This window comes from Immundisolibacter sp. (assembly GCF_050250495.1).
In the GTDB taxonomy this organism is placed as follows: Bacteria; Pseudomonadota; Gammaproteobacteria; order Immundisolibacterales; family Immundisolibacteraceae; genus Immundisolibacter.
Genome location: NZ_JBFWOM010000007.1, coordinates 1 through 57,416, shown reverse-complemented (window position 1 = coordinate 57,416; position 57,416 = coordinate 1). Strand labels below are relative to the sequence as shown.

Below are 57,416 nucleotides of genomic sequence, written 5' to 3'. Positions count from 1 at the left end.
TTGAGCGCGGTCTGGCAGCCGCGGGCGAGCTGCACGCCGCGCTCGAAGTCGCGCAGCGAGTGTTCGAGGCTCACGTCGCCGCGTTCGAGCTGCTCGACCAGCGCTTCGAGCTCGGCCAGCGCCGCCTCGAAATCGGGCAGGGCCGAGTCCGGCGCCGGTTCGGCGGCGGGGGCGTCGGCATTTCGCTTGCTGGCCATAGTGGCTAGCATAGCGCACCGTTCGAACCCTTCGACACGGCCCGCCCACGCCGCACTGCGGCCCGCCTTGCGCCTTCATGAACCAGACCTACGACGCCGCTTCCATCGAGGTGCTGACCGGCCTCGAACCGGTGCGCAAGCGCCCCGGCATGTACACCCAGACCGAACGCCCGAACCACCTGGCGCAGGAGGTCATCGACAACGCGGTCGACGAGGCGCTGGCCGGGCACGCGCGGCACATCGCGGTCACGCTGCACGAGGACGGCTCGCTCGCGGTGCGCGACGACGGCCGCGGCATGCCGGTGGACATCCACCCTGAAGAAGGCCTGCCGGGCGTGGAAGTGATCCTGACCCGCCTGCACGCCGGCGGAAAGTTCTCGAACAAGGCCTACCAGTTCTCGGGCGGCCTGCACGGCGTCGGCGTGTCGGTGGTGAACGCGCTGTCCACGCGCCTGACGGTGCGCGTGTGGCGCGGCGGCAGCGAATACGCGATGGAATTCGCCGACGGCGACAAGCGCAGCGAGCTGGCCGTGGTGGGCGACGCGCCACGCCGGCACACCGGCACCGAGGTGCGCTTCTGGCCCGACCCGCGCTTTTTCGACGTCGCGACCTTCCACGTCGGGCGCCTGAAACACCTGCTGCGCGCCAAGGCGGTGTTGTGCCCGGGTCTCGAAGTGAGCTTCACGGACGGCGCCGGCACCGAGACCTGGCTGTACCGGGACGGGCTTGGCGAGTACCTGACGGGCGCGCTGGGTGAGCTGCCGCGCGTGCCGGACTCGCCGTTCACGGCGAGCTTCGCCGCCGAGCACGAGGCCGCCGACTGGGCCGTCACCTGGCTGCCCGACGGCGGCGAGGCGCTCGCCGAAAGCTACGTGAACCTCATCCCGACCGCGCAGGGCGGCACGCACGTGAACGGCCTGCGCACCGGCCTCACGGAAGCCATCCGCGAGTTCTGCGAGTTCCGGAACCTGCTGCCGCGCGGGCTCAAGATCGCGCCCGAGGACGTGTGGGAGAGCGTCGCCTACGTGCTGTCGGTGAAGCTGCGCGAGCCGCAGTTCACCGGGCAGACCAAGGAGCGGCTGTCGTCGCGCGAGTGCGCGGCCTTCGTGTCCGGGCTCGCCAAGGACGCGTTCAGCCTGTACCTGAACACCCACACCGAGGTCGGCCAGCAGCTCGCGGAGCTCGTCATCAGCCGCGCCGCGCGGCGCCTGAAGGCCGCGCGGCAGGTGGTGCGAAAGCGCGTCACGCAGGGCCCGGCGCTGCCCGGCAAGCTCGCCGACTGCACGCTGCAGGACGCCGCGCGCACGGAGCTGTTTCTGGTGGAGGGCGACAGCGCCGGCGGCAGCGCCAAGCAGGCGCGCGATCGCGAATTCCAGGCCGTGATGCCGCTGCGCGGCAAGATTCTGAACACCTGGGAAGTCGACGGCGGCGAGGTGCTGGGCTCGCAGGAAGTGCACGACATCGCGGTTGCGGTGGGCGTCGATCCGGGTTCCGAGGACCTGTCCGGCCTGCGCTACGGCCGGGTGTGCATCCTCGCCGATGCCGACTCCGACGGCGCGCATATCGCGACGCTGCTGTGCGCGCTGTTCGTGCGCCACTTCCCGGCGCTGGTGGCGGCCGGCCACGTGCACGTGGCGATGCCGCCGCTGTACCGCATCGACGTCGGCCAGCACCAGTTCTACGCGCTCGACGACACCGAGCGGCAGGGCGTGCTGGACCGCATCGCCGCCGAGAAGCTGAAGGGCAAGATCAACGTGCTGCGCTTCAAGGGTCTGGGCGAGATGAACCCGCCGCAGCTGCGCGAGACCGTGATGGCGCCCGACACCCGCCGCCTGGTGCGCCTCACCGTGGACTCGGGCGACGACACCGGCGCCATGCTGGACATGCTGCTTGCCAAGAAGCGATCGCAGGACCGCCGCCGCTGGCTGGAGGAAAAGGGCGACCTCGCCGAGGTGTGAGCGCTGCCGTGCGCCCAACAAAAAAGCCCCGGCGGGTGACCCGCCGGGGCTTTTTTGTGATGCGAGCGTGCGGGCTCAGGCCGCTTCGGAGTACACGCGAATCGGCTCGATGTTGTCTTCCATCAGCTCGCGGTGAATGGCCGCGACCTCGGCGTCGCTGAGCGGGTACAGGAACTGCTCGTTGCGCTGCAGCACTTCGAGGCAGCGCATGTGCCGCAGCTCGCGGAACATGTCCTTCAGGTCCACGCCGAAGTCCGGCGAGTAGTCCTCGCAGATTTCCTTCAGCTCCTGCGGGCCGTGGCGCAGTTCGTCGATGGCGATGCCCTTTTGCACCTTGGCCGCTTCGCGGAAGAAGTCGTCCACCGGCGGCAGCTGGCTCATGGCCCAGTGCCAGCCGCCCGCGGCGCCCTCGCCGGTGGCGCTGAACACGCGCGCCACCCACGGGTGCTTGCCCTTGGCGTAGGCGCCCATGTTGGCGATGTAGTTGAAGTTGGCCGGCCAGCGCTCGCGCTGCGCCAGCATCGGCGCGTCGGGCTGCAGGCCATTCGGGCCGACATTGGCTAGCACGTAGCTGTAGATGTGGTCGACCGGGATCGGCGTGTCCTTGCCGATGGTGCGGTTCAGCAGGTTGTAGTAGCCCTGATAGTGGGCGACCTCTTCCTTGATGGTCTGGAACTTCTCGTCCATGTCGCGGCCTTCCATGCCGCCGCGGATGGCCGCCTTGGCGAGATCCGCGTGCAACAGGATGGCGCCGAATTCCTTGCCCATCTGGATGCACAGCCAGTTCATGTCGCGCTCGGGCGTGCGGTTGGCGGCGTAGGCGTCGACCACCTTTTTCACCGCCGCCGTGCCCTGTTCCAGGATGCGGATGATTTCCTGCTCGATCTGCTTGGCGCTGTAGCTCATGGCCTGTTCCCCACGGGTTGGGTGGTGCGGATGACGGACGGTGCACCGGGAGGCGCAGCTTGCCCGCCGCGGCGTTTCACGTCAACGGTCGTTCAGTAGCGCATCCGTCGACGTCGTTGACGACCGTCAAGACCCGCCGGGCGGCGCTGCCGAGAATGCGCATCCACAGCCGGCCTTGGCCGCCGGCTCCCGACACGTCACCCCGAGGGGAATTCCATGGACGCACGCAGCAGCACGGGCAACATCAATCTTGCCGGGTACCTCGACGACCGCGTCGACGCCGGCGTGGTGCGGGTGGACCGCTCGGTGTTCACGGACCCTGAAATCTTCGAGCTCGAGATGGAGCGCATCTGGGAGGGCAACTGGATTTACCTCGCCCACGAGAGCCAGATTCCGAAGCCGAACGATTTCATGACGCTGTTCATGGGGCGCCAGCCGGTGATCCTGGTGCGCAGCCCCGAGGGCGAGGTCAATGCCTTCATCAACGCCTGCGGCCACCGCGGCACCACGCTGGTGCGCGAGATGCGCGGCAACCGCCCCGACTACAGCTGCCCCTTCCACGGCTGGGTGTTCGACACCCGCGGCGACGCCAAGGTGGTGTTCAAGGAAGATGGTGCCGGCTACCCGGACTGCTTCGACAAGAAGAACTACGGCCTGACCAAAGTTGCGCGGGTCCAGAGTCACCGCGGCTTCATCTTCGGCAGCCTGAACGCGGACGTGCTGCCGCTGGAACAGCACCTCGGCCCGGCGGCCACCTGCATCGACCTGCTGGCCGACCAGAGCCCGGATGGCCTGGAAGTGCTGAAGGGCTCGTCCACCTACACCTTCAAGGGCAACTGGAAGATCCAGGCCGAGAACGGCGTGGACGGCTATCACCTGTACGCCACGCACGGCAATTACGTGATGACCACCGAGCACCGGCGCAAGCTGCGCGGCGACGCCGACCCGGTCAAGGCCATGCAGGTGGGCGGCATCGACAAGAAAAAGGGCGGCTTCTTCGATCTCGGTCACGGCCACGTGATGCTGTGGGGCGACTTCCCGAACCCGGCCGACCGCCCGAACTACAGCCAGCTCGCCGCCTACACCGAGAAGTTCGGCGCCGAGCGTGCGCACTGGATGGTGGCGCGGCTGCGTAATCTCCTGCTGTACCCGAACGTGTTCCTGATGGACCAGACCTCGTCGCAGATTCGCGTGTTCCGGCCGATTTCCGTCGACGAGACCGAGGTCACCATCTACGGCATCGCGCCCAAGGGCGAGGACCCGAAAAACCGCGCCCACCGCATCCGCCAGTGGGAGGACTTCTTCAACGCGTCCGGCATGGCGACGCCGGACGACATCATGGAGTTCACGCAAAGCCAGATCGCCTTCAAGGCCAAGGCGGCGCGCTGGAACGACGTGTCGCGGGGCCTCAAGCACGTGCACTTCAGCGAGCCGAACGCGGACGCCGCCGAGCTCGGCATCGAGGTGCAGTCCTTCGGCACCAAGCTGGAGGACGAGGGAATCATGGCCGCCCAGCATCGCTGGTGGCTGAACGTGCTCACCCACGGCCCCAAGGCCTGACGCCCCCGCAATCCGGACCCACGACCATGCAACACGAACTGCACCAGGCCTGCACCGACCTGCTCTACACCGAGGCACGCCGCCTCGACCAGCGCGACTGGGACGGCTGGCTGGACCTGTACCTGCCGGAGGCGACGTTCTGGATCCCGATGTGGGACACCGAGTACGAGCTGACCTGCGACCCGCAAAGCCAGCTGTCGCTGATGTGGTACGGCGACCGCAGCGGCCTGGAAGACCGCGTGTTCCGCATCCGCACCGGCATGTCGTCGGCGTCGGTGCCGCTGCCGCGCACCGTGCACCAGATCAGCAACATCCTGGTCGAGCCGGAGCGCAACGGCGACCTCATGGTCTATTCCAACTGCCAGACCATGAGCTACCGGCACAAGACCATCGACAACTTCTACTGCCACTACGAGCACCGCCTGCGCCCGGTGGGCGGCGGGCTGAAGATCGTGGCCAAGAAGATCATCGTGGCCAACGATCTGATCCGGGACGTGCTGGATTTCTACCGGGTGTGACAGCCATTGCCCGCCCTCGCGGGCCGTGACGACAAAGCCTCGTGGCCCGCGCCGCGGGGCTTTTTCGTTCCATCGACCTTGACAGCCTGGGTGCCTGATGCGCTGGGGTAGAATCGCCGCCCCTCGCGACCCACTCCCTCAGTTGAATATGTCCGCCAAGATCGGCTTCGTCAGCCTGGGCTGCCCCAAGGCGCTGGTGGATTCCGAGCGCATCATGACCGAGCTGCGCGGCGGTGGGTATGAGCTGTCCGGCAGCTACGACGGCGCCGATCTGGTGGTCGTGAACACCTGCGGCTTCATCGACGCCGCCAAGCAGGAATCGCTCGACGCCATCGGCGAGGCGCTGGCCGAGAACGGCCGGGTCATCGTAACGGGGTGCCTCGGCGCCCAGGCGAATGAGATTCTGGACCGCCACCCGCAGGTGCTGGCCGTGACGGGTCCGCACGCGTATGCGGACGTCGTCGCCGCCGTGCAGCAGCACCTGCCGGCACCAGCCCCGCGCGGGCACGACCCGTACGTCGACCTGCTGCCGCCGCAGGGCCTGCGGCTCACGCCGCCGCACTACGCCTACCTCAAGATTTCCGAGGGCTGTAACCACCGCTGCAGCTTCTGCATCATCCCGTCGCTGCGCGGGGATCTGGTCAGCCGGCCGATCGGCGACGTGCTCACCGAGGCCGAGGCGCTGGTCGACGCCGGCGTGCGCGAGCTGCTGGTGATTTCGCAGGACACGAGCGCCTACGGCGTGGACGTGAAGTGCCGCACGGGCTTTCACGGCGGCCGGCCGCTTCGGACCGACATCGTCACGCTGGCGCGCGAGCTTGGGCAGTTCGACGCCTGGGTACGCCTGCACTACGTCTATCCCTATCCGCACGTCGATCAGCTCATCCCGCTGATGGCAGAAGGTCTCGTGCTGCCCTACCTCGACGTGCCGTTGCAGCACGCGAGCCCCAGCATCCTGAAGGCCATGCGCCGCCCGGCGGCGGTCGAGAACACGCTCGAACGCATCCACGCCTGGCGCGCGGTGGTGCCGGAGCTCGCCATCCGCAGCACCTTCATCGTCGGCTTTCCGGGCGAGACCGAGGCCGATTTTGCGCGCCTGCTGGACTTCCTCGACGAGGCGCAGCTCGACCGCGTCGGCTGTTTTGCCTACTCGCCGGTGGCTGGCGCGGCGGCCAACGCGCTGCCGGGTGCGGTGCCGGAGGAGCTCAAGCAGGAGCGCCTCGCGCGCTTCATGGAAAGGCAGGCCGCCATCAGCGCGCAGCGCCTCCGGGACAAGATCGGCCAGACCATCGAAGTGCTGGTGGACGAGATCGGCGACGAGGGCGCCATCGCCCGCAGCACCGCCGACGCGCCGGAGATCGACGGCGTGGTGTACTTGTCCGATGCCGACGGCGTGGCGGTTGGCGACATCCTGCTGGTCGACGTCGAGGATGCCGACGAGCACGACCTGTACGCCGCGCCGTCGCTCGGCGGCGCTTGACCGTGTGAAGCCGCGCCGAACCCGGCGCCTATAATCCGCCTCCCCATCCTGCTGTCCGCGGGGTTTGTCATGCGTCTTTTCGGTAAATCGCTAGACCTGCCCACGCCGGCGCAGGCATTGCCCGGCCGCAGCACGCCCATGCCGCTCTCCGATCGGCACTTCGTGAACGGGCAACCGCTGAAGGGTCCGTTCGCGGGCAATCTGCAGCAGGCCGTGTTCGGGCTTGGCTGCTTCTGGGGCGCCGAGCGGCGCTTCTGGCAGATGGACGGCGTGGTCACCACCGCGGTCGGCTACGCCGGTGGCCACACGCCGAACCCGACCTACGAAGAGGTCTGCAGCGGCGGCACCGGCCACACGGAAGTGGTGCTGGTGGTGTTCGATCCGGCGCGGGTGAGTTACGACGCGCTGCTGCGGCAGTTCTGGGAAAGCCATGACCCGACGCAGGGCATGCGCCAGGGCAACGACATCGGCACCCAGTACCGCTCGGCCATCTACACCTTTGGCGCCGACCAGCAGGCGGCGGCGGAAGCCTCACGCGATGCCTACAACTCCGCGCTGGTCGACGCCGGCTACGGGCCGATCACGACCGAGATCTCCCCGGCCGGGCCGTTCTACTACGCCGAGGATTACCACCAGCAGTACCTCGCCAAGAATCCCCGCGGCTACTGCGGGCTCGGCGGCACCGGCGTGCGCTGTGCATGACCGATCCGCGTTGATCGCCAGCGCATGACTCATCCCCAACCCGCGACGGGCCTGCGGCGCCTCAGCCTGCTGAGCCTGGGCGCCCTCGGTGTCGTCTACGGCGACATCGGCACCAGCCCGATCTATGCCCTGCGCGAGTGCCTGGCGCACGGCGTCGACCCGACGCCTGACAACGTGCTTGGCGTGCTTTCGCTGATCTTCTGGACGCTGATGGTGCTGATCACCGTCGAGTACCAGATGTTCGTGCTGCGCGCCGACAACCGCGGCGAGGGCGGCATCCTGGCGCTGCTCGCCCTGCTGCGCCCGCAGCGCCACCGCGGCGGCGGCTGGCTGCAAAAAGCAGCCATCCTGGGCGCGGCGCTGGTGCTGTGTGACGGCGTGCTGACGCCGGCCATCTCGGTGCTGAGCGCCGTGGAGGGCCTCGAAGTGGCCGCGCCGGCGCTGGCGCCGGCCGTGCTGCCGATCACGGTCGGCATCCTGCTGGCGCTGTTTCGCATCCAGCGCGGCGGCACGGCGCGCATCGGCGTGTGGTTCGGGCCGATCACGGCGCTGTGGTTCGTGGTGATGGCGGTGCTCGGCACGGCGCAGATCGTCAAGCACCCGGGCGTGCTGGCCGCCATCAACCCGGTGTACGGCGCGACCTTCCTGATCCACGAGGGCTGGGCCGCCATCCGCATCCTGGGATCGGTGTTTCTCGTCGTGACCGGCGCCGAGGCGCTGTACGCGGATCTGGGCCATTTCGGCCGCCGGCCGATCGTGTACGCCTGGTTCGGGCTGGTGTTCCCGGCGCTGCTGCTGTGCTACTTCGGGCAGGGCGCGCTGATCCTGAATTCACCCACGCCGGTGACGCAACCGTTCTTCGAACTCGCGCCGGACTGGGCGCTGTACCCGCTGATTGCGCTCGCCACCGCGGCGACGGTGATCGCGTCCCAGGCGGTGATCTCGGGCGCCTTCTCGCTGACGCGTCAGGCCATCCAGATGGGGGTGATTCCGCGCGTCAAGGTGGTGCAGACCTCGGCCGAGACCGGCGGGCAGATCTACATCCCGGCGCTGAACACCCTGCTGATGCTGGTGACGCTGATCGTGGTGCTGGCGGCCGGCTCGTCGGGCGCGCTCGCCAACGCCTACGGCGTCGCCATCAGCACCACCATGATCATCACCACCGGCATGCTGTTCCTGGCCATGCGCTGGCGCTGGCATGTGCCGCTCGTCGGCGCGGTGCTGGTTTGCGGCCTGTTTCTGGCGGTGGACGTGTCGTTCTTCAGCGCCAACATGCTGCGCGTGCCGGCCGGTGGGTGGATGGTGCTGGCCGCCGCGGCCGTGTTGTACGGAATGATGCGGACCTGGAACTGGGGTCGCAGCAACCTGATCGGCATGCTGCGCACCGAAACCCTGCCGCTGCCGACGCTGTTCTCGCGCCTGGCGCGTGAGCGCATCGCCCGCGTGCCGGGCACGGCGGTGTTCATGACAGCGCCCAAGCTCGGCGCGCCCCCGGCCCTGCAACACCACCTGCGCCACGCCCACGCGCTGCACGAGCGGGTCATCCTGCTGACGGTCGAGAACCGCGACCTGCCGCGCGTGGCGCCGGACGAGCGCCTGGCCATCGAGCCGCTGGAGCAGGGTTTCTATCGGCTGTTCGTGCGCTACGGCTTTGCCGAGAGCCCGGATCTGCCGCACGCCATGGAGGCCGCCGCCGCTCAGGGCCTGCCGGTGGACCCCACCGACATGACCTACTTCATCGGCCGCGAGACGCTGATCGTGCCACCCGACATGCGCTGGTTCGACCGCCAGCGCGAGCGGCTGTACGTGTTCATGTTCCGAAACGCCCTGCGGGCCACGGATTTCTACCGCATTCCGCCGCGCCAGGCGGTCGAGATCGGCCTGTGGGTGGAGGCGGCCGTGCCGGTGCGGGCCCGCGACGCGGCCGGGGCCTGAGCAGACACCCTGACCGGCTATGCTTCAATACCGGGCCATTCAATCAACGCCGTGCCCGCCATGACCCAAGCCGAGCCCGTCTCGACGGTGCCGCACCTGACCACGGCCCTCACCGGCCCGTTGCTGCACCTGGAAGCACGCCTGCTGCACGCGCAGGTCGCCATCGAGGGCTGGTTCAGAGAGCAGTTCCGCGCCACGCCGGCGCCGGTGTACTGCTCGGTGGATCTGCGCAACGCCGGCTTCAAGCTGGCGCCGGTCGACACCAACCTGTTCCCGGCCGGCTTCAACAACCTCGGCGAGCGCTTCCTGCCGCTGTGCGTGCAGGCCATGCAGGTGGCGCTGGAACGCGTCTGCCCGCGCACCAGCCGCGTGCTGCTGGTGCCGGAAAGCCACACCCGCAATCTCTTTTATCTGGAAAACGTCGCCGCCCTGCGGCGCATTCTGGAAGCCGCCGGCTACGCCGTGCGCATCGGCTCTCTGCTGCCGGACCTCACCGAGCCGCAGGTGGTGGACCTGCCATCCGGCGCCAGCCTGCGTCTCGAACCCCTGCGCCGGCAGGGCAACCGGGTGGGCGTTGCCGATTTCGACCCCTGCTTCGTGCTGCTGAACAACGATCTGTCGGCCGGCCGGCCCGCCATCCTGGAGGGTATCGAGCAGGCCATCGTGCCGCCGATGGCGCTCGGCTGGGACCAGCGGCGCAAGTCCGAGCATTTCCGCCACTATCACGCGGTGGCGCGCGAGTTCGGCGCCCGCATCGATCTTGACCCGTGGCTGATCGACCCGTTCTTTCGCCAGTGCGGGCAGGTGGATTTTCTGGCCCGCGAGGGCGAGGACTGCCTCGCCGCCAACGTCGAGGTGCTGCTCGAATCGATACGCCTGAAGTACCGCGAGTACGGCATCGACCGCGAGCCGTTCGTCATCGTCAAGGCCGACGCCGGCAGCTACGGCATGGGCGTGATGACCGCCCGCAGCGTGGACGACGTGCGCGATCTGAACCGCAAGGAGCGCAAGCGCATGGCCGCCAGCAAGGACAGCCAGGCGGTGACGCAGGTCATCATGCAGGAAGGCGTGTACACCTTCGAAACCGTCGGCGAGCCGCCGGCGGTGGCCGAGCCCGTGGTGTACATGATCGACCAGCACGTGGTCGGCGGCTTCTACCGCGTGCACACCGGCCGCGGCGCGGACGAGAACCTGAACGCCCCCGGCATGCACTTCGAGCCGCTGGCGTTCGTGGAGCCCTGCAACACGCCGGACTGCGCCAAGGCGCCGGACGCCGCGCCGAACCGCTTTTATGCCTACGGCGTGGTGGCGCGACTGGCGCTGCTGGCCGCCGCCCGGGAGATGGCCGCCCATGGCTGAGCACCGCGTCGGGGTCATCATGGACCCCATAGCCCACATCAAGCCGAAGAAGGACACCACGCTCGCGCTGATGCTGGAAGCGCAGCGCCGCGGCTGCGAGCTGCACTACATGGAGCAGTCGGACCTGCTGATGCGCGACGGGCAGGTGTTCGCCAGCCGGCGTCTGATCAAGGTTTTCGACGATCCGAAGCACTGGTTCGCGTTCCAGGGCGAGGTGTTCGGCCCGCTCGCGGAACTCGACGTGGTGCTGATGCGCAAGGACCCGCCGGTCGATCAGGAGTACCTGTACACCACGTACCTGCTGGAGCGCGCCGAGCACGCGGGCCTGCTGGTGGTGAACCGCCCGGCGGCGCTGCGCGAGGTGAACGAGAAGCTCTACACGGCCTGGTTCGGCCAGTGCACGCCGCCGACGCTGGTGACCAGCTCCGACCGCCACATCCGGGCGTTTCTGGACGAGCACGGCGACATCATCGTGAAGCCGCTCGACATGATGGGCGGCGCGTCGGTGTTCCGCCTGCGCGACGCCGACCCGAACATCGGCGTCATCATCGAGACCATGACCCGGCACGAGGCGCGGCCGATCATGGCGCAGCGCTACATCCCGGACATCGTGCACGGCGACAAGCGCATCCTGATGGTGGACGGCGAGCCCGTGTCGCACGCCCTGGCGCGCATCCCGAAAGCCGGCGAAACGCGCGGCAACCTCGCCGCCGGCGGCCGCGGCGAGGGCCGCGAGCTTACCGACCGCGACCGCTGGATCGCCGGGGAGGTCGGCCCCATGCTGCGCGAGAAGGGCCTGCTGTTCGTCGGGCTCGACGTGATCGGCGAGTATCTGACCGAGATCAACGTCACGAGCCCCACCTGCGCGCGCGAGCTGGACGCGCTCTACGGCCTCAACATCGCGGGGCAGGTGTTCGACGCCATCGAAAGGCGGCTTGACGCCCGCTGAGGCGACCCGCGGCATGAGCATCGCGCTGCCCGCCCCGCCCGCGCCGGTCGGCCAGCGTCTCACGCTGACCGTGCTGTATGCGCTCGCGGTGCACCTGGTGCTGGCGCTCGGCCTGCACATCGCGCCGCCCAGGCCGCCCGCCCCGCCGGCCGCATCCCGGCTCGAAATCACGCTCGTGCAGCGGCCACCGGCCGCCAAGCGTCCCAAACAGGCCGATTACCTCGCCGAGGTCAGCCACGACGGCGGCGGCAACCAGCCCAAGCCAAGCCTGCCGACCAGCGTTGCGCCCGGCAAGCCGGCGCCGGCGGCGCTCGCGCCGTCAGCCGAACCCAAGCCGGCGGTGGCGCCGCCGGCGCCGCGCGAGCGCCAGTTGCTGACCGCAGCCAAGCCAAGCAAGGCGCACGTCGCGAGCGCCCCGCACCCCGAACCCGTGCAACAAACGCCGAGCGCCGCGCAGCTGCGCAGCGGCGTGCGCGACTACGCGCAGCTGGTGGCCAAGCTCGACGCCCAGCAGCGCGCCTACGCCAAAATTCCACGCGAGAAGGTGATCACCGCCCGCACGCGCGAGTACAAGTACGCCGCCTACATGGAAGCCTGGCGGCGCAAGGTGGAAGCGGTCGGCAAGCTCAACTACCCGGTCGCAGCGCGCGACCAGGGCCTGTCCGGCAGCCTGCTGTTGACGGTGCGCATCGCGCCCGACGGTGCGCTCATCGACGCCACGGTGCGGCGCAGCTCCGGCCACGCGGTGCTGGACCGGGCCGCGCAGGACATCGTGCGCTGGGCGGCGCCGTACGCGCCGTTTCCGCCGGACATCCGCGCCGAGGCCGACCGGCTCGTGATCACCCGCACCTGGCAGTTTCTGGACGGGCGCGCGCTGGCGGGCGACTGAGCGCTGGTGACTCTTTCAAGCGCTCGGGCCGGCCAGGGATGGCCGGACGCGGATCAAGCCAGCGAGGGCTTCATTTGCGCCAACTCCGAGCGGATCGGCGGCGACGGACCCCGCTGCTAGAATGCCGGCATGGCCGAACCCCTGGACCTGAGCCACCATTTGCTGATCGCCATGCCGACGCTGGCGGACGACAATTTTCGCCAGACGGTCACGTACGTGTGCGAGCACGGCGAGCAGGGCGCGCTGGGGGTGATCGTGAACCGCCCGCTGACGGTGACGCTTGGCGAACTGCTCGTGCAGGTGGGCCTCAGGCCCGCCACCGACGCCATCGCCGGCCAGCCGGTGTATGGCGGTGGCCCGGTGCAGACCAACGCCTGCCTCATCCTGCACCGCCCGCTCGGGCGCTGGGATTCCACCTTGCCCGTGACGGACGAAATCGGTCTTACCGGCTCCATGGACCTGCTGACGCAGATCGCCCGCGGCGACGGGCCGGCCGATTTTCTGGTGTGTCTCGGCTATGCCGGCTGGGGCGCCGGACAGCTCGAACGCGAACTCGCCGACAACGCCTGGCTGACCGGCCCCGGGTGCATCGATGTGCTGTTCGACCTGCCGGCGGATCAGCGCTGGCGCGCCGCCGCCGCGTCCATCGGCGTCGATCTTGCCCTGCTGTCGAGTCGCGCGGGCCACGCGTGAGCGGTCTGGTGCTCGGCTTCGACTACGGCCAGAAACGCGTTGGCGTCGCGAGCGGCCAGCGGCTCACCGGCACCGCGACGCCGCTCGCCACCGTGCCGAATCCGCAGCTCGACGGCTGGGCGCAGATCGACGCCGTGCTCGCTGAATGGCGGCCGGCGCAGATCGTGGTCGGGCTGCCGCTCGCGGCCGATGGCAGCGATACCACGGTGAGTTCCGCCGCGCGGCGCTTTGCTGCCGCCCTTGGCGAGCGCTGTGGCCTGCCGGTGGCGCTGATCGACGAGCGCCTGTCATCGCATGAGGCCGAGGCGCGCCTGCTCGCCGACGGCCGACGGCACAACGCCGTGCGCCGCACGCGTGACGCCGTCGCAGCCGCCGTGATCGTGGAGACCTGGCTTGCCGAACAGCCGCACTGATTCACTCGCCGGCCTCGCCGAGCGCCTCGGCGCCATCCAGTACGACGCCGACGGCCGTTTGCAGCACCTGCTGACGCTGGAGGGCCTGCGCCGCGACACGCTGGAGGAGCTGTTCGCGCTGGCCGACTCGCTGGTCGAGGTCGGCGCGCGCAGCGTCAAGAACGTGCCCCTGCTGCACGGCAAGACCGTCGTGCTGCTGTTCTTCGAAGCCTCGACGCGGACCCGCACCACCTTTGAGATCGCCGCCAAGCGGCTGTCGGCGGACGTGGTGACGCTGGATGTGCCGGCCTCGTCGGCGTCCAAGGGCGAGAGCCTGCTCGATACCATCGCCAACCTGCAGGCCATGCGCACCGATGCCTTCGTGATGCGCCATGCGGATAGCGGCGCGGCGCATCTGGTGGCCGCGCACGTGGCGCCGCAGGTGGCGGTGGTGAACGCCGGGGACGGTTGCCACGCGCACCCGACGCAGGCGCTGCTGGACCTGTACACCATCCGCCAGCAGCGCGGCGGCTTCGATGGGCTCAAGGTGGCCATCGTCGGCGACGTGCTGCACTCGCGCGTGGCGCGCTCGCAGCTGGTGGGCCTTCGCATGCTCGGCGTGACGGACATTCGTCTGGTCGGGCCGGCCACGCTGGTGCCGCAGCGGCTCGCCGAACTCGGCGCGCGCGTTTGCCACGACCCGCGCGACGGCCTCGACGGCGTGGACGTGGTGATGATGCTGCGCCTGCAGCGCGAGCGCATGGCGGGCGGCTTCGTGCCGTCGGACCGTGAGTACTTCGAGCTGTACGGCCTCACCGAAAAGGCACTCGCCGCGGCGCACCCGGACGCGCTCGTCATGCACCCTGGGCCGATCAACCGCGGCGTCGAGATCGCGTCCTCCGTGGCGGACGGCGGGCGCTCGCTGATCCTGCCGCAGGTGACCAACGGCATCGTCATCCGCATGGCGGTGCTGGCGCAGACGGTCGGCCGGGAGGCGGCGAATGCCTGAGAACAATCGCCTGACGCTGCGCGGCGGGCGGGTCATCGACCCCGCCGGCGGCGTCGATGCCGTGCTCGACGTGCACGTCGATGGCGGTCGCATCATCGGCCTTGGTGCCGCGCCGGACGGCTCGGCCGGCGAGGTCGTCGACGTGCGCGGCGCCTGGGTGGTGCCGGGCCTGGTGGACCTCGCGGGCCAGGTCGGCAGCCCGGACGCGCTGTCGCGGCGCGAGCTGCTGGCCGCCGCGGCGGGCGGCATCACGCAGCTTGCGGTGCCGCCGCGGGCGGACAGCGGTCTCGACAACCCGGCCGTGGTCGGGCGTCTTCGCGACGGTGCGGCGGCGCTGGGTCTGGTGCGCGTGGCGCCGATTGGCGCGCTCACCGCAGGCCTTGCCGGCGAGCAGCTTGCCGAGCTTGGGCTGCTGCGACGCGCCGGTTGTCGGCTGGTCGGTCAGGGCGGGCGGGCGATCGGCGCCCGCGTGCTGCGCCGGGCGTTCGAGTACGCCAGCGGGCACGACCTCACCGTGGTCGTCGACGCCGAGGACGCCGAACTCGCCGCCGGTGGCTGCGTGCACGAGGGCGCGGTCGGCGCGCAGCTCGGACTCACCGGCATCCCGGTGGCGGCCGAGGTGGCCGCGCTGTCGCAGGCGCTGGCGCTCGCCACCAGCAGCGACACGCGCATCCACGTGCACGGCGTGTCGAGCGCGGCGGGCGTCGCGCTGCTGCGCGCGGCCAAGGCCGCCGGCCTGTCGGTGACGGCCGCGACGCCGATCTGGAATCTGCACTACACCGACCTCGACATCGGCGCCTACGACCCGGCGTTTCACCTGCGCCCGCCGCTGCGCGAGCCGGGCGATCGCGCCGCGCTGCGCGAGGCGCTGGCGGACGGCACGCTCGACGCCGTCTGCTCCGACCACCGCCCGTACGACGGTGAGGCCAAGCACCAGCCGTTCGCGCGCTGCGCGGCCGGCGTGGCGGGTTTCGAGGCGCTGCTGCCGCTGCTGCTCGAACTTGTCTCGGGGGGCGTGCCGCTGGCGCGCGCCATCGCGGCGGTCACCAGCGGCCCGGCGGCGGTGTTAGGCGGCGGCGGGCGGATTGCGGTTGGGGCGCTCGCGGATCTGTGCGTGTTGCAGCCGGATCGCGACTGGATCGTCGGCAATGACACCTGGCACAGTGCCGGTGCCTGCACGCCGGTGTGGGGACGGGCGCTGCGCGGGCGCGTGACGCGCACGCTGCTGGGCGGACGCACGGTGTATCGACTTGAGGAAACAGCGCATGGCCGCTGAAGCCGGCGAGCCCGGCAGCATCCTGGTCGAGGAGGCGCGACTGCTCGCCAACGACGCGCTGCCCGGCGGCCACTATCTCTTGCGCCTGGCGGCGCCCGGCATCGCTGCACGCGCCGAGCCGGGACAGTTTGTGCACCTGCGCTGCGGGCCGGAACTGCCGTTGCGGCGACCGCTGTCGATCTTGCGCGCGTCGGCGCGCGACGGCGCCGTTGAGCTGCTCTACAAGGCGGTCGGCGCCGGCACGCGGCTGCTCACGACACGCCACGCGGGCGAGACCTTAAGCGTCATCGGTCCCATTGGGCAGCCATTCGATCTTGATGCCGCGCGCCCGCGCGTGATTGCCATCGGCGGCGGCGTCGGCATGCCGCCGATGCTGTTCCTCGCCGAGCGCCTGCGCGGCACGGCGTTCCGGCCGCTGCTGCTGCTGGGCTCGGAAGTGGCGTTTCCGTTCCAGCCCAGGCCATCCACGCTCATGCTGGAGGGCATGCCGGCGGCGGTGATCGCCGCGCTGCCGCTTGCGGAAGACTGGGGCGTGCCGAGCCGGCTGGCCTCGGGGCAGGGCTTTCCCGGCTGCTTCGAGGGGCATGTCACCCAACTGGCAGACGCCTACCTCGCGACGCTCGATGCCGCAGCACTCAGCCAGACGCAAATCGCCGCCTGCGGCCCGACGCCCATGCTGCGCGCGGCGGCGGCGGTGGCCGCCCGTCACGGCTTGCCGGCGCAGTTGTGCCTGGAAGAGCATATGGCCTGCGGTGTCGGCGGCTGCGCCGGCTGCGTGGTGCCGCTCGCGACCCCGGCCGGGCCGGCGATGGCGCGCGTGTGCGTGGACGGGCCGGTGTTCGAGGCGCGGGCGGTGTACCCGGAGCTTTTCGCTGCTGCAGGCTGACGCGCCGCGCGTATCGACCGGCGTCCCCGCCGGCCATTGAATCAGACGACTCGACACCTCACCCCAGGAGCACGCCCATGTCAGGCAAGGACATCACCGTCAAGGCAGCCGATGGTTCTTTCTCGGCGTATCTGGCCACCGCCGCCGGCAAGCCGGCGGGCAGCGTGGTGGTCATCCAGGAAATCTTCGGCGTCAACAGCCACATCCGCTCGGTGTGCGACCTGCTCGCCGCGGCGGGCTTCAACGCGCTGGCGCCGGATCTGTTCCATCGCAGCGAGGCCGGCGTGCAGCTGGGCTACGGTGAGGCGGATTTCGGGCGCGGCTTCGAACTCATGAAGGCGCTCGACCACGGCAAGGCGCTGTCCGATATCGATGCCTGCATCGCCGACCTGCGCGCCCACGGCGGCAAGGTGGCGGTGCTCGGCTTCTGCATGGGCGGGCTGCTGAGCTTTCGCAGCGCGGCGAATCTGAACCCCGACGCGGCGGTCGCCTATTACGGCGGCGGCATCGTGAACTTCGTCGGTGAGGCGGCCAGCATCGCCTGCCCGATCCAGTTCCACTTCGGCGAGAAGGACCACTTCATTCCGCTGACCGATGTGGACAAGATTCGCGCCGCCATCGCGGGCCTGAAGGAAAGCGAGCTATACGTGTACCCGGCCGACCACGGCTTCAACTGCGATCAGCGGGCAAGCTACGACGCCACGGCCGCCCGGCTCGCCTGGCAGCGCAGCGTCGATTTCCTGCGTCGGCACCTGGCTTGAATGTGACAGGGTGTCACTCATCTGCAACAAAACCATCGCCCAATACCGCGGTTATTGCTTGCCAGCGGGCGCCCATGACCACACGCATTCTGATCGTCGAAGACGAGCCGGCCATCTGCGAGATGCTCACGTTTGCGCTTGCCGACAGCGGCTACCGCTGCGAGGTGGCCGGCGACGTGCGCCGCGCCCGCAGCCTGGTGGCGGACAGCAACCCGGACCTTGTGGTGCTGGACTGGATGCTGCCCGGCCAGAGTGGCATCGAGTTTGCTCGCGAGCTCAAGCGCGACCCGGGCACGCGTGACATACCGGTGATCATGTTGACCGCGCGCACGCAGGAGGTGGACGTGGTCACCGGCCTTGACGCCGGCGCTGACGACTACATCACCAAGCCGTTCTCGCCGCGGGAACTGGCGGCGCGCATCAAGGCCGTGCTGCGCCGCGCGTCGCCGCACGCGGCCGGCGCGGAGCTGGCGGTGGATGGCCTGCGCCTGGACCCGGTCGGCCACCGCGTGCTGGCCGATGAAGGGGAACTCAAGGTCGGTCCGACCGAGTTTCGCCTGCTGCAGTTCCTGATGGGCCACCCGGAGCGGGTATACAGTCGCGGCCAGCTTATCGACCAGGTGTGGGGCCGCAACGTGTATATCGAGGAACGCACCGTGGACGTGCACGTGCGCCGCTTGCGCGAGGCGCTGGCGCCGGCCGGCAAGGACCGGCTGGTGCAGACCGTGCGCGGGGCCGGTTACCGGCTGTCCGCCAAAGACTGAGCCCGTGGTTCGCGGTGCAGTGGCCGAGACCGCCCTCGGCGGTGGGCTGCTGGCCGCGGGCGCGCTGCTGGGCTGGACGGTCGGCGATGCCGGCGGTGGCTTTGGGCTGGGCCTGCTCGGCTACGTCGGCTGGCACTTGCGCAACGTGCTGCGCCTGACGCTGAGTCTGCGTAGCGATCGCGACGTACCGGAATCGATCGGCCTGTGGGGCGATCTGTTCGAACGCCTGTACCGGGCGCGGCGCGAGGCCACCGTCACCCGCCGGCGTCTGGCGCAGATCGTGCAGCGGTTCGAGGAATCGAGCGCGGCGCTGCCGGATGCCGCGGTCGCGCTCGGCGACCACGGCGGCATCGACTGGTGCAACGAGGCCGCCCAGCGCCTGCTCGGGCTGCGCACGCCGCGCGATCTTGGTCAGCGCATCACCAACGTGGTGCGCGACCCTGCGTTTGCCGGCTATTTCAGCGGCGAGGGCGATCGCGCCGCGGGCGTGGAGTTCTCCGCCCCGCGGGACGATCGGCTCATCCTGCACGCGCAGATCATCGCCTTCGGCCAGGGCCGCCAGTTGCTGCTGGTGCGTGACATCACCCAGGGCAGACGCCTTGAGCAGGTGCGGCGCGATTTCGTTGCCAATGCCTCGCACGAGCTGCGTACGCCACTGACCGTTGTGTACGGCTTCCTCGAAACCCTGACGGCGGACGCGGGCGAGTTGCCGGAGCGCTGGCGCCGCCCGCTCGATCTGATGACCCAGCAGACGCTGCGCATGCAGCGCATCATCGACGACATGCTGATGCTGGCGCAGCTCGAAGGCGACAGCCGCCGGCACACAGAGACTGACGTCAACGTGCCGAACCTGCTGCAGCAGATTCGCAGCGAGGCGATTGCCCTCAGCGGCGGGCGCCGCCACCGGGTGGAGGTCCACGCGGACCCGCAGCTGTGGCTGCGAGGCAATGAGACCGAGCTGCGCAGCGCGTTTGCCAACCTGGTCGGCAATGCCGTACAGCACACGCCGGACGGCAGCCTCATCACCGTGCGCTGGGGATTGCTGGATGGCTGTCCGGTGCTGGCGGTGCAGGACAACGGCGAGGGCATCGCGGCCGAACATCTGCCGCGTCTTTCCGAGCGCTTCTACCGGGTGGACGCCAGCCGTTCGCGGGCGCGCGGCGGCACCGGGCTCGGGCTTGCCATCGTCAAGCACGCGCTGGCCCGCCACGACGCCGAGCTGCTGATCGAAAGCCAGGTCGGTGTGGGCAGCACGTTCCGTTGTGTGTTCCCGGCCGCGGCCACGCGCCGCAGCGCGTCTGTCACCGAAGCGTCACGCATGTAACAGCGTTGTCACAAACAGTCGTGACACTTCTCCCTCGACAAGCGCGCGGCATGGGGTCGCGCGCTGGGCTTGCCGAACCACGGCGGGCCGATCCGGAGTGGCGGCAACGTCGCTTCGCCTCGCGCAAGGGAGACATCGAATGCGTCCTGTTACTGCCCGAACCGCCGGCCTTCTGGGTGGCCTGCTGCTGGCCGCCGCCCCGGCGTTTGCCGGCACCGTCGATCAGAAGCTGCTCGACATGCTGCTGGCCAACGGCTCCATCAACGCCGCCCAGCACGCCGAGTTGACCGGCGATCTCGCCACGGAGCAGCGCAAGGCCGCCCGCGCCGACGCCAAGCAGGTCAAGACCGAGGACATGGTCGCCCTGCAGCAGAAGCTCGGCTGGGCCATGAACACGCAACTGCGCGGCGACGTGCGCGCCCGCTACGAGAACGTGCATATCGAGGACGAGCCGGACACCGGCCGCGATCAGGACCGTCAGCGTATCCGCGCACGCATCGGCGCCTTCACGCAGGTGAACCCGGAGGTCGAGGCCGGCATCCAGATCGCCACCGGCAGCAGCGACGATCGCCGCTCCACCAATCAGAGCCTGGAGGGCGCGTTCAGCAAGAAGTCCGTGTGGCTCGACCTGGGCTATATCGACTACCACCCGCTGGCGGTGCCGGGCCTGAAGGTGTTCGGCGGCAAGATGAAGCAGCCGTGGGTGAGCCTGGGCGACATCATCTGGGACGGCGACACCAACCCCGAGGGCGCCGCCGCCAGCTATAGCCGCAAGTGGGGCATGACTGAGCTGTTCGGCAGCGGCGGCTACTTTGTGCTCACCGACAACGTGGACGGCGACGGCCGCCAGTTCGAGCACGACCTGCGCCTGTACTCGGGCCAGATCGGCACCCGCTTCTACCCGGGTGACAGCTTCAAGGTCACGCTCGGCGGCTCGGTTTACGCCTACGACAACGATGACGAGGTGACCGCGCTGCGCGCCAACGGCAACAACCAGAACGAGTTCCGGTTGCTGGAAACCTTCGGCCAGTTGGACGTGATCGGCCTGCCGCTGCCGCTGTCGGTGTATGGGCAGTTCGTGCAGAACACGGCCGCGACCGGCGTCGACGCGGATCAGGATCAGGCCTGGCTGGTGGGTGTGATGACGCGCCTGTTCGACGTCGGCATCGACTACAACTACCGCGACGTGCAGCGCAACGGCGTGGTCGGCGCGTTCACCGATTCCGACTTCGCGGACGGCTACGTCGGCTCGCGCGGCCACAAGCTGAAACTGCGTTACGACATCAACAAGAACTTCGCCTTCACCACCACCTACTTCATGGCGGAATCCGACGTCGCCAGCCGATTCACCGACGATGCCAGCGTCAACCGCCTGCAGGTGGACCTGGAAGCCAAGTTCTGAGGCGCCGGGCGACTATCCACACCCTGAACCCAACACGGGAGTTCGAGCAATGAAATCCGTTTCCGAATCCATCCAGGCGACACTGCGCGCGGCCGGCATCCTGGCCGCGCTGGGCGGCGCGGCGAGCGCCGTGCAAGCCGCCGAGCTGATCGAAATCGACGGCTCCAGCACCGTGTACCCGATCACCGAGGCGGTGGCCGAGGAGTTCCAGATCTCCGGCGGCGGTGGCGCCCAGGTCACGGTCGGCATCTCGGGCACCGGCGGCGGCTTCAAGCGCTTTTGTCGCGGTGAGACCGACATCTCCGACGCCTCGCGGCCGATCCTGCGCGACGAGATGGTCGCCTGCGCCCAGGCCGGCGTGAAGTACTACGAGCTGCCGATTGCGTACGACGCGCTGACCGTGGTGATCAACAAGCAGAACGACTTCGTCGACTACCTGACGGTGGCCGAGCTGAAGAAAATGTGGGAGCCGGCGGCGCAGGGCAAGATCACGAGCTGGAAGCAGATTCGCGATTCCTTCCCGGATGTGCCGCTCAAGCTCGCCGGCGCCGGCGCGGATTCCGGCACGTTCGACTACTTCACCGAGGCGGTTGTCGGCAAGGCCAAGTCCTCGCGCGGGGACTACCAGGCGTCCGAGGACGACAACGTCACGGTGCAGTTCGTGTCCCGCGACAAGGGCGCCATCGGCTATTTCGGTCTGGCCTACTACGAGGAAAACAAGGACAAGCTGAAGGCGGTGCCCATCAAGGCCACCGAAAGCGCCCCGGCCGTGCTGCCGTCACTGAAGACCGTCAACAACAGCAGCTACCAGCCGCTGTCGCGCCCGATCTTCATTTACGTGAAGGCGAAGTCCCTGCAGCGCCCGGTGGTGCGGCAGTTCGTGGAGTTCTACCTGCAGGAAGGTGCGGAACTGGCCAAGGAAGTGGGCTACGTGGATCTGCCGGCGAGCGCCTACACGCTGGCGCTCGACAACCTGAACGCCGGCAAGCTTGGCACCGGTTTTGGCGGCACGCCGGAAGTTGGCCTGCACGTCGAGGACCTGCTCAAGCGCGAAGGCAAGCTGTGATCGTGACGTGGCGGCGGCGGGCTGCGTGCGGCCCGCCGCTGCCACAGTTTTTTTGCGGCAGGCGCATCGGGTAAAGTCCGCCGCCCCGGACGCCGCCGACCGATCGAAGATCAAACACCCATGACCGCCGCGTCCACCGCCGTACCGAGTCGTCGTTTTGCACGCCGCGCGCTGCGCCACTGGGGCGAGCGGCTGATCGAGGGCGTGCTGTTCCTGGCGGCCCTGTCAGCGGTCGCCGTGACGGTCGCCATCGTGGGCATCCTGCTCTACGAGTCGGCTGCCTTCTTCGAGCACGTGCCGCTGAAGGACTTCCTGACCGACACGCAGTGGACCATCATGTTCGCCGACAAGCATTTCGGCGTACTGCCGCTGCTGGCGGGCACGCTCACCACCACCGGCGTGGCGCTGGCGCTGGCCATCCCCGTGGGCACGGTGGCGGCAATCTACCTGTCCGAATTCGCGGGTCATCGCACGCGCGAAATCGTGAAGCCCACCCTGGAGTTGCTGGCCGGCATCCCGACCGTCGTGTACGGCTATTTCGCGCTGCTGATGGTGACCCCTGCGCTGCAGTGGTTCATGCCGGATCTGCCGGGCTTCAACATGCTGGGTCCCGGCCTGGTGATGGGCATCATGATCATCCCGTACGTGAGTTCCGTGGCCGAGGACGCCATGCGTGCCGTGCCCATGCACATGCGCGAGGGCTCCTACGCCATGGGTGCCACGCGGTTGCAGACGGCGCTCAAGGTGGTGGCGCCGGCCGCCACGTCGGGCATCGTGGCGGCGTACATCCTGGGCATTTCGCGCGCCGTGGGCGAGACCATGGTGGTGGCGGTTGCCGCCGGCCAGCAGCCCAATTTCACGTTCGACCCGCGCGAGTCGGGCGCGACCATCACGGCGTTCATCGTGCAGGTGGCGCTGGGCGACCTGCCGCACGGCAGCCTCGAATACCAGAGCATTTTCGCCGTGGGGCTGGTGCTGGTGCTGCTCACGCTGTTCTTCAACGTGCTCGGGCACCTGGTGCGCAAGCGCTTCCGGGAGGCCTACTGATGGCACATGACGCGCAAACCGTGCGCGGCCTGGTGGCGCGCGCGAAGTACTGGGACCAGGTGTTCGTCATCATCGGGCTGATGAGCCTGATGGTGGGCGTGCTGACGCTGGCCGTGTTGCTGGTCGGGCTGATTCAGGACGGCGCCGGGCGGCTCGACTGGAGTTTCTTCAGCAGTTTCCCGTCGCGCCGCGCCGCGCGCGCCGGCATTCTGAGTGCGCTGGTCGGGTCGAGCCTCGTGATGCTGGTGACGGCGCTGGCGGCCATCCCGCTTGGCATCGCCGCCGGTGTCTACCTTGAGGAATACGCGAAACGCAGCTGGATTACCGAGATCATCGAGATCAACGTCACCAACCTCGCCGGCGTGCCGTCCATCGTGTACGGCCTGCTGGCGCTCGGACTTTTCGTGTACGGGCTCGGTTTCGGGCAAAGCATCCTGTCGGCGGGGCTGACGCTGGCGCTGCTGATCCTGCCGGTGATCATCGTCGCCACGCGCGAGGCCATTCGCGCCATCCCTGGCAGCATCCGCGAGGGCGCCTACGCGCTCGGTGCCACGCGCTGGCAGACGGTGCGCGACCACGTGGTGCCGTACTCGACCGGTGGCATCCTGACCGGCGTGATCATTGGCCTGGCGCGCGCAATAGGCGAGACGGCGCCGATCATCACCATCGGTGCGCTGACGTTCATTGCCTTTCTGCCGCCGGCGCCGGTGGGCGGCGAGTTCCCGTTCATTTCCTTCGAGTGGCTGCGCTCGCCGTTCACGGTGATGCCGATCCAGATGTTCAACTGGCTGTCGCGCCCGCAGGCGGCGTTTCAGGAAAATGCCGCCGCCGCCGGCGTGGTGCTGGTGGCGCTGACGCTGCTAATGAACGGCGCGGCGATCTGGCTGCGCCTGCGCTATCGGAAGCGGATCAAATGGTAAGGGAGGCGGTCATGGACATGTCGTCCGGCGTGGCGGGCGCGCAGGCAGCGGAGCTGGCCATGCCGGCGCTGAAGGCACAGGCGCGCGACCTCAATTTTTTCTACGGCGACATGCAGGCGTTAAAGCGCGTCAACCTGCCGGTGGCGGATCGCCAGGTGACGGCGCTGATCGGCCCGTCGGGCTGCGGCAAGTCGACCTTCTTGCGCTGCTTCAACCGCATGCACGACCTGTACGACGGCAGTCGCTACGACGGCCAGATCGTGTTCCAGCCGGACGGCGTGAATATCCTCGACCGGGCGGTGGACCCGATCGAGGTGCGCATGCGCATCGGCATGGTGTTTCAGAAACCGAACCCGTTTCCGAAGTCGATTTTCGAGAACGTGGCCTACGGGCTTCGCGTGCGGGGTGAGCGCAGCCGGCGCGTGATCGCAGAGAAGGTCGAGGCGGCACTGCGCGACGCCTCGCTGTGGGACGAGGTGAGCAACCGCCTCGACGACATGGCGTTCGCGCTCTCGGGCGGCCAGCAGCAGCGCCTCTGCATCGCCCGCGCGCTGGCCACGGAACCCGAACTGATGCTGTTCGACGAGCCCACCTCGGCGCTCGACCCCATCGCCACCGCCAACATCGAGGAGCTGATCCACCGCCTCAAGGCCAAGGTGACCATCCTGATCGTGACGCACAACATGCAGCAGGCGGCGCGCGTGTCCGATTACACCGCCTTCATGTACCTGGGCGAGCTGGTGGAGTTCGGTGACACCAACCTCATCTTCACCAACCCCAGGTCGAAGCGCACGGAAGACTACATCACCGGCCGTTACGGCTGACCGCGGGGGCACTGCCATGACACTCGGCAAGGACGACATCGGCCACCACATCTCGCAGCAGTACAACCAGGACCTCGAAAACCTGCGCAGCCACGTACTGCACATGGGCGGGGTGGTGGAGCGCCAGATAGCGGACGCCATCACGGCGCTTGAGGAAGGCGATATGCAGCTCGCCGCGTCGGTGGTCGGTGGTGACCTGCAGGTCAACGCGCTGGAGCTGAATCTCGACGAGGAGTGCAGCCGCATCCTGGCGCGCCGCCAGCCGGCGGCCGGGGACCTGCGTCTGATCTTCGCCGTCATCAAGACCGTGACCGATCTTGAACGCATCGGCGACCAGGCCGAGCGTGTGGCGCGCACGGTGCTGGAACTGGCCAAGGTGGAGCCCGGCCGTTCGCGCCCGCCGATGCGCCACATCGGCGACCTGGCGCGCCGCCTGCTGAACAAGGCGCTCGACGCGTTTGCCCGCATGGACGTGACGGCCGCGCTCGAAGTCGAGCGCGAGGATCTGGCGGTGGACCAGGAGTACGAGGCGATCCTGCGCCAGCTGGTCACCTACATGATGGAAGACCCGCGCACCATCACCTGGGCGCTGAACCTGGTGTGGGCGGCGCGGGCGCTGGAGCGCATCGGCGATCACTCCAAGAACATCGCCGAATACGTGATTTACCTCGTGCAGGGCAAGGACGTGCGCCACGTCAGCATCGAGGAGCGCGAACGCCAGGTCCGGCAGGCCGCCGACGGCCTGCCGCCGTCGGCGTGACGTCCGTCCCGGCAGACAGCGCGTGTTCGGCCGCGGCGGTACGCGGCTGAAGCCCGCTCAGGCCGCCTGATCGTCCAGACGCCGGGCGAGCTGCTCGCGCAGTTGATCGAGCCGGGCGGCGTCGGTGACGGCGCGGCCCGCCGTGTCGGTCACGAAAAACGCGTCCTCGGCGCGCTCGCCGTAGGTGTTGACGCGCGCGTTCTGCAACACCAGTTCGCACTCGGCAAACGCCTGCGCCACCTGCGACAGCAGGCCCGGCCGGTCCTTGGTGATGAGTTCGACCACCGTGCGGTCGCGCCCGAGATCGGTCGCGAACGACACCTCGGTCGCCACGCGAAACGCCTTTTGCTGGCGGCTGATGCGCCGCCCCGGCGGCAGCAACGGCAGCGTGTCGCCGACCAGCACGTCGCGCAGCGCAGCGCGAATGTCGCGCCGGCGCGTCGGGTCCGAAATAGGCTCGCCGCTGAGATCGCTCACCAGAAAAGTGTCGAGCGCGTAGCCGTCGCGGCTGGTGTAGATGCGCGCGTCGACGATGTCGAGCGCGAGGCGGTCGAGCGTCGACGTGATCGCCGCGAACAGGTATTTGCGGTCACGCGTGTAGACCATCACGCCGGTGCTGCCGCGGTCCGGAAAGTCGCGCGTTGCCACCACCGTCGGATGGTCGCCGCGCGCGCGCAGGATGTGCTTGGCGTGCCAGGCGATTTCCTCGGCCGTGAAGCGCAGGAAATAGTCGTCGTCGAGGCGGTCCCAGAACTGCCTGCACTGTCCAGCGTCAACCGGCTCGCCCGGCAGCAGTTCGGCGGCGCGATGGCGCACGTCGAGCGCCTGCTCGCGGGCGTCGATGGGGCTGCCGAGACCGCGCCTGAGTGCGCGTCGCGTTGCCAGGTACAGCGCAGACAGCAGCGAGCCCTTCCAGGAGTTCCACACCGTGGGGCCGGTGCCGCGCATGTCGGCCACCGTCAGCAGGTACAGGTAATCGAGGTGCACCTGGTCGCCGACGGTGGCGGCGAAGCTGCGAATCACTTCCGGATCGCCGATGTCCTGCCGCTGCGAGACCTTGCTCATCAGAAGATGCTGGCGCACCAGCCAGGTCACGAGCCGGCTGTCGAGTTCCGACAGGCGATGCAGGCGGCAGAACGCGTAGGCCTCGTGGCTGCCGAGGTCCGAGTGGTCGCCGCCGCGACCCTTGGCGATGTCGTGGAACAGCGCCGCGAGGTACAGCAGCTCCGGCTTCGGGATGTTCGGGAACACCTGGTAGCCGAGTTCGAGCGCCGGAATCTGCTCGTCCGGGAACGCGTAGCTGCGCGTGTTGCGCAGCACGAACAGGCTGTGCTCGTCGACCGTGTAGACGTGGAACAGGTCGTGCTGCATCTGCCCCACCACGCGCCCGAAGGCCGGGATGTAGCGCGCCAGCACGCCGTAGCGGTGCATGCGCTGCAGCTCGTGGCCGATGCCGTGCGGCTGGCGGATGATTTCCATGAACAGGCTGGCGCTGCGGATGTCGGCCCGAAACGCGTCGTCGATCAGGTGCAGGTGCTTGCGGATCAGGCGCACGGTGCCGGCGCGCACGCCGCGCACGTGGTGGCGGTGCTGCTGCAGCAGCAGGAAGATTTCCAGCAGCGCGAACGGGTAGCGGCGGAACACGCGCTCGTCGCGCACCTCGATGAAGTCCTTGCGAATCTGGAAGCGGCTGTTGAGCGGCACCGCCCGGTCGCTGCGCCGGGCGAGCAGGATTTCTTCCTCGAAGTGCGCGAGCAGCATCTCGTTCAGGCGCGACAGGCCCTTCACGGTGCCGTAGTAGCGCTTCATGAACTGCTCGACCGCCAGGCTCTCGTCGCTGTCCTCGTAGCCAAAACGGCGTGCCAGCTCGCGCTGCTGGTCGAACAGCAGGTGGTCGTGCTTGCGCCCGGCGAGCAGGTGCAGGCCGTTTCGCACCTGCGTCAGGAATTCCTGGCCGTCGACGAGCTGCTGGTACTCGTCCGGCTCCAGAAACCCATGGTCGACCAGCTCGTGCAGCGTGCGGGCGCCGAAGTGCCGCTTGGCCACCCAGCCGATGGTGTGGATGTCGCGCAGCCCGCCCGGGCTTTCCTTGACGTTCGGTTCGAGCTTATAGGCGGTGGCGTCGAACTTGTTGTAGCGCGCCTGCTGCTCGGCGAGCTTGGCGGCGAAGAACTTGCGTGTTGGCCAGATCTGCCCCGGGCCGGTCCGCCGTGCGAGCTGCTCGAACAGCGCCGCGTTGCCGGCGAGGTAGCGCGCCTCCATGAGCGCGGTGGCGATGGTGACGTCGCGCCGCCCCTCGTCCACGCACTGGCGCAGACTGCGCACGCTGGCGCCGACGTCGAGCCCGGTGTCGTACAGCAGCGTCACCAGACGCGCCAGTTCGTCCGACACGCGCGTGATGTGGTCGGCGCGCGGGGCGAGGATCAGGATGTCGACGTCCGAGCAGGCGTGCAACTCCCCGCGTCCGTAGCCCCCCACGGCGACCAGCGCCAGCGTGTGTGCCTGTGGCAGGTCGGCGACCCGCGCCGCCCAGATGCGCTGCAACAGGACGTCCACGAAGGCAGTGCGCGCCTGCACGATCGGCGCCCCCGCCGGGTGCCGGTCGTAATACGCGCGAAGCTGGTCAGTGAACTGTTGGTGCAGATGCCGGCAGGTCGCGGCATTGACGCCGTGCGCGTCGAGCAGGGCGTTCACGCGGTCCGCATCGAACAGCGGCGCGCCGGCGGCGGGCGGCGGCGCGTTCACGGCCGCGTCTCGCCGTCTCGCAGCGTCAGCACCTCGACGCCCGTTTCCGTGACCAGCACCATGTGTTCCCACTGCGCCGACAGGCTGTGATCCTTGGTGACCACGGTCCAGCCGTCGGCCAGCAGCTTCACGTGCCGCTTGCCGGCGTTCAGCATGGGTTCGATGGTGAACACCATGCCGGGGGCGAGCGTGAGCCCGGTGCCGGGAATGCCGTAGTGCAGTACCTGCGGCTCCTCGTGGAACTGCCGGCCGATGCCATGCCCGCAGTACTCGCGCACGATCGAGTAATTGCGGGCCTCGGCGTAGGTCTGGATGGCGTGTCCGAGATCGCCAAGCCGCATGCCCGGGCGCACCTGGTCGATGCCGACCCACAGCGCCTCGTAGCTCGTTTCGCACAGGCGGCGCGCCTGGATGGACGGCTCGCCCACGTAGAACATGGCGCTGGTGTCGCCGTGGTAGTCGTCCTTGATGACGGTGACGTCGACGTTCACGATGTCGCCTTTCTTGAGCGGCTTGTCGTTCGGGATGCCGTGGCAGACCACGTGGTTCACCGACGTGCAGATCGACTTCGGGAAGCCGTGGTAACCGAGCGGCGCCGACGTGCCGCCGAGCACCTGCGTCGTGTGCTGCTCACAGATGTCGTTCAGTTCGTCGGTGCTGATGCCCGGCTGCACGTGCGGGCCGATCATCTGCAGCAACTGCGCGGCCAGCCGACCGGCCACGCGCAGCGCCTCGATTTCTTGCGCGGTCTTGATGGAGACGGTCATGGCTCTGGGGAGCGGCACCCGGCGCAAGGCCGGCGGCGCGTGGGGCGGCAGCGATCAAAAGGGGCCGGACTGTAGCAGCCGGCGCGCGCGCCGGTAAACCGGCTGATTGTGGCTCCCGCCGATCAGTGCTATAAAACGCGCCCCTTATTGGCGGGCAACCGTCCACGGTCGCCGGTTCTGTGGCGGCCTCACCCCAGGAATTTCGGAGCGTTTTGGCTTATGGCAGCAGTTTCCATGCGCGACCTGCTGGACGCGGGCGTCCACTTCGGTCACCAGACCCGCTATTGGTCGCCGGCCATGGCCCCGTACATTTTCGGGGCGCGCCAGAACATCCACATCATCAACCTCGAACACAGCCTGCCCATGCTGCGGGACGCCATGAACGTCCTCGGCAAGATCGCCGCCAAGGGCGGCACGGTGCTGTTCGTCGGCACCAAGCGGCAGGCGCGCAAGCTGGTGGAGCAGCACGCCACCGCCTGCGGCATGCCGTATATCAGCTACCGCTGGCTGGGCGGCATGCTCACCAACTACCGCACGGTGCGCAAGTCCGTCGACCGCCTGATCGACCTTGAGACGCGCATCGAGCTCGGCCGCACGGCGGATCTGAGCAAGCGGGACCTGCAGTTGCTGCACCGCGAGCGCGACAAGCTGGCGCGCAGCGTCGGCGGCATCCGCACCCTGAAGGGCATGCCGGATGCGTTGTTCGTGATCGACACCGGCTACGAGCACATTGCCGTCGACGAGGCCAACCGCCTGGGCATTCCGGTGATCGCCGTGGTCGACACCAACAACCGCCCGGACCGTATTGATTACGTCATCCCGGGTAATGACGATTCGATCCGCGCCATCGACCTGTACCTGGGTCAGGCGGCCGAAGCGATCCAGAACGGCCGCGCGGCGCTGGCCGCCGGCGGCAGCGACGAGTTCGTCGAAGTCGTCGAGGTCAGCTGAGCGGGCGCGGCGAGGCGGCCCGGCCGCAAGCGCACGCGTCATCACATTACTTTATGAAAAGAGGGGCTCGTCCCCTCTTTTTTTGCTCGGGTATCCGGCACGATCATCGCCACCTACCCGCAATCGAGGGCACCTGACATGAACATTTCGGCAGCACTGGTCAAGGACATGCGCGAGCGCACCGGGCTCGGCATGATGGAGTGCAAGAAGGCGCTCACCGAGGCCGGAGGCGACATCGAGGCGGCCATCGATCTCATGCGCAAGGCCGGCGCTGCCCGCGCCGACAAGAAGGCCGGGCGCACCGCCGCCGACGGCGCCATCATCCTGTCGGCGAGTGCCGACGGGCGCACCGTCGCGCTCACGGAGGTCAACTCGGAAACCGACTTCGTGGCCAAGGACGCGGGTTTTCTCGCCTTCGCGCAGGCCGTCGGCGCGCGCGTGCTCAGCGACGCCCCGGCCGACGTCGAGCAGCTGTCGGCGCTCGCGCTCGACGGCGCCACGGTCGAGGAAACCCGCCAGCAACTGGTGGCCAAGATCGGCGAGAACATCCGCGTGCGCCGCTTCGTGCGCCGGCAGGCCCAGGCGGGCGTGATCGGCAGCTACCTGCACGGCTCGCGTATCGGCGTGCTGGTGGAGCTCGAAGGCGGTGATCTTGCGCTGGCGCGCGACATCGCCATGCACGTCGCTGCGAGCCGCCCGCTGTGCGTGTCGGCCGCCGAGATCCCGGCCGACGTGCTGGCGCGCGAGAAGGAAATTTACGACGCCCAGGCGGCGGAATCCGGCAAGCCGGAGGACATCCGCGCCAGGATGGTCGAGGGCCGCATCCGCAAGTACGCGGCGGAAGTCACGCTGCTCGGCCAGCCGTTCGTGAAGGACCCGGAAACGACCGTCGAGCAGTTGCTCAAGAAGGCCGGCGCCAAGGTGCTCGGCTTCGAGCGTCTTGAGGTCGGCGAGGGCATCGAGAAGCAGGCCGACGACTTCGTCGCCGAAGTGATGAAGCAAGCCCGGGGCTGATCCCCCATGGCCGGCTCGCCGCCCCCCTACAACCGCATCCTGCTCAAACTCAGCGGCGAGGCGCTGGCCGGCGGCAAGCCGCACGGCTTCGACCGGCCGGCCATGCAGGCGGTGGCCGATGAGTTGAAGCCGGTGCTCGACGCCGGCGTGCGCGTCGGCCTCGTGGTCGGCGGCGGCAATCTGTTCCGCGGTTTGCCGGCGGCGGCCGAGGGCGCCGACCGCGCCACGGCCGACTACATCGGCATGCTGGCCACGGTAATGAACGCGCTCGCCCTGCACGAGGTGCTGCAGGCGAGCGGCATCGCCGCGCGCGTGATGTCGGCGTTGCCGGTGACCGGCGTTGCCGAAGCCTACGTGCGCGTCAAGGCGCTGCGGCATCTGGAAGTCGGCCGCGTGGTGCTGTGCGCGGGCGGCCTTGGCAACCCCTACTTCACCACCGACACCGCGGCCTGCCTGCGCGCCATCGACATCGGCGCCGACCTGATGCTGAAGTCGACCAAGGTCGACGGCGTGTACGATGCCGACCCGCAGCGCCATCCGAACGCCCGCCGTTTCGAGCAGCTCGACTACGACGAGGTGCTGGCGCGGCATCTGGGCGTGATGGACGCGACGGCCGTGGCGCTGGCGCGCGAGCACGCGCTGCCGGTGCGGGTGTTCGACATGAACAGCCGCGGCGCGCTGCTGCGTATCGTGCACGGCGAGTCGATCGGCACCCTGATGGCGCCGACCGGGGCTTGAGCGGAGGCAATCGATGATCGACGACGTGCGCAAGGACGCCGAGCAACGCATGGGCAAGAGCGTGCATGCACTGGCCGAGGCGCTGAAGAAGATCCGCGCCGGCCGCGCGCATCCGGGCCTGCTGGATCAGGTGCACGTGAATTATTACGGCGCCGACACGCCGCTGCGTCAGCTCGCCAACGTGAGCGCCGAGGACGCGCGCACGCTGCTGGTGGCGCCGTTCGACAAGAGCACCGTGAACGCCATCGACAAGGCCATCCGCGAGTCGGACCTGGGCCTGAACCCGTCCACCGCCGGCATGGTCATCCGCGTGCCGCTGCCGGCGCTCACCGAGCAACGGCGCAAGGACCTCATCAAGGTGGTGCGCGGCGAGGGCGAGGACTGCCGGGTCGCCATCCGTAACGTCCGCCGCGACGCCAACAGTTCGCTCAAGGACCTCGAAAAGGAAAAGCTGATCTCGACCGACGACCTCGCCCGCGGCGAGGCCGACATCCAGAAGCTGACCGACCGGTTCGTGGGCGAGGTCGAGGCGCTGCTCTCGGCCAAGGAAGCCGACCTGCTGGACGTCTGAGCGGGCGGCATGAGCACGTCCGACGCCAGCCTGCCGCGGCACGTCGCGGTCATCATGGACGGCAACGGCCGCTGGGCGCGCCAGCGCCACCTGCCGCGCGTGGCCGGTCACCGCATCGGTGCCCGCGTGGTGCGGCGCATCACCGAGGACTGCGCCCGCCGCGGCATTGGGCACCTGACCCTGTTCGCCTTCAGCAGCGAGAACTGGCGCCGCCCCGAGGACGAGGTGTCGGTGCTGATGGAGCTGTTCGTGCGCGCACTGCGCGACGAGGAGCTGCGCCTGAAGGAAAACGACATCCGCCTGTCGGTGATCGGCGAGCGTTCCGCGCTGCCTACGCGCCTGCAGGACGCGATTGCGCGCGCCGAGGCCAACACGGCCGATTGCCGCGGCCTGCATCTCAACGTCGCCGCCAACTACGGTGGGCAGTGGGATCTGGTGCAGGCGGCAAGGTCGCTTGCCGCCGCCGCCGCGAGCGGCGCGCTCGACCCGGCGAGCATCGACGAGGCGAGCTTCAACGCGCGCCTGGCACTCGGCGCGGCGCCGCCGGTCGATCTGCTGATCCGCACCGGCGGTGAGCTGCGCATCAGCAACTTCCTGCTCTGGCAGCTTGCCTATGCCGAGCTGTACTTCACCGACACGCTGTGGCCGGACTTCGATCACGCCGCGCTCGACGCCGCACTGACCTGGTACGCCGGGCGCGAGCGCCGCTTCGGGCGCACCGGCGAGCAGGTGCAGATCGGCGGCACCGGTGCCTAGGACGCGCCTGCTCACGGCCGTCGTGCTGCTGCTGCTGGCCGTGACGCTGGTGTGGCGGGGCACGCTGCCGTGGCTGCTTGGCGTGTTCGCCGCCATCACGCTGCGCGCCGCCTGGGAGTGGGCGGCGCTGTGCCCGGCGCTGGCGGGGGCTCGACGCGGCTGGCTGCTGGCGGTGCTCGCGCTCGCCCTGGTCGGCCTGTACGCGCTGCCGGCGAATCTGGCCCCACTGATGCTCGCGGCCGCGCTCGTCTGGTGGGCGGTGGCGTTCGGGCTCGTATTGCGCTACCCCGCGCTGCCGGCCTGGACAGGCCGGCCGCTGCCGCAGGCGGCCGTCATCGTGCTCGCGCTGGCTGGCGCCTGGCTGGCGCTGGCGCAGCTGGCCGACGGCCGTCGGCCGCTGCTGCTGCTGTGTCTGGCGCTGGTGTGGGCGGCAGACAGCGCCGCCTACGTGGTCGGCAAGTTGCTTGGCCGGCGGCGACTGTGCCCCCAGGTGAGCCCCGGCAAGACGGTCGAGGGTCTCGCAGGCGGCCTGGCCGGCGCGGCGCTCACGGGACTCGCGGCCGGCGCGCTGTGGCGGCTGGACGGCGTCGCCATCGCGGCGCTGGTTGCACTCACGACGATCTGTGCCGGCGTGTCGGTGGTCGGCGACCTGACCGAGAGCCTGTTCAAGCGCCGCGCCGGCGTCAAGGACAGCAGCCACCTGCTGCCGGGCCACGGCGGCGTGCTCGATCGCATCGATGCGCTGATTGCCGCCGCGCCGCTGTTCGCGCTCGCCGCGCCGCTGCTGGTGAGGGCCTGACCATGCGCGGCGTGGCGCTGCTCGGGGCGACCGGGTCGATCGGCGACAGCACGCTCGCCGTGCTGGCGCTGCACCCGGATCAGTACCGGCTCGAAGTCGCCGCCGCGCGGCGCAACGTGCGGCGCATGCTCGATATCTGCCGGCAGTTCCGGCCGCCGGTGGCGGTGCTGACCGACCCCGAGGCTGCCGCCGAACTGCGCCGGGCGCTCGGTGATGGACCGACGCGGGTGCTGACCGGCGCCGCTGCGCTGGAACAGGTGGTGCGTGCTGCCGAGGTGGACGTGGTGGTGGCCGGCATCGTCGGCGCGGCGGGGCTCGCGTCGTCCCTGGCGGCGGCCGAGGCCGGCAAGACGCTGCTGCTCGCCAACAAGGAAGCGCTGGTCATGGCGGGTCCGCTGTTCATGGCGGCGGTGCAGCGCGGCGGGGCGACGCTGATCCCGATCGACAGCGAAACCAACGCCATGTTCCAGTGCCTGCCGGGCTACCGCTGCGGCGAGCCGGCCACCGAGCACGGCGTGCGGCGGTTGCTGCTGACCGCCTCCGGCGGGCCGTTCCTGCGCGCGTCAGCGGCCGACATGGCGGGCGTCACGCCCGACGAGGCCTGCGCCCACCCGCGCTGGGTCATGGGGCGCAAGATTTCGGTCGATTCGGCGACGCTCATGAACAAGGGCCTCGAAGTCATCGAGAGCGCGTGGCTGTTCGCCTTGCCCGGCAGCGCCATCGAGGTGGTGGTGCACCCGCAAAGCGTGGTGCATTCGCTGGTGGAATACTGCGACGGGTCGGTGCTGGCGCAGCTGGCAAGTCCGGACATGCGGGTGCCGATCGCCCACGCGCTGGCCTGGCCGCGGCGCCACCGCTCGGGGGCCGGCACGCTGAGCCTGTTCGATGTGGCGCGCCTCGATTTCGAACCACCGGACCGGTCGCGCTTCCCGTGCCTCGACCTCGCCTACCAGGCGCTAGCCACTGGCGGCACCGCGGGCGCGGTGCTGAACGCGGCGAACGAAGTCGCGGTCCAAGCGTTTCTCGACGGTCGGCTCGGCTTTACCGGCATCGCGGTGGTGGTGGACCACACCCTGAACGCGCTGCCGGCCGCGCCGGCCGACAGCCTCGATGCGATTCTCGCTGCCGACGGGGCGGCGCGCCGCATCGCGCTTGCAAAGGTGACCGCTCAATGTTGAACGTGCTGTGGTCGGTCGGCGCCTTTCTGGTCGCCATCGGCGTGCTGGTCAGCGTGCACGAGTACGGCCATTTCTGGGCCGCGCGCCGGGCCGGCGTGAAGGTGCTCCGTTTTTCGATCGGCTTCGGCAGGCCCCTGTGGCGGCGCACGGACCGGCACGGTACGGAGTTCGTGATCGCCGCCCTGCCGCTCGGCGGCTACGTGAAGATGCTCGACGAGCACGAGGCGCCGGTTCCGGAAGCCCAGCGCGAGCAGGCCTTCAATCGCAAGCCGGTGACGGCGCGCATGGGCGTGGTGGCGGCCGGCCCGCTGGCCAACCTGCTGCTCGCGTTCGTGTTCTATTGGGCCATGTTCATGGTCGGCACCTACGGCCAGCGCCCGCTGGTCGGCGAGGTGCTGCCGGATACCCCCGCGGCGGCGGCCGGGTTTCGGGCCGGCGATGCGCTGCGCGCCGTGGACGGTCGCCCGGTGCGCACCTGGGAAGACGCGCTGCTGCGCCTGATGCCGGCGGCCATCGACGGGCGGCGGGTGTCGGTCGACGTGGCTACCGACAGCGGCACCCAGACCCGGACGCTGGACCTGTCCGGGCTCGACTACCGCGCCGAGGATCCGGACGTGATGCGCCACGTCGGGCTTGCCTGGCGCGGGCCACGCATCGTGCCCGAAGTGGGCGACGTGATCGCCGGCGGCGCTGCCGCCGCGGCCGGCATCGTCGTGGGTGACGTGATGCTCGCCGTCGATGGCGAGCCGCTCGTCGACTGGGGGGACTGGGTGCGCGTGGTGCGCGAGCACCCGCAGCAGCCGCTGCGGCTTCGCCTGCGCCGCGCCGGCAGCGAGCTCGACATCACCGTCACGCCGCAGGCGGTGGACGAAGACGGCCAGCGCATCGGCCGGGTTGGTCTTGCGCCCAAGCGTGCCACGGTGGCGTTCGACGATTACTACCTGCGCCTGCGCTACGGGCCGCTCGACAGCGCCGGCGCGGCGCTCGGCAAGCTGCGCGACATGACGGTGCTCACCGGCGAGGTGATCTGGCGCATGCTCACGGGCGACGCCTCCAGCCGCAACATCAGCGGGCCGCTGTCGATCGCCGAGTTTGCAGGGCAAAGTGCGCGCCTAGGGGCGGCGCAATTCCTGTCCTTCCTCGGGCTGGTGAGCCTGTCGCTCGGGCTGCTCAACCTGCTGCCGGTGCCGGTTCTGGACGGTGGGCACTTGCTGTACTATGCGGCCGAATGGGTACGGGGCCGGCCCCTGCCGGAGCGGCTTCGGGTGCTCGGCCAGCAGGTGGGGCTGGCGGCACTGCTGGCGCTCACCGTGCTGGCCTTCTACAACGACATCACGCGCCTCCTGTTTTGACCCTGACTGCGGGCCGCGGCCCGCCCGGTGACGCCTTGTTTTCCGATTTCCTGCGCTTGCTGTCCCGGTGTGTGCTGGCCGCCGTGCTGTGTCTGACGGTCGCCCCGTTGCCGGTGCAGGCAGCCGACGATGCGCCGTTCACGGTGCAAGACATCCGCCTGAACGGCCTGCAGCGCATCTCCCCCGGCGCGGTGCTGATTGCCCTGCCGCTGCGCGTGGGTGACCGCTTCGACCCGCAGCGTTCGGACGCCATCATCCGCGCGTTGTTCAAGACCGAGTTCTTCAGCGACGTGCAGCTCGACCGCGACGGCGACGTGCTGGTCATCAACGTCACCGAGCGGCCCTCGATTGCCGAACTGAACCTCACCGGCAACAAGGACATCAAGACCGAGGATCTGCAAAAGGGCCTGCGCGAGGCGGGTCTGGCCACCGGGCGGGTGTTCGTGCCCTCGGCGCTCGACCAGCTGCGCCAGGAATTGCAGCGGCAGTACTACGCCAACGGCAAGTACGGCATGAAGGTGGATGCGGACGTCACCGACCTGCCGCGCAACCGCGTGCGCATCGACATCAAGATCACCGAGGGCGACGTCGCGCGCATCCGCCAGATCAACATCGTCGGCAATCAGGTGTTCGACGACCAGGCGCTGCGCGGTACGTTCAAGCTGTCGACGCCGAACCTGCTCAGCTTCGTCACCGGCAACGACAAGTACTCGCGCCAGAAGCTGGCCGGCGACCTTGAAAACCTGCACGCCTACTACCTTGACCGCGGTTACCTCGACTTCGACATCAAGTCGACGCAGGTCGCCATCACGCCGGACAAGCAGGAGATCTACATCACCATCAACGTGACCGAAGGCCAGCAGTACACGGTCGACGAGGTCAAGCTGTCCGGCAACCTGGTGGTCGAACCCGAGGAACTGGTGCGGCTGGTCACGCTGCGCCCCGGCGACACCTTCTCGCGCAAGAAGATGACCGAGACCAGCGACGCCATCTCCGAGCGCCTCGGCGAGGCCGGGTACGCGTTCGCCAACGTCAATCCGTCGCCGGACATCGATCAGAAAAACGCCACCGCCAGGCTGACTTTCTTCGTCGACCCCGGCAAGCGTGCCTACGTGCGGCGCATCAGCTTCGCCGGCAACGAGAAGACCGCCGACGAGGTGATGCGCCGCGAGATGCGCCAGCTCGAAGCGGCCACGTTCTCGTCGAAGGCGGTCGAACGCTCGCGGGTGCGCCTTGAGCGGCTTGGCTTTTTCGAGGAAGTGACGGTCGAGACGCCGGCGGTGCCGGGCAGCCCGGACCAGGTGGACGTCAACTTCACCGTCAAGGAGCGCCCGTCCGGCAGCATCTCGGCGGGCGTCGGCTTCGGCCAGGGCAGCGGCCTGCTGCTGAACGCCGCCGTCACGCAGAACAATTTTCTGGGCACCGGCGACAGCGTCAGCATCAACTTCAACACCAGCGACTACTCGCGCGTGTACAGCGTCGCTCACACCAACCCCTACGCCAGCGTGGACGGTGTGAGCCGCACGGTGAGTGCGTTCATGCGGTCCACGGACGCCGCCGACGCCAACCTCACCGAGTACGACACCGACTCGCTGGGCGGTTCCTGGGGCTACAACGTACCGCTGTCGGAGTTCAGCGCCTTCGGCTTCGGCGTCGGGGTCGAGAAAACCAAGATCGGCACCGGCGCCTTCACGTCGCCGGACGTGCTCGATTTCATCGCCGACAACGGCGATTCCTACAACATCTTCAAGCTCAACTCGAGCCTCGCCAAGGACACGCGCAATCGCGCCGTGTTCCCCGACCGCGGCATGCTGCGCCGCCTGTCGGCGGAAGTCGCGGTGCCGATTGGCGACTTGCAGTTCTACAAGCTGAACTTCACCGAGGCGCACCACTTCCCGTTCAGCGACACCGTGAGTTTGCTGGTGAGCGGCACGCTGGGGTACGGGGACGGCTACGGCGACACCAGCGAGCTGCCGTTTTTCGAGAACTACTTTGCCGGTGGCTTTCGCACGCTGCGCGGCTTCAAGGACAACACGCTCGGACCGCGCACGTTCAGCGCCTTCACCGACGAGGACGGCGACCCGTTCGGCGGCGACCGCCTGGTGCTGGCCCGCAGCGAGCTGTTCTTCCCGGTGCCGTTCCTGGACAAGCAGAACCGGAACTTCCAGCTGTCCGTGTTCGGCGACGCGGGCAACGTGTTCGGGCCGGATGACCGGTTCACGGCGTCGGAGCTGCGCTACTCGACGGGCGTGGCGGCGGTCTGGATCTCGCCCTTCGGCGCCATTTCGGTAGCCATCGCCCAGCCCTTCAACGAAGGGCCGCACGATGAGCCGCAGCGCTTCCAGTTCAGCCTGGGCGCCGGGTTCTAGTTTTCTTGTTCACGCTCACACGGAGAGGCCTGACGATGATACGGATGCGGGGATGGGTGCTCGGACTGCTCGGCAGCGTGCTGCTGACCCCGGCACTCGCGGCGGATTTGAAGGTGGGTTACGTCAACGCGTCGGCGCTGCTGCAGGCCTCGCCTCAGGCCGAGGTGGTGCAGAAGAAGCTGCGCGACGAGTTCACGCCGCGCCGCCAGCAACTTGAGTCGCGCGCCAAGCGGCTCGAACAGATGGAGCAGGACCTGTCCAAGAACGGCCTGATGCTGAGCGAGGATCAGCGCAAGTCGAAGGAGCGCGAGATCATCGACGGCCGGCGCGAGCTCAAGCACGCGCAGGACGAATTCCAGGACGACCTGCGCATCCGCCAGTCGGAGGAAGTCGGCAAGCTGCGCGAGCAGTTGCTGGGCGCGGTCGAGAAGTTCGCCAAGGCCAACGCCTACGACCTCATCCTGTATGAGGGCGTCATCTACGCCAGTGACGCGCTGAACGTGACCGATCAGGTGCTGGCGCTGCTGAAGAACCCGGCCGCCAAGTAAGGCGGCTCCTGGGCCTGGCATGCGCCTGCGCGAACTGGCGGCGCGGCTGGGTGCCGCCTTCGACGGCGATGGCGAGCGCGAGCTCGACGCCGTCGCCACGCTCGCCGCGGCGGGTCCGCGGCAGCTGAGCTTCTTCGCCAACCGCCACTATCGACGCCAGCTGGCGGGCAGCGCGGCCGGCGCAGTGGTGCTGGCGCCGGCCGACCGGGCGCTGTTCCCGGGCCCGGTGCTGCTGTCGGACAACCCCTATCTGGTCTTTGCTCGCGCGGCGGCGCTGCTGCACCCGAGGCCGGCCTTCCCGCCCGGCGTGCACCCACAGGCCACCGTGGACAGCACGGCGCGGCTCGGCGCGGACGTGCGCATCGAGGCCGGTGCGGTCATCGAAGCCGGCGCGCGGCTTGGCGATCGTGTCGTCGTTGGTGCTGGCAGCTATGTCGGCGATGGTGTCCAGATTGGTAACGACACCCGCCTTGGGCCGCGGGTGACGCTGCTGGCCGGCACGCAGATCGGCGCGCGCTGCGTGATTCACCCGGGCGCGGTGCTGGGCGCGGACGGCTTCGGCCTCGCCAACGACCGCGGCGTGTGGGTGAAGGTGCCGCAGCTCGGACGCGTGGTGGTGGGCGACGATGTCGAGATCGGCGCCAACACCGCCATCGACCGCGGTGCGCTCGACGACACCGTGATCGGCAACGGCGTGAAGCTCGACAACCTGGTGCAGGTGGCGCACGGCGTGAGGATTGGCGATCACACCGCCGTCGCCGCCTGCGTCGGCATCTCGGGCAGCACGGTGATCGGCCGCCACTGCGTCATAGCCGGCGGCGTCGGCTTCGTCGGGCACCTCGACATCTGCGACGGTGTCACCATCACCGGCATGTCGATGGTGGCGCAGTCGATCACCAAACCCGGGGTCTACTCCGGCATACCTGCCGAGGAGAGCCGCCGCTGGCGGCGCAACATCGGCCGTTTTCATCAACTCGACGAGCTCGCGCGGCGCCTGCTGCGCCTGGAACGCTCGCCCAAGGATGGTACCGATGAGTGACGCGGAAACCCTGAACGCCACCGACATCATGCGGTTGCTGCCGCACCGCTACCCGTTCCTGCTGCTGGACCGGGTGGTGGAGCTGAAGCTCGGCGAGCGACTCACGGCGATCAAGAACGTCACCATCAGCGAGCCGTTCTTCCAGGGCCATTTTCCGAACTACCCGATCATGCCGGGCGTGCTGATCCTGGAGGCAATGGCCCAGGCGAGCGCCGTGCTCGGCTTTCGCAGCACCGGCACCAGCGCGGCGGACGACAACGTGTACCTGTTCGTCGGCATCGACAAGGCGCGCTTTCGCCAGGCCGTGCAGCCGGGCGATCAGCTGGCCATCGACATCGAGCTCAAGCGCGCCGTGCGCGGCATGTGGATGTTCGCCGCCAGCGCCCGGGTGGACGGCCGCGAGGTGGCGTCGGCCGAGATCATGTGCACGCTGAAGGCCGTCCAGTGATCGACCCGACCGCCCGCGTCCACCCGGACGCCCAACTCGCGCCGGATGTCGAGGTCGGCGCCTACAGCGTGATCGGCCCGCAGGTGCGGATCGGTGCCGGCAGCGTGATCGGTCCGCACACGGTCATCACCGGCAACACCACCATCGGGCGCAACAACCGCGTCTTTCAGTTCGCGTCCCTCGGCGAGGTGCCGCAGGACAAGAAGTACCACGCGGGCGAGGACACTCGGCTCGACATCGGCGACGGCAACACCATCCGCGAGTTCTGCACCCTCAACGTCGGTACTGTCGGCGGCGGCGGCGTGACGCGCCTGGGGGACGACAACTGGCTGATGGCGTACGTGCACATCGCGCACGACTGTCTGATCGGCAGCCACACCATCTTCGCCAACTCGTCCTCGCTGGCCGGTCACGTGACGGTGGAAGACCACGTCATCCTCGGCGGCTTCGCGCTGGTGCATCAGTTCTGCGCGCTCGGCGCGCACAGTTTTCTGGGCGCAAGCTCGCTGGTGCTCAAGGACGTGCCGCCGTTCGTCATGGCCGAGGGCAACTCGGCCCGCCCGCGCGGCATCAACAGCGAGGGCCTGCGCCGGCGCGGCTTCTCCACCGACGACATCACCACCATCCGCAACGCCTACAAGGCGCTGTACCGCAGCGGCCTTCGCCTGCAGGAGGCGCTGGCGGTGCTGGACGGCGAGAGCGACAACCCGCACGTGGCGCTGATGGCGGCCTTCGTGCGCCGCTCGCAGCGCGGCATCATCCGCTGAGGCCCGATGGCGCGCCGGCTCCGCGTCGCCCTGATCGCCGGTGAGCCGTCCGGCGATGCACTCGGCGCGGCGCTGATCGAGGCGCTGCGCCGGCGCGTGCCGGACGTCGAGTGTGTCGGCATCGCTGGTCCTGCCATGCGCGCCGCCGGCTGCCGGGCGCTGTACCCGGCCGAGGAGCTGGCCGTGATGGGCCTAGTCGAGGTGCTGGCGCACCTGCCGCGCTTGCTGCGCATCCGCCGGGGCCTTGTGCGCCAGTTGCTGGCCGATCCACCGGACGTGCTGGTCGGCATCGACGCGCCGGACTTCACGCTGCCGGTCGAGGCGCGCCTGCGCCGCGCCGGCGTGCGCACCGTGCATTACGTGAGCCCGTCCGTGTGGGCCTGGCGCGAGGGGCGCGTGCGGCACATCGCGGCGGCGGTGGACCGCATGCTCACGCTGTTCCCGTTCGAGGCGGCGTTCTATGCGCGCCACCGCGTGCCGGTGACCACCGTCGGGCATCCGCTCACGGCGCGCCTGTCGGCCGTCACACCCGCCCAGCGCGCGGCGGCGCGCGCGGCGCTCGGGCTACCCGCCGACGGCCCGGTGCTGGCGCTGCTGCCCGGCAGCCGCACCGGCGAGTGCCGGCGTCTGGCTGGCCTGTTTCTGGACACCGCGCGGTGGTTACGCGACAGCGGCCGCCCGTGCACCGTTGCGATTCCGCTGGTCAACGCCGCCACCCGGGCGGTGGTGGAGGGCGAACTGCGCGCGCGCGGCGCGGGCCTGTCCTGCACGTTGCTCGACGGTCAGGCGCAGCAGGCCATGACGGCGGCCGATGCGGTGCTGCTCGCGTCCGGCACGGCCACGCTGGAGGCCATGCTGCTGGCGCGACCAATGGTGGTGGCGTATCGCCTCGCGCCGCTCACGTACGCGATTGCCAAACGCCTGGTGCGCACGCCACACGTGGCGATTCCGAACCTGCTGGCCGGCCGGCGGCTGGTGCCGGAGTTCATCCAGCACGCGGCGACGCCGGCGGCGCTCGGCGCCGCGCTCGCGGACCTGCTCGATCCTGCGGCGAACGCCGCCATGCAGGCGGAACTCGCGGCGCTGCACCCGCCGACCGACGTCGACCCCGCCGAGCGCGCCGCGCAGGCCGTGCTGGGCGAGGTCGTCGAGCGGGAGCGAAGCTCCCTGGAAGGGGCCGGATGGCCATGATCGATCTCATCGCCGGCGTCGACGAGGTCGGCCGCGGGCCGCTGGCGGGGCCGGTGATCGCCGCCGCCGTGATCCTCGACCCGGCGCGGCCGATTGCCGGGCTCGCCGACTCGAAAACCCTGTCCGCGGCGCGGCGCGAAGCGCTGTCGGCGCAGATCAGGGCGCAGGCGCTGGCCTGGGCGCTCGGCCGCGCCGAGGTCGAGGAGATCGACCGCCTGAACATCCTGCACGCCAGCCTGCTCGCCATGGAACGCGCGGTCGCGGCGCTCGCGCTCGTGCCGATGCGCATCCTCGTCGACGGCAACCGGCGCCCGCGCGGGCTGCCGCAGGCGGAGCCCGTGATCGGCGGCGACGCCACGGTGCCCGCCATCAGCGCCGCCTCCATCGTCGCCAAGGTGGCGCGCGATGCCGAGCTCGACGCGCTCGACGCCGTACATCCGGGGTATGGACTCGCTCGCCACAAGGGCTACCCGACCGCCGCGCACATCTCGGCACTCGAACAGCTGGGTCCGAGCGCCTGTCACCGCCGCAGCTTTGGCCCTGTGCGCCGCTTGCTCGCGCTCGGCGCCGCGAGTGGCACGACGATCGAGGTCATGGCGGCAAACCCGGTCGGCACGGCCGGCTTTCAAATCTAGAATAGCCAGCCGCCCGCTCTTGCCTCCCGGTCGCCCATGACCTCCGCCGGCTTCGTCCACCTTTCGCTCCACAGCGAGTACTCGCTCACCGACAGCGTGCTGCGGGTAGAGAACCTGGTGGACGCCGTGCGCGACGCCGGCATGCCCGCGGTGGCGGTCACCGACGCCGGCAACCTGTTCGCGCTGGTCAAGTTCTACCAGGCGGCGCAGGCGGCCGGCATCAAGCCCATCGTCGGCGCCGATGTGACGCTCTGGGAGCAGGCCGACGGCAGCGCGGCCACGCGTCTGACGCTGCTGTGTCAGAACCACACGGGCTACGTGAACCTGTGCCGCTTGCTGAGCCGCGCCTACGTGGACGGCCAGCGCGCCGGGCGGCCGGGCGTGCAGCGCGAGTGGCTGGCCGGCAACGTGGATGGCCTGATCGCGCTGTCGGGTGGATTGGCCGGCGACGTCGGCCAGGCGCTGGCGAGCGGTACGGCGGACAAGGCCGCGCGCCTGCTTGCCGACTGGCAGGCGCTGTTCCCGGACCGCTATTACCTCGAACTCACGCGCACCGGCCGCCCCGGCGAGGAGGCCCACGTGGCCGCCGCGGTCGAGCTTGCGCTCACCGCGGACGTGCCGGTGGTGGCGAGCAACGACGTGCGCTTTCTCACCGCCGATGACTTCGACGCCCACGAGGCGCGCGTGTGCATCGCCGAAGGCCGGGTGCTGAACGACCCGCGCCGGCCGCGCCCGTATTCCGAGCAGCAGTACCTGCGCACACCGGCCGAGATGGCCGAGCTGTTCGCGGACCTGCCGGAGGCGCTCGAGAACACGCTCGCCATCGCGCAGCGCTGCAACCTCGAGCTCACGCTCGGCCGCCCGCTGCTGCCGGCCTTCCCGACGCCGGACGGCGTGAGCGCGGAAGACCACGTCGCCGAGCAGGCCCGGGCCGGCCTCAAGACGCTGCTGGTCAAAGCAAAGCCTGCTGACGAGGCGCCCTACTGGCAGCGCCTCGACGTCGAGCTTGGCGTGATCAACCGCATGGGCTTTGCGGGGTACTTCCTGATCGTCGCCGACTTCATCGCCTGGGCGCGCAGCCACGGCGTGCCGGTGGGGCCGGGTCGCGGCTCGGGCGCGGGCTCGCTGGTGGCCTGGGCGCTCGGCATCACGCGCCTGGACCCGCTCGCCAACGATCTGCTGTTCGAGCGGTTCCTGAATCCCGAGCGCGTGTCGCTGCCGGATTTCGACGTCGATTTCTGCATGGACGGCCGCGACCGGGTGATCGACTACGTGGCCGAGCACTACGGCCGCGAGCGGGTGTCGCAGATCATCACCTACGGCTCCATGGCCGCGAAGGCGGTGGTGCGCGACGTCGGGCGCGTGCTCGGCCTGCCGTACGGCTTCGTCGACTCGATCGCCAAGCTGATCCCGTTCGAGCTCGGCATCACGCTCGACAAGGCGCTCGCCGACGAGGCGACGCTGCGCGCGCGCTACGAGCAGGAGGACGAGGTCCGCACGCTGATTGATCTGGCCAAATCGCTGGAGGGCCTCGCCCGCAACGCCGGCAAGCACGCCGGCGGCGTGGTCATCGCGCCGGGCGCGCTCACCGACTACGTGCCGCTGTTCTGCGAAGCCGGCGGCGGCAGCCCGGTGACGCAGTACGACAAGGACGACGTGGAGGCCATCGGCCTCGTCAAGTTCGATTTTCTCGGCCTGCGCACGCTCACCATCATCGACTGGGCGCTCAAGACGCTGGCCCAGCGCGATGCGGCGTTTGCCAACTTCGACATCGACGACCTGCCGCTAGCCGACCCCGACGCCTACGCGCTGCTGCGCCGCTGCGAGACGACGGCGGTGTTCCAGCTCGAATCGCGCGGCATGCGGGATCTCATCCGCCGCCTGCAGCCGGACTGCTTCGAGGACGTGGTGGCGCTGGTGGCGCTGTACCGGCCGGGGCCGCTGCAGTCCGGCATGGTGGACGACTTCATCGACCGCAAGCACGGCCGCGCCAAACCGGACTACCTCGAACCGCGCCTGGAACCGGTGCTGCGGCCGACCTACGGCGTCATCCTGTACCAGGAACAGGTGATGCAGATCGCGCAGGTGCTGGCCGGCTACAGCCTGGGCCAGGCGGACCTGCTGCGCCGCGCCATGGGCAAGAAAAAGCCCGAGGAGATGGCCAAGCAGCGTTCCGGTTTTGTCGACGGTGCGGTCGCCAACGGCGTGTCCGCGGCTCGCGCCGGCGAGATCTTCGATCTCATGGAGAAATTCGCCGGCTACGGCTTCAACAAGTCGCACTCGGCCGCCTACGCGCTGCTGTCTTACCAGACCGCGTGGCTGAAGGCCCACCACCCGGCCGCCTTCATGGCGGCGGTGCTGTCGGCCGACATGGACAGCACCGACAAGGTGGTGACGCTGATCGACGAGTGCCGGCGCATGCAGCTGCCGGTGCTGGCGCCCGACATCAACCGTGGCCAGCACGCGTTCACCGTCACCGAGGACGGCGCCATCGTGTACGGTCTCGGCGCCGTCAAGGGCGTCGGCGAGGCGGCCATCGAGGCCATCGTCGAGGCACGCGCGGCCGGCGGGGCGTTCAAGGATCTGTTCGATTTCTGCCGCCGCATCGACCCGCGGCGCGTCAACAAGCGCGCCGCCGAGGCGCTGATCCGCGTCGGTGCCTTCGAGGGCCTGAACGACCACCGCGCCGCGCTGCTGGCCACGCTGCCGCAGGCCTACACGCTGGCCGAGCAGGAAAGCCGCGCCGCCGACGCTGGGCAGAACGACATGTTCGGCGGCACGCCCGCCAGCGGCCCGCCACCGACGCCGCCGCTGGCCGACTGCCCGCGCTGGAGCACCGCCGAGCGCCTGGCCGCCGAGCGCGAGTCGCTCGGGCTGTGGCTGTCCGGCCACCCGACCGAGAGCTACGAGGCCGAACTGCCGCGCCTGGTCGATTGTCGTCTGGCCGACGTGCAGCGCTTCGAGGGTCGCAGCGCCCGCGTGGCGGGTCTTGTCACCGGCAGCCGCACGCTCGCCAAGGGGCGGCGCATGACCTTCGTCACGCTGGATGACCGCACCGCGCGGCTCGAAGTCACGCTGTTCGACGAGCAGCTTGACGGCGCCGGCGATCTGCTGGCGCGCGACCGCCTGCTGGTGGTCGAGGGCCAGGTGTCGGTGGACGAGTTCAACGGCGGCTACCGCATCCGCGCCGAAAAGGCCCTGCCGCTGCCGGCCGCCCGCGCCGGGCGCGGTGCGATCCTGCAAATCGCCATCGACACCGCGCGCGCACCGGCCGATCTGCCGGCGCGCCTTGCCGAGCTGCTCGGCGCCTTTCGCGGGCCGTGCCCGGTACTGCTCGACTGCCGCACCGGCCAGGCGAGCGGCCTTTTGCGGGCGGCGCCCAGGGTGCGCGCGGACGACGAACTGCTCGCCCGTCTCGCGGCAGTGCCGGGCGTCAGCGGCGCCGAATTCCGTTACGATCCGCCGCCCACGCGCGCGCCGGTGCTGACCATCGTGCCGACGCCCGCCCGTCCGGCGGACCGCACGGACGCCCTCGCCGATACCTACTCCGGTGCGCTCGCCGTCAGCACGGCCGACTGCACCGCCGACTGAACCGGACCGGACATGCCCTTTCAGTTTCTCGAATTCGAAAAGCCCATCGCCGAGCTCGAAGCGCGCATCGACGAGCTGCGCCAGACCGCCGGCGCCGGCACCGTCAGCCTGGACGACGAGGTCACGCGCCTGCAGCGCAAGGCGGACAGCCTCACTGACAGCATCTTCGGCAAGCTGACGCCGGTGCAGATCGCGCAGCTCGCGCGCCACCCGGAGCGGCCGTACACGTTGGATTACATCCGCCGCGTGTTCACCGATTTCGAGGAACTGCACGGCGACCGCATGTTCGCGGACGACGCCGCCATCGTCGGCGGCCTCGCGCGCCTCGACGGCCGCCCGGTGCTGGTCATCGGCCACCAGAAGGGCCGCGACGTGCAGGAGAAGGTGCGCCGCAACTTCGGCATGGCCAAGCCCGAGGGCTACCGCAAGGCGCAGCGCCTGATGCGCACCGCCGCGCGCTTCAAGCTGCCGATCGTCACCTTCATCGACACGCCGGGAGCCTATCCAGGCGTCGACGCCGAGGAGCGCGGCCAGAGCCAGGCCATCGCCGAGAGCCTGTACCTCATGGCCCGCCTGCCGGTGCCGATCGTGTGCGTAGTGATCGGCGAGGGCGGCTCCGGCGGGGCGCTCGCGATCGGCGTCGGCGACCGCCTGCTGATGCTCCAGTACGGCACCTACGCGGTGATCTCGCCGGAAGGCTGCGCGTCCATCCTGTGGAAGGATTCCGGCAAGGCGGAACTCGCGGCCGAGGCCATGGGCATCACCGCGCCGCGCCTGCACGAGCTGGGGCTGGTGGACGAGATCATCCCAGAGCCGCGCGGCGGCGCGCACCGCGACTTCGACACCGCCGCCGCCAGCCTGCGCGCCGCCGTGCTGCGGCACCTCGCCGACATCGACGCCCAGCCGGCGGACGGTTTGCTCGCGCGGCGCCTGGAGCGCGTGCGCGGCTTCGGCGTCTACAAGGAAGGGTGAGCGGCGAGGGCGGCCTTGCCCTGATCCACGCGGCGCTCGCGCGGGCCGCGGCGCCCGTCACGCTGCGCGTCGCCTACAGCGGCGGGCGCGATTCGCACGTCCTGCTGCACTGGCTCGCCAGTGAGCGCGAGGCATTCGCGCCGCACCGGCTGCGCGCCGTCCACATCGACCACGGCCTGCACGCCGACGCCGACCGCTGGGCCGAACACTGCGCGGCGGTCTGCGCGGCGCTCGACGTGCCGCTCGACATCCACCGCGTCGACGCCCGCCAGGCGCCCGGCGAAAGCCCGGAAGCCGCCGCCCGCGCCGCGCGCTACGCGGCACTCGCCGCCGACCTGCAAGACGGCGACCTGCTGCTGACGGCGCATCACCAGACCGACCAGGCCGAAACCGTGCTACTGGCGCTGCTGCGCGGTGCCGGGCTCGCTGGCACCGCCGCCATGCCGGCGCAGCGGCGCTTCGGCCGCGGCTGGCTGCTGCGCACGCTGCTCGCCTGGTCGGCCGAGCGCGTGGCGCGCTACGCCGACGAACACGGCCTGGGCTGGGTGGAAGACCCGAGCAACCGCGACTCGCGCTTCGATCGCAACTTCCTGCGCACCGAGGCGCTGCCGCTGCTCGCCCGGCGCTGGCCGGCCGCCGCTACCACGCTTGCTCGCCACGCCGCCCACGCCGCCGACGCCCAGGCGCTGCTCGACGAAATCGCCACCGCGGACGGCGCGGACGCGGCGCAGCTCACCGTCGCGCAGCTCGCGGCGCTGTCGCCCGCCCGCCAGCGCAACCTCGTGCGCGCCTGGTTGCACCGCCACGGCGCCGCGGCGCCATCAACGGCGCGGCTCGACGAAGTCGTGCGACAGGCGCTGACGGCTGGCGCCGACCGCCTGCCCTGCGTGGCGTTTGGCGACCACGCCGTGCGCGTCTGGCGCGGGCGGCTGCACCTCACGCCCGAGCCGTTGCCGCCGGCGCCCGCAACGCGCCTCTGGCGCATCGACACGCCGCTCGAACTGCCGGGCGTCGGGCGCCTGTGGGCCGAGCCCGTGCGCGGCGCCGGCCTCCGGCTCGCCCTGCTCGGCGAGCCGCCCGCGCTCGACGTGCGCTTTCGGGCCGACGTGGGCGGCGACAGCGTGCGCAAGCGCCTGCAGGAGCTGGCCGTGCCGCCGTGGCAGCGCGCGCACTGGCCGCTGCTGTTCCGCGGCGATCGGCTGCTGCAGATCGCCGGCCGCGCGCCCGTGCCGGCCGATCGCGCCGCGCCAGGCGAGGCGGGAGTGCGCATCGTCTGGCGGCCGCTTGTGCCCTGACTGGCGTGCGCACGCCGGTGGCGCGCCAGGGCCTCAGGCGCCGGGCGCGGCCGCCCCGCCGCCGCGTGACGCCAGCCCGCGCACGGCGGTGCGGATGTCCGGCAGGCGGCGGCGAAACCACAGCGCCGCCAGCATGCACAGCACGCCGCCGCCGCCGACCGTGGCGGGCGCGCCGATGAGTTCGGCAAGGCTGCCGGCCAGCAGCGCGCCGAGCGGCGCCATGCCCATGAACATCATCGAGTAGAGCGACATCACCCGCCCGCGCAGCGCATCCGGCACCAACAGTTGCAGCAGCGTGTTCGAGGCCGCCATCTGGACGATCAGCGCAAGCCCTGTCGGCACCAGCAGCAGCCCGGACAGCCAGAAACTGCGCGACAGCGAGAACGCCACCAGTCCCAGGCCAAACCCGAACGCCGCCCACGGAACCCAGGCGGTGAGCCCGCGCGGACTGCGCCGGGCGGCCAGCGCGAGCGCGCCGAGCAGCGCCCCGCCGCCGGCGCAGCTCATGAGAATGCCAAGGCCCTGCGCCCCGCCGCCGAGGATGCGGTCCGCGAACAGCGGCATCAGCACCGCGTACGGCATGCCGGCCAGGCTCACCATGCCGAGCAGCAGCAGCAGGCTACGGATCGGCACGTGCCCGCGCACGAAGCGCACGCCATCGGCGATGTGCGCGAGCAGCGAGCCCGTGTGCACCGGCCGTGCGACGGGCGCGAGCCGCATCGCTGCCAGCGCCGCCACCACGGTCACGTAGCTGAGGCCGTTCAGCAGAAAGCACCAGCCCTCGCCGGCGGCCGCCACCAGCACGCCGGCTACCGCAGGACCAATGAGGCGCGCCGAGTTGAAGGCGGACGAGTTCAGCGCAATCGCGTTCGGCAGGTCCTCGCGGCCCACCAGCTCCACCGTGAAGGCCTGCCGCGCCGGCAGGTCGACGCCGTTGACCAAACCCAGCAGCGCCGCCAGCGTGAACACCTGCCACACCGTGACCTGACCACTGAGCGTGAGCGCGGCGAGCAGCAGCGCGAGAGCAGATGATGCGACCTGTGTGCCGATGAGCAGCCGGCGGCGATCGAAGCGGTCGGCCACCGCGCCGCCGAACGGGGCCATCAGGAATACCGGGAACTGGTTCGCGAAGCCGGCGAGCCCGAGCAGCGCGGCGGAGTCGGTGAGGCGGTAGATCAGCCACGACTGCGCCACCATCTGAATCCAGGTACCCGGCAGCGACAGCAACTGGCCGAAGAAGAACAGCCGGAAATTGCGGTGCCGCAGCGCGCGCAGCATGGCCGGGCCGCGCGCGGCGGGCGGGGACGGGCGCGTGTCGTTCACGGCGGGCTCACAGTTGTCCGCGCTCGGCGAACGACGTGGTGTGCCCGTCGCCGATCACGATGTGGTCGAGCACCCGCACGTCGACGAGTTCCAGCGCGGTCTTCAGGCGTCGCGTCAGCGCGACATCGGCGTCGCTCGGTTCCGCAATGCCGGACGGGTGGTTGTGGGCCAGGATCAGCGCCGCCGCGTTGTGGCGCAGCGCCGCGCGCACCACCTCACGCGGGTAGACGCTGGCGGCATTCACCGTGCCGCGGAACAGCTCCTCGAAGGCCAGCACGCGGTGGCGGTTGTCGAGGAACAGGCAGCCGAACACCTCCTGCGGGTGGTCGCGCAGCTGCATGGCGAGGTAATCGCGCGCCGCCTGCGGCGAGGTCAGCGCCTCGCCGCGGCGCAGTACCTCCTGCGCGTAGCGGCGGCCGAGTTCCGCCACCGCCAGCAGCTGCGCGTACTTGGCGGCGCCAAGGCCCTTGCGCGCCAGCAGCGCGTGGCGGTCGCCGGTCAAAAGGCCCCGCACGCCGCCGTGCTCGGTGAGCAGGTTTCGCGCAAGGTCGACCGCCGACTCGCCGCGCACCCCGGTACGCAGGCAAATCGCCAGCAGCTCGGCATCCGACAGCGCGCCCGGCCCCTGCGCCAGCAGCCGCTCGCGCGGACGCTCGTCGGGCTGCCAGTCGAGGATCGCCATGCCTGCCTCCGGGAAACGGCCGGGCTGCGCCGCATCGGCACCGCCGCCGGCCTCTTGTACCGCACCGCGCGCCGCCGCGGACGTGCACAGATGCCGTTCGACCAGCCTGCAAAACCGCGCTGCTAAACTGCCGGCGCAATCATGAACGCCCTCACCCACAAACACATCCTGCTCGGCGTGACGGGCGGCATCGCCGCCTACAAGGCGCCCGAACTGGTGCGCCGCCTGCGTGACGCGGGCGCCGACGTGCGCGTGGTGCTCACGCCCGCGGCGGCCGCCTTCGTGACGCCCTTGACACTGCAGGCCGTCAGCGGCCGTCCGGTGCACCAGGAGCTGCTCAGCGCCGAGGCCGAGTCCGGCATGGGCCACATCGAGCTGGCGCGCTGGGCGGACCTGATCCTCGTTGCCCCGGCCACGGCCGATTTCATGGCGCGCCTTGCGCACGGCTTTGCCGATGACCTGCTCGCCGCCTGCTGTCGGGCGGCGCGCGCGCCAATCGCGATTGCGCCCGCCATGAACGTCGGCATGTGGCAGAACGCGGCCACGCAGCGCAATCTGCGTCAGCTCGTCGACGACGGCGTGCGCGTGTTTGGCCCTGGCAGCGGCAGCCAGGCCTGCGGCGAGGTCGGCGAGGGCCGCATGCTGGAACCGCTGGAGCTGGTGGCGGCGTGCGCCGGGCAGTTCGGCGGCGGCGCGCTCGCCGGCCGGCGCGTGGTGGTGAGCGCAGGACCCACCTTCGAGGACCTGGACCCGGTGCGCTTCATCGGCAACCGCAGTTCGGGACGCATGGGCTATGCGGTGGCGCAGGCCGCCCGCGAGGCAGGCGCCGACGTGACACTGGTCAGCGGCCCCGTGGCGCTGCCCGACCCGCCGGGCATCGCCGTGCAGCGCGTGCGCTCGGCGCTCGACATGCGCGCGGCGGTGCTCGCGGCGGTGGCGGATGCGGACGTCTACATCGGCACGGCGGCGGTGGCCGACTATCGCCCGGCTGCGCCGGCGACGCAGAAGATCAAGAAGGATCGCGACGCGTTCGCCATCGAACTCGTGCGCAATCCGGACATTCTCGCCGAGGTGGCGGGGCTGGCACGCCGGCCGTTCACGGTCGGTTTCGCCGCCGAGACCGACGACGTGCTCGCCTACGCGCGGCGCAAGCTCGACGACAAGCGGCTGGACCTGATCGCCGCCAACGCCGTTGGCGCGGGCCTCGGTTTCGAGACCGACGACAACGCGCTCACGCTGCTGTGGCCGGGCGGGCAGCGCGAGTTGCCGCGTGCCAGCAAGGCCGCGCTGGCACGCGAGCTGATCGCGGTGATTGCGGAGCGGCTCGATGCGCGCGGTTGAACTGAAGATTCTCGACCCGCGCCTGGGCGCCGACTTCCCGCTGCCGCAATACGCCACCGACGGCGCCGCCGGGCTCGACCTGCGGGCGTGTCTCGATGCACCGCTCACGCTCGCGCCGGGCGCGGTGGCGCTGATCGGCACCGGTTTTGCATTGCATATCGCAGACCCCGGCCTTGCCGCCGTGCTGCTGCCGCGCTCGGGCCTCGGCCACAAGCACGGCATCGTGCTCGGCAACCTGGTGGGTCTCATCGACAGCGACTACCAGGGCGAGGTCAAGGTGTCGTGCTGGAACCGCGGCGCGGCGCCGTTCACCGTCGAGCCCGGCGAGCGCATCGCGCAGCTGGTGCTGGTGCCGGTGGTGCAGGCGCGCTTCGCGGTGGTCGACGAGTTCACGCCCACTACCCGCGGCGCCGGCGGCTTCGGACACACCGGCCGCGGTTGATTGAATTGAAATGCTGAAAAATTCCGTCCCTGGAATTTTTCAGCTCGCTGCGGCAAGGGTCACGCCCGCGCCGCGCTCCCTGAATCGATGACTCACGTCATCGCTTCAGGCCGGGGCCTCCTGCCCCGGACGGGAAGCGCCGCCGGCGCATACATTTGCGGCTTTTTTGCCACGAGGACACGATGACCGAACGCTACCTGCCGCCCGAGGAAATCTTCCGCGCCTACGACATTCGCGGCGTGGTCGGGCAGAGCCTGACCGAGACCGGTGTGTACCAGATCGGCCGCGCCATCGGCACGCTGGTGCGCCGCGCCGGCTGCAGCGAGGTGGTGGTCGGCCGCGACGGGCGCGTGTCCGGGCCGGCGCTTTCGGACGCGCTGACGCGCGGCCTCGCTGCCACCGGCTGCGGGGTGATCGACGTCGGCATGGTGCCGACACCGGTGGTGTACTTCGGCAGTTACGCGTTCGACACCGGCTGCGGCGTGGCCGTGACGGGCAGCCACAACCCGCCGGATTACAACGGTTTGAAGATCGTCGTCGCCGGCAAGACGCTGTCCGGCGACGACATCCTCGGCATCCGCCGCCTGATCGAGGCCGATGATCTGGAATCCGGCTTCGGCCACGTGCGGGACGCCGACGCGCTGACGCCGTACCGCGAGCGGATCCTCGGCGACGTGAAGCTGGCGCGGCCGCTCAAGGTCGGCGTCGACTGCGGCAACGGCGTGACGGGTGCGAGTGCGCCTGCACTACTGGAGGCGCTCGGCTGCGAGGTGGTGCCGCTGTTCGAGGACGTGGACGGCAATTTCCCGAACCACCACCCGGACCCGACCAAGCCCGAGAACCTCGAAGACCTGATCGCGTGCGTGAAGGCACGCGGGCTCGATCTTGGCGTCGCCTTCGACGGCGACGGCGATCGCCTCGGCGTGGTCACGGCCAGCGGCCGGGTGATCTTTGCCGATCGGCTGATGATCCTGTTTGCGCGGGATGTGCTCAGCCGCGTGCCGGGTGCCACCATCCTTTTCGACGTGAAATGCACGCGCCACCTGCCGCGGGCGATTGCCGCCGCCGGCGGCAAGCCCGTGATGTGGAAGACCGGCCACTCGCTGATCAAGGCCAAGATGGCCGAGACCGGCGCCGCGCTGGCGGGCGAGATGAGCGGGCATATTTTCGTGAAGGAGCGCTGGTACGGCTTCGACGACGGCGTGTACGCCGCCTGCCGGCTGCTGGAGTACCTGAGCCGCCAGGACGAAGCGCCGGAGGCGATCTTCGCGGCCATTCCGGACTCGGCCAGCACGCCGGAACTGCAGATCAAGCTCAAGGAAGGCGAGCACTTCGCGCTGATGAAGGAGCTGGTCGCCGCGGCCGATTTCCCGGGCGCCGAGGTCAGCACGCTCGACGGCATCCGCGCGGACTACGCCGACGGTTTCGGCCTGGTGCGCCCGTCCAACACCACGCCGGTGCTGGTGCTGCGCTTCGAGGCCGACGACGAGGCCGCGCTTGCCCGTATCCAGGACGCGTTCCGGGCGCTGTTCGCGCGCGTGCGGCCGGGCCTGGGGCTGCCGTTTTGAGCCGGCAGTACCGCATCGCGCCGTCCATCCTGTCGGCGGACTTCGCGCGGCTTGGGGCCGAGATCGACGCCGTGCTCGCGGCCGGCGCGGACTGGATTCACGTCGACGTCATGGACAACCACTACGTGCCGAACCTCACCATCGGCCCGGTGGTGGTGGAGTCATTGCGCCGCCACGCGCCGCACGCGTTCTTCGACGTGCACCTGATGGTGGAGCCGGTGGATGCGCTGATTCCGGCCTTTGCCGCCGCCGGCGCGCGGCTGATCAGCTTTCACCCGGAGGCCTCGCGGCATGTGGACCGCACGCTCGCGCTGATCCGTGAGCAGGGCTGCGAGGCGGGGCTGGTGCTGAACCCGGCCACGCCGCTGGAGTGCCTCGACTACGTCATGGACCGGCTGGATCTGATTCTGCTGATGTCGGTGAACCCGGGCTTCGGCGGGCAGAGCTTCATCCCGTCGGCGCTGCCCAAGATCACGCAGGTGCGCGAACGCATCGCCGCCAGCGGGCGGGACATCCGCCTGCAGGTGGATGGCGGCATCAAGATCGACAACATCGCCGCCGTGGCGCGGGCCGGCGCGGACACCTTCGTGGCCGGCTCGGCGGTATTCGGCACGACCGATTACGCGGCCACCATCGCCGCCATGCGCGCCGCGCTTGACGGGATAGCCTGACCGGCCAAGACTGCCGGCCCGTTTCTCGCACCCGCCGCCCGCGCCATGGATGAAGCCCGTTTCAAAGCCCTCGCCGCCGAGGGTTACACCCGCATCCCGCTGACGCTGGAGACCTTCGCCGATCTCGACACGCCGCTGTCGCTGTATCTGAAGCTGGCGGCCGGGCCGAACAGCTTCCTGCTGGAATCGGTCGTCGGTGGCGAGCGCTTCGGGCGCTATTCGTTCATCGGCCTGCCGGCCCGGCGCGCGTTGCAAAGCCGCGGTTTCCACACCGAGGTGCTGGACGACGGCAAGGTGGTCGAAACCGACGACGGCAATCCGCTCGACTTCATCGAGCGCTACCGCCAGCGCGAGCGCGTGTACGTGCCGCCCGGCCTGCCGCGCTTCTGCGGCGGGCTCGCCGGCTATTTCGCCTACGACGCGGTGCGCTACATCGAGCCGCGCCTGGCGCAGTGCCCGCTGCCGGACGAGCTCGGCACGCCCGATATCCTGCTGCTCGACACGCAGGAACTGGCCGTGGTCGACAACCTGGCCGGCAAGATTTACCTGATCGTCTATGTGGATCCAAAGCAGCCGGGTGCGCACGCGCATGGCCTCGTGCGCCTGGCGACGCTGCTGGCGCGGTTGCGCAGCCCGCTCGCGCCGCCGGCGAGCCCGGCCGGCGACGTCAGCGCCGAGAAGCGCGCCTTCGCCAAGGCGGATTTTCTCGCCGCCGTGGCGCGCGCCAAGGAGTACATCGCCGCCGGCGACATGATGCAGGTGCAGATCGGCCAGCGTATCCGCCGCCGCTACACCGAATCGCCGCTGGCGCTGTACCGGGCGCTGCGCACGCTGAACCCGTCGCCGTACATGTACTTCTACGACTTCGGCGAGTTCCAGGTGGTGGGGGCCTCGCCGGAAATCCTGGTGCGTCAGGAGGCGACCGCCGACGGCACCAAGGTGACCATCCGGCCGCTGGCTGGCACCCGCCCGCGCGGGGCGACGCCCGAGGACGACCGGCGCCTGGCCGAGGAACTGCTGGCCGATCCGAAGGAACGCGCCGAGCACGTGATGCTGATCGATCTCGCCCGTAACGACATCGGCCGCATCGCGAAGACAGGCACCGTCAAGGTCACCGACGAGATGGTGATCGAGCGCTACTCGCACGTGATGCACATCGTGTCGAACGTCGAGGGGCTGCTGAAGCCAGGTCTAGGCAATTTCGACGTGCTGCGCGCCACCTTTCCGGCCGGTACGCTGACCGGCGCACCCAAGGTACGGGCGATGGAGATCATCGACGAGCTCGAACCCACCAAGCGCGGCATCTACGGCGGCGCCTGCGGGTATTTGAGCCATTCCGGCGACATGGATCTGGCCATCGCCATCCGCACCGGCATCGTCAAGGACCACGTGCTGTCGGTGCAGGCGGCGGCCGGCATCGTGGCCGATTCGGTGCCCGAGAGCGAATGGCAGGAAACCGAGAACAAGGCGCGCGCGCTGCTGCGGGCGGCAGACGTGGCGCAGACCGGGCTCGACGTGCAGGCCTGATGGTCGAAAAAAGAGCCCCGTTCATTGGGAGGGGACGTGGCCGGCACGGCACGGGGCGACACCGCGGCGGCGACCCTGACCGCGGCGGAGGAGGACGCCGCGTGTCGGGGCATGGGGGTCTACCCCCACGGTCCGTGTATCGGCAGCGCCTGCGCGCACCTTTAGCCGGAAACTGAAAAACGCATCGTTGGTGTGCCGGTCCGGGCGCCGCTGTTTCACCGGGGGCACGATCGGCGGACAATACGCGCCCCACTCGGTGAAGCACTGGTTTCAGCGCTTCCCGTCCGGGGCAGGAAGCCCCGGCGTGGACCGAGGACTTGTGCCCTCGGTTCACGGAGCGCAGCGCGGGCCTGCACCGCGATGCAGCGAACTGAAAAACGCCATGGATGGCGTTTTCAGCGTTCAAACAGAGACCCCCCGCGCATGGTGTTGATGCTCGACAACTACGACTCGTTCACCTACAACCTGGTGCAGTACCTGGGGGAACTGGGCGTCGAGGTGGTGACGCACCGCAACGACTGCATCGGCGTGGACGACATCGAGCGCCTCGCGCCGGAGC

Annotated in this window: 53 protein-coding genes (1 of these 53 running past the window's edge); 47 read left to right on the top strand and 6 right to left on the bottom strand. The window is 69.7% G+C overall.

Annotation, left to right across the window (positions count from 1 at the left end):
* Window positions 1–197 carry the 5' portion of an exodeoxyribonuclease VII small subunit gene (locus AB7F93_RS07065; protein ID WP_428302187.1) on the bottom strand. It extends 79 nt beyond the left edge of the window, so 197 of the gene's 276 nt are visible here — the first part of the coding sequence; the start codon lies at window positions 195–197; the stop codon falls past the left edge of the window.
* A 77-nt stretch (window positions 198–274) separates the two neighbouring features.
* Here AB7F93_RS07065 and parE point away from each other — a divergent pair, with 77 nt between their 5' ends.
* Window positions 275–2,155, top strand: coding sequence for a DNA topoisomerase IV subunit B (gene parE, locus AB7F93_RS07060; protein ID WP_428302186.1), 1,881 nt, complete (start codon window positions 275–277; stop codon window positions 2,153–2,155).
* Window positions 2,156–2,230: 75 nt separating this feature from the next.
* Here the strand turns inward: parE and AB7F93_RS07055 are convergent, their stop codons facing one another.
* A complete protein-coding gene (locus AB7F93_RS07055) occupies window positions 2,231–3,061 on the bottom strand; it encodes a hypothetical protein (RefSeq protein WP_428302185.1) in 831 nt (276 codons plus the stop codon).
* Between the two features lie 216 nt (window positions 3,062–3,277).
* On the opposite strand from AB7F93_RS07055, the gene AB7F93_RS07050 reads away from it, so the two are divergent.
* The 22 genes from AB7F93_RS07050 to phoU all read left to right on the top strand — a co-directional run bounded on the left by AB7F93_RS07050 (window position 3,278) and on the right by phoU (window position 25,577).
* Window positions 3,278–4,621 carry a Rieske 2Fe-2S domain-containing protein gene (locus tag AB7F93_RS07050; protein ID WP_428302184.1) on the top strand — a complete coding sequence of 448 codons (1,344 nt, stop codon included), beginning with the start codon at window positions 3,278–3,280 and terminating at the stop codon, window positions 4,619–4,621.
* A 26-nt stretch (window positions 4,622–4,647) separates the two neighbouring features.
* Complete coding sequence (locus AB7F93_RS07045; RefSeq protein ID WP_428302183.1) at window positions 4,648–5,139, top strand: aromatic-ring-hydroxylating dioxygenase subunit beta; 492 nt, start codon at window positions 4,648–4,650, stop codon at window positions 5,137–5,139.
* Window positions 5,140–5,287: 148 nt separating this feature from the next.
* Window positions 5,288–6,619 (top strand): 30S ribosomal protein S12 methylthiotransferase RimO, encoded by a 1,332-nt coding sequence (rimO, locus tag AB7F93_RS07040; RefSeq protein ID WP_428302182.1) that lies wholly within the window; start codon window positions 5,288–5,290, stop codon window positions 6,617–6,619.
* 69 nt (window positions 6,620–6,688) lie between these two features.
* Window positions 6,689–7,321 (top strand): peptide-methionine (S)-S-oxide reductase MsrA, encoded by a 633-nt coding sequence (gene msrA, locus AB7F93_RS07035; RefSeq protein ID WP_428302181.1) that lies wholly within the window; start codon window positions 6,689–6,691, stop codon window positions 7,319–7,321.
* A 24-nt stretch (window positions 7,322–7,345) separates the two neighbouring features.
* Window positions 7,346–9,256: a potassium transporter Kup gene (locus AB7F93_RS07030; protein ID WP_428302180.1), complete on the top strand. Its 1,911-nt coding sequence runs from the start codon at window positions 7,346–7,348 to the stop codon at window positions 9,254–9,256.
* A 60-nt stretch (window positions 9,257–9,316) separates the two neighbouring features.
* Window positions 9,317–10,615 (top strand): glutamate--cysteine ligase, encoded by a 1,299-nt coding sequence (gene gshA, locus AB7F93_RS07025; RefSeq protein ID WP_428302179.1) that lies wholly within the window; start codon window positions 9,317–9,319, stop codon window positions 10,613–10,615.
* A complete protein-coding gene (gene gshB / locus AB7F93_RS07020; protein WP_428302178.1) occupies window positions 10,608–11,564 on the top strand; it encodes a glutathione synthase in 957 nt (318 codons plus the stop codon). The genes gshA and gshB overlap by 8 nt, the downstream gene beginning before the upstream one ends.
* Window positions 11,565–11,577: 13 nt before the next feature.
* Entirely contained in the window at window positions 11,578–12,453 is an 876-nt protein-coding gene (locus AB7F93_RS07015; protein WP_428302177.1) for an energy transducer TonB, read from the top strand.
* Between the two features lie 129 nt (window positions 12,454–12,582).
* Window positions 12,583–13,146, top strand: coding sequence for a YqgE/AlgH family protein (locus AB7F93_RS07010; RefSeq protein ID WP_428302176.1), 564 nt, complete (start codon window positions 12,583–12,585; stop codon window positions 13,144–13,146).
* On the top strand, window positions 13,143–13,559 hold the full coding sequence (gene ruvX / locus AB7F93_RS07005; RefSeq protein ID WP_428302175.1) for a Holliday junction resolvase RuvX: 417 nt from the start codon (window positions 13,143–13,145) through the stop codon (window positions 13,557–13,559). The genes AB7F93_RS07010 and ruvX overlap by 4 nt, the downstream gene beginning before the upstream one ends.
* Window positions 13,540–14,547 (top strand): aspartate carbamoyltransferase catalytic subunit, encoded by a 1,008-nt coding sequence (locus tag AB7F93_RS07000; protein WP_428302174.1) that lies wholly within the window; start codon window positions 13,540–13,542, stop codon window positions 14,545–14,547. Before ruvX ends, AB7F93_RS07000 begins: the two co-directional genes overlap by 20 nt.
* Window positions 14,540–15,823 (top strand): amidohydrolase family protein, encoded by a 1,284-nt coding sequence (locus AB7F93_RS06995; RefSeq protein WP_428302173.1) that lies wholly within the window; start codon window positions 14,540–14,542, stop codon window positions 15,821–15,823. The genes AB7F93_RS07000 and AB7F93_RS06995 overlap by 8 nt, the downstream gene beginning before the upstream one ends.
* Window positions 15,813–16,709 carry a dihydroorotate dehydrogenase electron transfer subunit gene (locus AB7F93_RS06990; protein ID WP_428302172.1) on the top strand — a complete coding sequence of 299 codons (897 nt, stop codon included), beginning with the start codon at window positions 15,813–15,815 and terminating at the stop codon, window positions 16,707–16,709. The genes AB7F93_RS06995 and AB7F93_RS06990 overlap by 11 nt, the downstream gene beginning before the upstream one ends.
* A gap of 77 nt (window positions 16,710–16,786) precedes the next feature.
* Window positions 16,787–17,470 carry a dienelactone hydrolase family protein gene (locus tag AB7F93_RS06985; RefSeq protein WP_428302171.1) on the top strand — a complete coding sequence of 228 codons (684 nt, stop codon included), beginning with the start codon at window positions 16,787–16,789 and terminating at the stop codon, window positions 17,468–17,470.
* A 74-nt stretch (window positions 17,471–17,544) separates the two neighbouring features.
* On the top strand, window positions 17,545–18,234 hold the full coding sequence (phoB, locus tag AB7F93_RS06980; RefSeq protein ID WP_428302170.1) for a phosphate regulon transcriptional regulator PhoB: 690 nt from the start codon (window positions 17,545–17,547) through the stop codon (window positions 18,232–18,234).
* 19 nt (window positions 18,235–18,253) lie between these two features.
* Window positions 18,254–19,558: a phosphate regulon sensor histidine kinase PhoR gene (gene phoR / locus AB7F93_RS06975; RefSeq protein WP_428302169.1), complete on the top strand. Its 1,305-nt coding sequence runs from the start codon at window positions 18,254–18,256 to the stop codon at window positions 19,556–19,558.
* 139 nt (window positions 19,559–19,697) lie between these two features.
* Window positions 19,698–20,960, top strand: a complete 1,263-nt coding sequence (locus AB7F93_RS06970; RefSeq protein WP_428302168.1) for a putative porin — start codon at window positions 19,698–19,700, stop codon at window positions 20,958–20,960.
* 49 nt (window positions 20,961–21,009) lie between these two features.
* Window positions 21,010–22,026, top strand: a complete 1,017-nt coding sequence (locus AB7F93_RS06965; RefSeq protein ID WP_428302167.1) for a PstS family phosphate ABC transporter substrate-binding protein — start codon at window positions 21,010–21,012, stop codon at window positions 22,024–22,026.
* A 120-nt stretch (window positions 22,027–22,146) separates the two neighbouring features.
* Window positions 22,147–23,073 carry a phosphate ABC transporter permease subunit PstC gene (pstC, locus tag AB7F93_RS06960; protein ID WP_428302166.1) on the top strand — a complete coding sequence of 309 codons (927 nt, stop codon included), beginning with the start codon at window positions 22,147–22,149 and terminating at the stop codon, window positions 23,071–23,073.
* Window positions 23,073–23,993, top strand: a complete 921-nt coding sequence (gene pstA, locus AB7F93_RS06955; RefSeq protein WP_428302165.1) for a phosphate ABC transporter permease PstA — start codon at window positions 23,073–23,075, stop codon at window positions 23,991–23,993. The genes pstC and pstA overlap by 1 nt, the downstream gene beginning before the upstream one ends.
* A gap of 11 nt (window positions 23,994–24,004) precedes the next feature.
* Complete coding sequence (gene pstB / locus AB7F93_RS06950) at window positions 24,005–24,817, top strand: phosphate ABC transporter ATP-binding protein PstB (protein ID WP_428302164.1); 813 nt, start codon at window positions 24,005–24,007, stop codon at window positions 24,815–24,817.
* Between the two features lie 16 nt (window positions 24,818–24,833).
* Window positions 24,834–25,577 carry a phosphate signaling complex protein PhoU gene (phoU, locus tag AB7F93_RS06945; protein ID WP_428302163.1) on the top strand — a complete coding sequence of 248 codons (744 nt, stop codon included), beginning with the start codon at window positions 24,834–24,836 and terminating at the stop codon, window positions 25,575–25,577.
* A gap of 57 nt (window positions 25,578–25,634) precedes the next feature.
* Here phoU and glnD read toward each other — a convergent pair whose 3' ends face one another.
* Window positions 25,635–28,322: a [protein-PII] uridylyltransferase gene (glnD, locus tag AB7F93_RS06940; RefSeq protein WP_428302162.1), complete on the bottom strand. Its 2,688-nt coding sequence runs from the start codon at window positions 28,320–28,322 to the stop codon at window positions 25,635–25,637.
* Window positions 28,319–29,089 (bottom strand): type I methionyl aminopeptidase, encoded by a 771-nt coding sequence (gene map / locus AB7F93_RS06935; protein ID WP_428302161.1) that lies wholly within the window; start codon window positions 29,087–29,089, stop codon window positions 28,319–28,321. The genes glnD and map overlap by 4 nt, the downstream gene beginning before the upstream one ends.
* 219 nt (window positions 29,090–29,308) lie before the next feature.
* Here map and rpsB point away from each other — a divergent pair, with 219 nt between their 5' ends.
* The 18 genes from rpsB to tilS all read left to right on the top strand — a co-directional run bounded on the left by rpsB (window position 29,309) and on the right by tilS (window position 49,303).
* On the top strand, window positions 29,309–30,040 hold the full coding sequence (gene rpsB, locus AB7F93_RS06930; RefSeq protein ID WP_428302160.1) for a 30S ribosomal protein S2: 732 nt from the start codon (window positions 29,309–29,311) through the stop codon (window positions 30,038–30,040).
* A gap of 138 nt (window positions 30,041–30,178) precedes the next feature.
* Window positions 30,179–31,054 carry a translation elongation factor Ts gene (tsf, locus tag AB7F93_RS06925; RefSeq protein ID WP_428302159.1) on the top strand — a complete coding sequence of 292 codons (876 nt, stop codon included), beginning with the start codon at window positions 30,179–30,181 and terminating at the stop codon, window positions 31,052–31,054.
* 6 nt (window positions 31,055–31,060) lie between these two features.
* Window positions 31,061–31,792 carry a UMP kinase gene (gene pyrH / locus AB7F93_RS06920; RefSeq protein WP_428302158.1) on the top strand — a complete coding sequence of 244 codons (732 nt, stop codon included), beginning with the start codon at window positions 31,061–31,063 and terminating at the stop codon, window positions 31,790–31,792.
* Between the two features lie 13 nt (window positions 31,793–31,805).
* Entirely contained in the window at window positions 31,806–32,363 is a 558-nt protein-coding gene (gene frr / locus AB7F93_RS06915; protein ID WP_428302157.1) for a ribosome recycling factor, read from the top strand.
* A 9-nt stretch (window positions 32,364–32,372) separates the two neighbouring features.
* Window positions 32,373–33,119, top strand: coding sequence for a polyprenyl diphosphate synthase (gene uppS, locus AB7F93_RS06910; RefSeq protein WP_428302156.1), 747 nt, complete (start codon window positions 32,373–32,375; stop codon window positions 33,117–33,119).
* A complete protein-coding gene (locus AB7F93_RS06905) occupies window positions 33,112–33,918 on the top strand; it encodes a phosphatidate cytidylyltransferase (protein ID WP_428302155.1) in 807 nt (268 codons plus the stop codon). The genes uppS and AB7F93_RS06905 overlap by 8 nt, the downstream gene beginning before the upstream one ends.
* A gap of 2 nt (window positions 33,919–33,920) precedes the next feature.
* A complete protein-coding gene (locus AB7F93_RS06900) occupies window positions 33,921–35,096 on the top strand; it encodes a 1-deoxy-D-xylulose-5-phosphate reductoisomerase (protein ID WP_428302154.1) in 1,176 nt (391 codons plus the stop codon).
* Window positions 35,093–36,448: an RIP metalloprotease RseP gene (gene rseP / locus AB7F93_RS06895; protein ID WP_428302260.1), complete on the top strand. Its 1,356-nt coding sequence runs from the start codon at window positions 35,093–35,095 to the stop codon at window positions 36,446–36,448. Before AB7F93_RS06900 ends, rseP begins: the two co-directional genes overlap by 4 nt.
* Before the next feature lie 35 nt (window positions 36,449–36,483).
* Window positions 36,484–38,817, top strand: a complete 2,334-nt coding sequence (gene bamA / locus AB7F93_RS06890) for an outer membrane protein assembly factor BamA (RefSeq protein WP_428302153.1) — start codon at window positions 36,484–36,486, stop codon at window positions 38,815–38,817.
* A 56-nt stretch (window positions 38,818–38,873) separates the two neighbouring features.
* A complete protein-coding gene (locus AB7F93_RS06885) occupies window positions 38,874–39,365 on the top strand; it encodes an OmpH family outer membrane protein (protein WP_428302152.1) in 492 nt (163 codons plus the stop codon).
* 19 nt (window positions 39,366–39,384) lie between these two features.
* Window positions 39,385–40,404 carry a UDP-3-O-(3-hydroxymyristoyl)glucosamine N-acyltransferase gene (gene lpxD / locus AB7F93_RS06880; RefSeq protein ID WP_428302151.1) on the top strand — a complete coding sequence of 340 codons (1,020 nt, stop codon included), beginning with the start codon at window positions 39,385–39,387 and terminating at the stop codon, window positions 40,402–40,404.
* Window positions 40,397–40,852 carry a 3-hydroxyacyl-ACP dehydratase FabZ gene (gene fabZ / locus AB7F93_RS06875; protein ID WP_428302150.1) on the top strand — a complete coding sequence of 152 codons (456 nt, stop codon included), beginning with the start codon at window positions 40,397–40,399 and terminating at the stop codon, window positions 40,850–40,852. Before lpxD ends, fabZ begins: the two co-directional genes overlap by 8 nt.
* A complete protein-coding gene (lpxA, locus tag AB7F93_RS06870) occupies window positions 40,849–41,619 on the top strand; it encodes an acyl-ACP--UDP-N-acetylglucosamine O-acyltransferase (protein ID WP_428302149.1) in 771 nt (256 codons plus the stop codon). Before fabZ ends, lpxA begins: the two co-directional genes overlap by 4 nt.
* 6 nt (window positions 41,620–41,625) lie before the next feature.
* Window positions 41,626–42,810, top strand: coding sequence for a lipid-A-disaccharide synthase (gene lpxB / locus AB7F93_RS06865; protein WP_428302148.1), 1,185 nt, complete (start codon window positions 41,626–41,628; stop codon window positions 42,808–42,810).
* Window positions 42,801–43,445: a ribonuclease HII gene (gene rnhB, locus AB7F93_RS06860; protein WP_428302147.1), complete on the top strand. Its 645-nt coding sequence runs from the start codon at window positions 42,801–42,803 to the stop codon at window positions 43,443–43,445. Before lpxB ends, rnhB begins: the two co-directional genes overlap by 10 nt.
* Before the next feature lie 36 nt (window positions 43,446–43,481).
* Window positions 43,482–47,036, top strand: coding sequence for a DNA polymerase III subunit alpha (gene dnaE, locus AB7F93_RS06855; protein WP_428302146.1), 3,555 nt, complete (start codon window positions 43,482–43,484; stop codon window positions 47,034–47,036).
* A 12-nt stretch (window positions 47,037–47,048) separates the two neighbouring features.
* Window positions 47,049–48,008, top strand: coding sequence for an acetyl-CoA carboxylase carboxyltransferase subunit alpha (locus AB7F93_RS06850; protein ID WP_428302145.1), 960 nt, complete (start codon window positions 47,049–47,051; stop codon window positions 48,006–48,008).
* Window positions 48,005–49,303, top strand: coding sequence for a tRNA lysidine(34) synthetase TilS (gene tilS, locus AB7F93_RS06845; RefSeq protein ID WP_428302144.1), 1,299 nt, complete (start codon window positions 48,005–48,007; stop codon window positions 49,301–49,303). Before AB7F93_RS06850 ends, tilS begins: the two co-directional genes overlap by 4 nt.
* A gap of 33 nt (window positions 49,304–49,336) precedes the next feature.
* Here the strand turns inward: tilS and AB7F93_RS06840 are convergent, their stop codons facing one another.
* Both AB7F93_RS06840 and radC read right to left on the bottom strand, forming a co-directional pair.
* Window positions 49,337–50,626 (bottom strand): MFS transporter, encoded by a 1,290-nt coding sequence (locus AB7F93_RS06840; RefSeq protein WP_428302143.1) that lies wholly within the window; start codon window positions 50,624–50,626, stop codon window positions 49,337–49,339.
* Between the two features lie 7 nt (window positions 50,627–50,633).
* Window positions 50,634–51,308: a RadC family protein gene (gene radC, locus AB7F93_RS06835; protein ID WP_428302142.1), complete on the bottom strand. Its 675-nt coding sequence runs from the start codon at window positions 51,306–51,308 to the stop codon at window positions 50,634–50,636.
* Between the two features lie 141 nt (window positions 51,309–51,449).
* Between radC and coaBC the strand changes: the two genes are divergently transcribed.
* The 6 genes from coaBC to AB7F93_RS06805 all read left to right on the top strand — a co-directional run.
* Entirely contained in the window at window positions 51,450–52,649 is a 1,200-nt protein-coding gene (gene coaBC / locus AB7F93_RS06830) for a bifunctional phosphopantothenoylcysteine decarboxylase/phosphopantothenate--cysteine ligase CoaBC (RefSeq protein ID WP_428302141.1), read from the top strand.
* Window positions 52,636–53,091: a dUTP diphosphatase gene (dut, locus tag AB7F93_RS06825; RefSeq protein ID WP_428302140.1), complete on the top strand. Its 456-nt coding sequence runs from the start codon at window positions 52,636–52,638 to the stop codon at window positions 53,089–53,091. Before coaBC ends, dut begins: the two co-directional genes overlap by 14 nt.
* 182 nt (window positions 53,092–53,273) lie before the next feature.
* Window positions 53,274–54,659 carry a phosphomannomutase/phosphoglucomutase gene (locus AB7F93_RS06820; protein ID WP_428302139.1) on the top strand — a complete coding sequence of 462 codons (1,386 nt, stop codon included), beginning with the start codon at window positions 53,274–53,276 and terminating at the stop codon, window positions 54,657–54,659.
* The gene (gene rpe, locus AB7F93_RS06815; RefSeq protein ID WP_428302138.1) at window positions 54,656–55,330 is read left to right on the top strand and encodes a ribulose-phosphate 3-epimerase; all 675 of its coding nucleotides are present in this window, start codon (window positions 54,656–54,658) and stop codon (window positions 55,328–55,330) included. Before AB7F93_RS06820 ends, rpe begins: the two co-directional genes overlap by 4 nt.
* A gap of 45 nt (window positions 55,331–55,375) precedes the next feature.
* Window positions 55,376–56,857, top strand: coding sequence for an anthranilate synthase component I (gene trpE / locus AB7F93_RS06810; RefSeq protein ID WP_428302137.1), 1,482 nt, complete (start codon window positions 55,376–55,378; stop codon window positions 56,855–56,857).
* A 423-nt stretch (window positions 56,858–57,280) separates the two neighbouring features.
* A partial coding sequence (locus AB7F93_RS06805; RefSeq protein WP_428302259.1) for a glutamine amidotransferase-related protein occupies window positions 57,281–57,416 on the top strand: 136 nt, incomplete at its 3' end.

Coding starts and splice junctions, on each gene's coding strand:
- phoU (WP_428302163.1), top strand. CDS start 24,834: ATGACACTCGGCAAGGACGACATCGGCCACCACATCTCGCAGCAGTAC.
- pstA (WP_428302165.1), top strand. CDS start 23,073: ATGGCACATGACGCGCAAACCGTGCGCGGCCTGGTGGCGCGCGCGAAG.
- AB7F93_RS06995 (WP_428302173.1), top strand. CDS start 14,540: ATGCCTGAGAACAATCGCCTGACGCTGCGCGGCGGGCGGGTCATCGAC.
- AB7F93_RS07055 (WP_428302185.1), bottom strand. CDS start 3,061: ATGAGCTACAGCGCCAAGCAGATCGAGCAGGAAATCATCCGCATCCTG.
- frr (WP_428302157.1), top strand. CDS start 31,806: ATGATCGACGACGTGCGCAAGGACGCCGAGCAACGCATGGGCAAGAGC.
- AB7F93_RS06985 (WP_428302171.1), top strand. CDS start 16,787: ATGTCAGGCAAGGACATCACCGTCAAGGCAGCCGATGGTTCTTTCTCG.
- radC (WP_428302142.1), bottom strand. CDS start 51,308: ATGGCGATCCTCGACTGGCAGCCCGACGAGCGTCCGCGCGAGCGGCTG.
- lpxB (WP_428302148.1), top strand. CDS start 41,626: ATGGCGCGCCGGCTCCGCGTCGCCCTGATCGCCGGTGAGCCGTCCGGC.
- AB7F93_RS07045 (WP_428302183.1), top strand. CDS start 4,648: ATGCAACACGAACTGCACCAGGCCTGCACCGACCTGCTCTACACCGAG.
- gshB (WP_428302178.1), top strand. CDS start 10,608: ATGGCTGAGCACCGCGTCGGGGTCATCATGGACCCCATAGCCCACATC.
- AB7F93_RS07030 (WP_428302180.1), top strand. CDS start 7,346: ATGACTCATCCCCAACCCGCGACGGGCCTGCGGCGCCTCAGCCTGCTG.
- coaBC (WP_428302141.1), top strand. CDS start 51,450: ATGAACGCCCTCACCCACAAACACATCCTGCTCGGCGTGACGGGCGGC.
- msrA (WP_428302181.1), top strand. CDS start 6,689: ATGCGTCTTTTCGGTAAATCGCTAGACCTGCCCACGCCGGCGCAGGCA.
- dut (WP_428302140.1), top strand. CDS start 52,636: ATGCGCGCGGTTGAACTGAAGATTCTCGACCCGCGCCTGGGCGCCGAC.
- AB7F93_RS07010 (WP_428302176.1), top strand. CDS start 12,583: ATGGCCGAACCCCTGGACCTGAGCCACCATTTGCTGATCGCCATGCCG.
- AB7F93_RS06990 (WP_428302172.1), top strand. CDS start 15,813: ATGGCCGCTGAAGCCGGCGAGCCCGGCAGCATCCTGGTCGAGGAGGCG.
- rimO (WP_428302182.1), top strand. CDS start 5,288: ATGTCCGCCAAGATCGGCTTCGTCAGCCTGGGCTGCCCCAAGGCGCTG.
- AB7F93_RS06970 (WP_428302168.1), top strand. CDS start 19,698: ATGCGTCCTGTTACTGCCCGAACCGCCGGCCTTCTGGGTGGCCTGCTG.
- pstC (WP_428302166.1), top strand. CDS start 22,147: ATGACCGCCGCGTCCACCGCCGTACCGAGTCGTCGTTTTGCACGCCGC.
- phoB (WP_428302170.1), top strand. CDS start 17,545: ATGACCACACGCATTCTGATCGTCGAAGACGAGCCGGCCATCTGCGAG.
- gshA (WP_428302179.1), top strand. CDS start 9,317: ATGACCCAAGCCGAGCCCGTCTCGACGGTGCCGCACCTGACCACGGCC.
- pyrH (WP_428302158.1), top strand. CDS start 31,061: ATGGCCGGCTCGCCGCCCCCCTACAACCGCATCCTGCTCAAACTCAGC.
- fabZ (WP_428302150.1), top strand. CDS start 40,397: ATGAGTGACGCGGAAACCCTGAACGCCACCGACATCATGCGGTTGCTG.
- trpE (WP_428302137.1), top strand. CDS start 55,376: ATGGATGAAGCCCGTTTCAAAGCCCTCGCCGCCGAGGGTTACACCCGC.
- AB7F93_RS07050 (WP_428302184.1), top strand. CDS start 3,278: ATGGACGCACGCAGCAGCACGGGCAACATCAATCTTGCCGGGTACCTC.
- AB7F93_RS06965 (WP_428302167.1), top strand. CDS start 21,010: ATGAAATCCGTTTCCGAATCCATCCAGGCGACACTGCGCGCGGCCGGC.
- AB7F93_RS06850 (WP_428302145.1), top strand. CDS start 47,049: ATGCCCTTTCAGTTTCTCGAATTCGAAAAGCCCATCGCCGAGCTCGAA.
- rnhB (WP_428302147.1), top strand. CDS start 42,801: ATGGCCATGATCGATCTCATCGCCGGCGTCGACGAGGTCGGCCGCGGG.
- AB7F93_RS06900 (WP_428302154.1), top strand. CDS start 33,921: ATGCGCGGCGTGGCGCTGCTCGGGGCGACCGGGTCGATCGGCGACAGC.
- parE (WP_428302186.1), top strand. CDS start 275: ATGAACCAGACCTACGACGCCGCTTCCATCGAGGTGCTGACCGGCCTC.
- map (WP_428302161.1), bottom strand. CDS start 29,089: ATGACCGTCTCCATCAAGACCGCGCAAGAAATCGAGGCGCTGCGCGTG.
- AB7F93_RS07015 (WP_428302177.1), top strand. CDS start 11,578: ATGAGCATCGCGCTGCCCGCCCCGCCCGCGCCGGTCGGCCAGCGTCTC.
- dnaE (WP_428302146.1), top strand. CDS start 43,482: ATGACCTCCGCCGGCTTCGTCCACCTTTCGCTCCACAGCGAGTACTCG.
- rpsB (WP_428302160.1), top strand. CDS start 29,309: ATGGCAGCAGTTTCCATGCGCGACCTGCTGGACGCGGGCGTCCACTTC.
- lpxD (WP_428302151.1), top strand. CDS start 39,385: ATGCGCCTGCGCGAACTGGCGGCGCGGCTGGGTGCCGCCTTCGACGGC.
- pstB (WP_428302164.1), top strand. CDS start 24,005: ATGGACATGTCGTCCGGCGTGGCGGGCGCGCAGGCAGCGGAGCTGGCC.
- tsf (WP_428302159.1), top strand. CDS start 30,179: ATGAACATTTCGGCAGCACTGGTCAAGGACATGCGCGAGCGCACCGGG.
- AB7F93_RS06820 (WP_428302139.1), top strand. CDS start 53,274: ATGACCGAACGCTACCTGCCGCCCGAGGAAATCTTCCGCGCCTACGAC.
- uppS (WP_428302156.1), top strand. CDS start 32,373: ATGAGCACGTCCGACGCCAGCCTGCCGCGGCACGTCGCGGTCATCATG.